At 65.7% G+C, this 57229-nt stretch carries 50 protein-coding genes; 33 read left to right on the plus strand and 17 right to left on the minus strand.

Annotation, left to right across the window (positions count from 1 at the left end; translation table 11 throughout):
* Nucleotides 1-153: 153 nt before the first annotated feature.
* Nucleotides 154-501 carry a RidA family protein gene (locus tag Q0319_RS02950; RefSeq protein ID WP_296463264.1) on the plus strand — a complete coding sequence of 116 codons (348 nt, stop codon included), beginning with the start codon at nt 154-156 and terminating at the stop codon, nt 499-501.
* Between the two features lie 15 nt (nt 502-516).
* Here the strand turns inward: Q0319_RS02950 and Q0319_RS02955 are convergent, their stop codons facing one another.
* From Q0319_RS02955 to Q0319_RS02970, 4 genes are all read right to left on the minus strand, one after another.
* On the minus strand, nt 517-1371 hold the full coding sequence (locus Q0319_RS02955; RefSeq protein WP_296463266.1) for a M90 family metallopeptidase: 855 nt from the start codon (nt 1369-1371) through the stop codon (nt 517-519).
* Nucleotides 1372-1482: 111 nt separating this feature from the next.
* The gene (locus Q0319_RS02960; protein ID WP_299450785.1) at nt 1483-2250 is read right to left on the minus strand and encodes an ABC transporter permease; all 768 of its coding nucleotides are present in this window, start codon (nt 2248-2250) and stop codon (nt 1483-1485) included.
* Nucleotides 2247-3068 carry an ABC transporter ATP-binding protein gene (locus Q0319_RS02965; protein ID WP_296463272.1) on the minus strand — a complete coding sequence of 274 codons (822 nt, stop codon included), beginning with the start codon at nt 3066-3068 and terminating at the stop codon, nt 2247-2249. The genes Q0319_RS02960 and Q0319_RS02965 overlap by 4 nt, the downstream gene beginning before the upstream one ends.
* Before the next feature lie 84 nt (nt 3069-3152).
* Complete coding sequence (locus Q0319_RS02970; protein WP_296463274.1) at nt 3153-4148, minus strand: ABC transporter substrate-binding protein; 996 nt, start codon at nt 4146-4148, stop codon at nt 3153-3155.
* A 416-nt stretch (nt 4149-4564) separates the two neighbouring features.
* On the opposite strand from Q0319_RS02970, the gene Q0319_RS02975 reads away from it, so the two are divergent.
* Entirely contained in the window at nt 4565-6799 is a 2235-nt protein-coding gene (locus Q0319_RS02975; RefSeq protein WP_299450787.1) for a bifunctional (p)ppGpp synthetase/guanosine-3',5'-bis(diphosphate) 3'-pyrophosphohydrolase, read from the plus strand.
* On the opposite strand, the gene Q0319_RS02980 is transcribed toward Q0319_RS02975, so the two are convergent.
* The 4 genes from Q0319_RS02980 to ompR are packed head-to-tail and all read right to left on the minus strand — an operon-like array spanning nt 6796 to nt 9961.
* Nucleotides 6796-7239, minus strand: coding sequence for a gamma-glutamylcyclotransferase family protein (locus Q0319_RS02980; protein ID WP_296463278.1), 444 nt, complete (start codon nt 7237-7239; stop codon nt 6796-6798). The two genes, Q0319_RS02975 and Q0319_RS02980, sit on opposite strands and share 4 nt — an antisense overlap.
* A 2-nt stretch (nt 7240-7241) precedes the next feature.
* Nucleotides 7242-7799: a peroxiredoxin gene (locus tag Q0319_RS02985; RefSeq protein WP_296463280.1), complete on the minus strand. Its 558-nt coding sequence runs from the start codon at nt 7797-7799 to the stop codon at nt 7242-7244.
* A 54-nt stretch (nt 7800-7853) separates the two neighbouring features.
* The gene (locus tag Q0319_RS02990) at nt 7854-9215 is read right to left on the minus strand and encodes an ATP-binding protein (protein ID WP_299450790.1); all 1362 of its coding nucleotides are present in this window, start codon (nt 9213-9215) and stop codon (nt 7854-7856) included.
* Nucleotides 9216-9232: 17 nt separating this feature from the next.
* Nucleotides 9233-9961, minus strand: coding sequence for a two-component system response regulator OmpR (ompR, locus tag Q0319_RS02995; protein WP_296463285.1), 729 nt, complete (start codon nt 9959-9961; stop codon nt 9233-9235).
* 141 nt (nt 9962-10102) lie between these two features.
* On the opposite strand from ompR, the gene Q0319_RS03000 reads away from it, so the two are divergent.
* From Q0319_RS03000 to Q0319_RS03015, 4 genes are all read left to right on the plus strand, one after another.
* Entirely contained in the window at nt 10103-10510 is a 408-nt protein-coding gene (locus Q0319_RS03000; RefSeq protein WP_296463287.1) for a hypothetical protein, read from the plus strand.
* A 112-nt stretch (nt 10511-10622) separates the two neighbouring features.
* Entirely contained in the window at nt 10623-11423 is an 801-nt protein-coding gene (gene tsaB, locus Q0319_RS03005) for a tRNA (adenosine(37)-N6)-threonylcarbamoyltransferase complex dimerization subunit type 1 TsaB (RefSeq protein WP_299450794.1), read from the plus strand.
* Complete coding sequence (gene rimI / locus Q0319_RS03010) at nt 11420-11941, plus strand: ribosomal protein S18-alanine N-acetyltransferase (RefSeq protein ID WP_296463290.1); 522 nt, start codon at nt 11420-11422, stop codon at nt 11939-11941. Before tsaB ends, rimI begins: the two co-directional genes overlap by 4 nt.
* Nucleotides 11934-12743, plus strand: coding sequence for a uracil-DNA glycosylase (locus Q0319_RS03015; protein ID WP_299450796.1), 810 nt, complete (start codon nt 11934-11936; stop codon nt 12741-12743). Before rimI ends, Q0319_RS03015 begins: the two co-directional genes overlap by 8 nt.
* A 30-nt stretch (nt 12744-12773) precedes the next feature.
* Here the strand turns inward: Q0319_RS03015 and lplT are convergent, their stop codons facing one another.
* Together lplT and queF are read right to left on the minus strand one after the other, a co-directional pair.
* Nucleotides 12774-14090: a lysophospholipid transporter LplT gene (gene lplT / locus Q0319_RS03020; protein WP_299450798.1), complete on the minus strand. Its 1317-nt coding sequence runs from the start codon at nt 14088-14090 to the stop codon at nt 12774-12776.
* Nucleotides 14091-14242: 152 nt separating this feature from the next.
* Nucleotides 14243-14662, minus strand: a complete 420-nt coding sequence (gene queF, locus Q0319_RS03025) for a preQ(1) synthase (protein ID WP_296463294.1) — start codon at nt 14660-14662, stop codon at nt 14243-14245.
* A 279-nt stretch (nt 14663-14941) separates the two neighbouring features.
* Between queF and smc the strand changes: the two genes are divergently transcribed.
* Genes smc through Q0319_RS03045 form a run of 4 tightly spaced genes read left to right on the plus strand, consistent with a single transcriptional unit; the run spans nt 14942 to nt 22496 of the window.
* Entirely contained in the window at nt 14942-18472 is a 3531-nt protein-coding gene (gene smc / locus Q0319_RS03030; RefSeq protein WP_299450801.1) for a chromosome segregation protein SMC, read from the plus strand.
* A gap of 57 nt (nt 18473-18529) precedes the next feature.
* The gene (locus Q0319_RS03035; protein WP_299450803.1) at nt 18530-19618 is read left to right on the plus strand and encodes a cell division protein ZipA C-terminal FtsZ-binding domain-containing protein; all 1089 of its coding nucleotides are present in this window, start codon (nt 18530-18532) and stop codon (nt 19616-19618) included.
* Between the two features lie 19 nt (nt 19619-19637).
* Nucleotides 19638-21698 carry an NAD-dependent DNA ligase LigA gene (ligA, locus tag Q0319_RS03040; protein WP_299450805.1) on the plus strand — a complete coding sequence of 687 codons (2061 nt, stop codon included), beginning with the start codon at nt 19638-19640 and terminating at the stop codon, nt 21696-21698.
* 33 nt (nt 21699-21731) lie between these two features.
* Complete coding sequence (locus Q0319_RS03045; RefSeq protein ID WP_296463303.1) at nt 21732-22496, plus strand: S-methyl-5'-thioinosine phosphorylase; 765 nt, start codon at nt 21732-21734, stop codon at nt 22494-22496.
* A 33-nt stretch (nt 22497-22529) separates the two neighbouring features.
* Here Q0319_RS03045 and gstA read toward each other — a convergent pair whose 3' ends face one another.
* From gstA to map, 4 genes are all read right to left on the minus strand, one after another.
* Nucleotides 22530-23135 carry a glutathione transferase GstA gene (gene gstA / locus Q0319_RS03050; protein WP_296463305.1) on the minus strand — a complete coding sequence of 202 codons (606 nt, stop codon included), beginning with the start codon at nt 23133-23135 and terminating at the stop codon, nt 22530-22532.
* 90 nt (nt 23136-23225) lie between these two features.
* On the minus strand, nt 23226-25754 hold the full coding sequence (locus Q0319_RS03055; RefSeq protein ID WP_296463307.1) for a glycogen/starch/alpha-glucan phosphorylase: 2529 nt from the start codon (nt 25752-25754) through the stop codon (nt 23226-23228).
* Nucleotides 25755-25957: 203 nt separating this feature from the next.
* Nucleotides 25958-28555, minus strand: coding sequence for a [protein-PII] uridylyltransferase (locus Q0319_RS03060; RefSeq protein WP_296463308.1), 2598 nt, complete (start codon nt 28553-28555; stop codon nt 25958-25960).
* A gap of 23 nt (nt 28556-28578) precedes the next feature.
* Entirely contained in the window at nt 28579-29391 is an 813-nt protein-coding gene (gene map, locus Q0319_RS03065) for a type I methionyl aminopeptidase (RefSeq protein WP_296463309.1), read from the minus strand.
* Between the two features lie 490 nt (nt 29392-29881).
* Here map and rpsB point away from each other — a divergent pair, with 490 nt between their 5' ends.
* The 16 genes from rpsB (at nt 29882) to Q0319_RS03145 (ending at nt 46104) form a co-directional block, all read left to right on the plus strand.
* Nucleotides 29882-30628, plus strand: a complete 747-nt coding sequence (rpsB, locus tag Q0319_RS03070) for a 30S ribosomal protein S2 (protein WP_296463312.1) — start codon at nt 29882-29884, stop codon at nt 30626-30628.
* Between the two features lie 138 nt (nt 30629-30766).
* A complete protein-coding gene (gene tsf / locus Q0319_RS03075; protein ID WP_296463314.1) occupies nt 30767-31648 on the plus strand; it encodes a translation elongation factor Ts in 882 nt (293 codons plus the stop codon).
* A gap of 323 nt (nt 31649-31971) precedes the next feature.
* Entirely contained in the window at nt 31972-32715 is a 744-nt protein-coding gene (gene pyrH / locus Q0319_RS03080) for a UMP kinase (protein ID WP_296463317.1), read from the plus strand.
* Between the two features lie 26 nt (nt 32716-32741).
* On the plus strand, nt 32742-33302 hold the full coding sequence (gene frr / locus Q0319_RS03085) for a ribosome recycling factor (RefSeq protein ID WP_296463320.1): 561 nt from the start codon (nt 32742-32744) through the stop codon (nt 33300-33302).
* A 79-nt stretch (nt 33303-33381) separates the two neighbouring features.
* Nucleotides 33382-34176 carry a polyprenyl diphosphate synthase gene (gene uppS / locus Q0319_RS03090; RefSeq protein ID WP_296463323.1) on the plus strand — a complete coding sequence of 265 codons (795 nt, stop codon included), beginning with the start codon at nt 33382-33384 and terminating at the stop codon, nt 34174-34176.
* Nucleotides 34177-34181: 5 nt separating this feature from the next.
* Nucleotides 34182-35033: a phosphatidate cytidylyltransferase gene (locus tag Q0319_RS03095; protein ID WP_299450813.1), complete on the plus strand. Its 852-nt coding sequence runs from the start codon at nt 34182-34184 to the stop codon at nt 35031-35033.
* Complete coding sequence (gene ispC, locus Q0319_RS03100) at nt 35030-36235, plus strand: 1-deoxy-D-xylulose-5-phosphate reductoisomerase (RefSeq protein WP_296464303.1); 1206 nt, start codon at nt 35030-35032, stop codon at nt 36233-36235. Before Q0319_RS03095 ends, ispC begins: the two co-directional genes overlap by 4 nt.
* Nucleotides 36236-36413: 178 nt before the next feature.
* The gene (rseP, locus tag Q0319_RS03105; protein ID WP_296464308.1) at nt 36414-37748 is read left to right on the plus strand and encodes an RIP metalloprotease RseP; all 1335 of its coding nucleotides are present in this window, start codon (nt 36414-36416) and stop codon (nt 37746-37748) included.
* Nucleotides 37749-37919: 171 nt separating this feature from the next.
* Nucleotides 37920-40163: an outer membrane protein assembly factor BamA gene (bamA, locus tag Q0319_RS03110; protein ID WP_296464369.1), complete on the plus strand. Its 2244-nt coding sequence runs from the start codon at nt 37920-37922 to the stop codon at nt 40161-40163.
* Between the two features lie 142 nt (nt 40164-40305).
* Nucleotides 40306-40869, plus strand: a complete 564-nt coding sequence (locus Q0319_RS03115) for an OmpH family outer membrane protein (RefSeq protein ID WP_296464312.1) — start codon at nt 40306-40308, stop codon at nt 40867-40869.
* A gap of 40 nt (nt 40870-40909) precedes the next feature.
* Nucleotides 40910-42031, plus strand: coding sequence for a UDP-3-O-(3-hydroxymyristoyl)glucosamine N-acyltransferase (gene lpxD, locus Q0319_RS03120; RefSeq protein WP_296464317.1), 1122 nt, complete (start codon nt 40910-40912; stop codon nt 42029-42031).
* Nucleotides 42032-42082: 51 nt separating this feature from the next.
* Nucleotides 42083-42529, plus strand: coding sequence for a 3-hydroxyacyl-ACP dehydratase FabZ (fabZ, locus tag Q0319_RS03125; RefSeq protein WP_296464320.1), 447 nt, complete (start codon nt 42083-42085; stop codon nt 42527-42529).
* A gap of 12 nt (nt 42530-42541) precedes the next feature.
* A complete protein-coding gene (gene lpxA / locus Q0319_RS03130; protein WP_296464323.1) occupies nt 42542-43330 on the plus strand; it encodes an acyl-ACP--UDP-N-acetylglucosamine O-acyltransferase in 789 nt (262 codons plus the stop codon).
* A gap of 41 nt (nt 43331-43371) precedes the next feature.
* Nucleotides 43372-44496: a lipid-A-disaccharide synthase gene (lpxB, locus tag Q0319_RS03135; protein WP_299450835.1), complete on the plus strand. Its 1125-nt coding sequence runs from the start codon at nt 43372-43374 to the stop codon at nt 44494-44496.
* Between the two features lie 94 nt (nt 44497-44590).
* Entirely contained in the window at nt 44591-45313 is a 723-nt protein-coding gene (rnhB, locus tag Q0319_RS03140; RefSeq protein WP_296464378.1) for a ribonuclease HII, read from the plus strand.
* Nucleotides 45310-46104, plus strand: a complete 795-nt coding sequence (locus tag Q0319_RS03145; RefSeq protein ID WP_299450817.1) for an RNA methyltransferase — start codon at nt 45310-45312, stop codon at nt 46102-46104. Before rnhB ends, Q0319_RS03145 begins: the two co-directional genes overlap by 4 nt.
* 41 nt (nt 46105-46145) lie before the next feature.
* Here the strand turns inward: Q0319_RS03145 and Q0319_RS03150 are convergent, their stop codons facing one another.
* Nucleotides 46146-46994: a pyruvate, water dikinase regulatory protein gene (locus Q0319_RS03150; protein ID WP_296464334.1), complete on the minus strand. Its 849-nt coding sequence runs from the start codon at nt 46992-46994 to the stop codon at nt 46146-46148.
* Nucleotides 46995-47271: 277 nt separating this feature from the next.
* On the opposite strand from Q0319_RS03150, the gene ppsA reads away from it, so the two are divergent.
* From ppsA to Q0319_RS03165, 3 genes are all read left to right on the plus strand, one after another.
* Nucleotides 47272-49635 carry a phosphoenolpyruvate synthase gene (ppsA, locus tag Q0319_RS03155; protein ID WP_296464337.1) on the plus strand — a complete coding sequence of 788 codons (2364 nt, stop codon included), beginning with the start codon at nt 47272-47274 and terminating at the stop codon, nt 49633-49635.
* A 166-nt stretch (nt 49636-49801) separates the two neighbouring features.
* A complete protein-coding gene (locus Q0319_RS03160; RefSeq protein WP_296464340.1) occupies nt 49802-50230 on the plus strand; it encodes an NfeD family protein in 429 nt (142 codons plus the stop codon).
* Nucleotides 50231-50278: 48 nt separating this feature from the next.
* Nucleotides 50279-51217: a stomatin-like protein gene (locus Q0319_RS03165; protein ID WP_296464343.1), complete on the plus strand. Its 939-nt coding sequence runs from the start codon at nt 50279-50281 to the stop codon at nt 51215-51217.
* Between the two features lie 66 nt (nt 51218-51283).
* Here the strand turns inward: Q0319_RS03165 and Q0319_RS03170 are convergent, their stop codons facing one another.
* Nucleotides 51284-52396 (minus strand): mandelate racemase/muconate lactonizing enzyme family protein, encoded by a 1113-nt coding sequence (locus Q0319_RS03170; protein ID WP_299450820.1) that lies wholly within the window; start codon nt 52394-52396, stop codon nt 51284-51286.
* 85 nt (nt 52397-52481) lie between these two features.
* A complete protein-coding gene (smpB, locus tag Q0319_RS03175) occupies nt 52482-52937 on the minus strand; it encodes an SsrA-binding protein SmpB (protein WP_296464346.1) in 456 nt (151 codons plus the stop codon).
* Between the two features lie 106 nt (nt 52938-53043).
* Here smpB and Q0319_RS03180 point away from each other — a divergent pair, with 106 nt between their 5' ends.
* The 4 genes from Q0319_RS03180 to guaA all read left to right on the plus strand — a co-directional run bounded on the left by Q0319_RS03180 (nt 53044) and on the right by guaA (nt 57187).
* The gene (locus Q0319_RS03180; RefSeq protein ID WP_296464349.1) at nt 53044-53475 is read left to right on the plus strand and encodes a type II toxin-antitoxin system RatA family toxin; all 432 of its coding nucleotides are present in this window, start codon (nt 53044-53046) and stop codon (nt 53473-53475) included.
* A complete protein-coding gene (locus Q0319_RS03185) occupies nt 53468-53827 on the plus strand; it encodes an RnfH family protein (protein ID WP_299450825.1) in 360 nt (119 codons plus the stop codon). The genes Q0319_RS03180 and Q0319_RS03185 overlap by 8 nt, the downstream gene beginning before the upstream one ends.
* A gap of 173 nt (nt 53828-54000) precedes the next feature.
* Complete coding sequence (gene guaB / locus Q0319_RS03190; RefSeq protein WP_299450828.1) at nt 54001-55461, plus strand: IMP dehydrogenase; 1461 nt, start codon at nt 54001-54003, stop codon at nt 55459-55461.
* A gap of 94 nt (nt 55462-55555) precedes the next feature.
* Nucleotides 55556-57187 (plus strand): glutamine-hydrolyzing GMP synthase, encoded by a 1632-nt coding sequence (guaA, locus tag Q0319_RS03195; RefSeq protein ID WP_299450831.1) that lies wholly within the window; start codon nt 55556-55558, stop codon nt 57185-57187.
* Nucleotides 57188-57229 lie beyond the last annotated feature (42 nt).

A 57229-nucleotide genomic window follows, 5' to 3' on the forward strand; every position in this document is an offset into this window, starting at 1 on the left:
CCAAAGACAAGGACGGCTGCGCCGTCCGCGCTATCCTTCCCCGCCCTGAACGGCGGGGCTTGTCGCGCACCGGGTCAATGGGAACTAGCCCGCCCGGCAGCGAAGCGCCTGCTATGCTTGCGGCTCCAGTGAGTTTTACAGCGAGGAATTTCCATGAGCATCGAGCGCTTCAGCGTTGGCAAACGCATGTCTGAAATGGTCGTCCACGGCGGCGTCGCCTACCTGGCCGGCCAGGTAGCAGAGGATCCCAGCCAGGATGTCGCGGGCCAGACCCGCCAGGTGCTGGCTGCCATCGACAAGCTGCTGGCTGCCGCCGGCACCGACAAGACGCGCATCTTGCGCGCGCAGATCTTCCTGGCCGACATCAACGACTTCGCCGCGATGAACTCGGTGTGGGACGCCTGGGTACCTGCCGGCCACACGCCCGCCCGCGCCACGGTCGAAGCCAAGCTGGCAGCACCGGAATACAAGGTCGAGATCGTCGTCACCGCGGCGGTCTGACGCTCCTAGGCGGCCTCAGCGCGGGAGGGCCAAGCCTGCGCCCAGCGGGTCTTGCCGGTAGTAATGCGCCAGCAAGGCGTACCATTCGGGCATCTCTTGCCGCAGTGGCTCCGGGTGTACGAAGAACGCCTCGGAGCTGACTGCGAAGAATTCGGCCTCGTCCGTGGCGGCATACGGATCCAGCGGCAATTGGGCGTACCACGGGTCGGCTTCCGCCGATTCGGGATCCACGTCCGGAGGTATCGCCGCCTCGACCGCGTCCAGGCGCTCCAGCAGCGCGTCGAAACTCCGTTCCAGCACGCTGCGCCACAGCCTGGGCTTGATTTCCGGGTGCGCGTGCAGGCTGGGCATGCCGTCGGCCGCGCCGTCGTACAAATCAAGCTTGTGCGCAAATTCGTGTATGACCACGTTGAAGCCGGGCGGGCGCTCCTCGCCCGGCCCCGCATCTTCCCATGACAGCACTACGGGCCCGCCGTCCCAGGCTTCGCCCGCCGCTTCCTCGACGTATTCGTGCACCACGCCGTCCTCGTCGACGTCTGTGCGCGGAATGAGGAATCCTCCCGGATAGACGATGATTTCAGACCAGCCTTCATAAAGGCCGGGATCCAGGTTCAGGATGGGCAGGCAGGCCTGCACGGCGATCGAGAGACGGATGGAGTCCGTCAAGACCTGTCCGCCGGCTCCGGTCATGGCTTTGCTGGCGAGAAACCAGGCGACCCGTTCACGCAATGCCTCGCGCTCGTTCTCTGTAAGCCGTGCCAGGAAAGAATGCGAGGTCAGCGTATCGGCCCATAGCCCGGCATCGATGCGCGCCTGTATTTTCGCCACGCGGCTTTTCGAGGCGCCGCGGGCAAACAGCCATCCCAACATACAGTCCGTCCAGGGTGGAGAAGCCGTTAGCGTACCGCGTCCACGCACGATGCGCAGGCCGGTCCGGCCTGCTTTCCCGGCGCGAAGCACTGGCTCGGGCCTTTCGCGCGGCTACTCCTCCTTGGCGGGGCGCCAGGCGGTGAAGCGGGCTTCCATCCATACGACCGCTGCGTATAGCAGCAGCCCCAACGCAGACAAAATGAACAGCGCGGCAAACACCCGTACCGTGTCAAACATGCCCTGCGCGCTCATGATGACGTAGCCCAGTCCCCGCTGCGAAGATACGAACTCGCCCACGATTGCGCCCACCAGTGCGAGCGAAATGGCGATTTTCATTCCACTCAGGATGGAGGGGAGGGCGCACGGCAGGTTGACTTTGGTGAATACCTGCCACCAAGACCCGCGCAGGACGTGCGCGAGGTCGGCGACGTCCGGGGGCACCGAGCGCAGGCCGTGCACGGTGTCCACGATGATGGCGAAGACGGCGATCAGGAATGCGATCGCGATCTTCGGTTCGGTGCCCGTTCCCATCCAGATCACGAATAGCGGCGCGATCGCGACTTTGGGTACGTTATTGAGCGCCACGATGAGCGGATACAGGTAGCGCTCGAACAGCCGGGAGCTCACCAGGATGGCGGCGATCAACACGCCCAACACCACCGACAGGGCGAATCCGGCCAACGTGGTCATCAAGGTGAACAGGGAATGGTCCAGGTACCAGTCATGGGCATCGATGATTTCAGCGAGGATCTGGGTGGGCAGAGGCAGCACGACGGGCTTGACCTCCAGCCAACGGCCGAGTACTTCCCAGGCAATGAGGAAAAGCAGGCCAGAAAGGGAGCCGGCGGCGATGGCGTGGGCGTGGCGGGCTCCCTTCATGCCTTGCCCTCCATGAGGTTACCGCTTGCGGGTGCGTTGTCCCGTTCCTTGAAAATACCCATTTGCTGGAACAGGTCCCGGATCTCGGCGACGTAGTCGCCGAACGCTTTCGTTTCGCGAATCGACAAAGGCCGCGGGCGGGGCAGGTCGATCCGCAAAGTGCGGGCGATGCGTCCCGGACGTGGCGAGAAAACCATGACTTCGTCTCCCAGGAAAACGGCTTCGGCAATGCCGTGCGTGACGAACAGCACGGTGTTGCGCGTGGACATCCAGATCCGTTGCAGCTCGATGTTCATCTGGTCGCGCGTAATCGCGTCCAGCGCGCCGAACGGTTCGTCCATCAGCAGCAGGTCAGGATCGTCGATCAGCGCCCGGCATATTGCCGCGCGCTGCCGCATGCCGCCCGACAGTTGGTGCGGATAGCGGTCGGCGAAGTCCGCCAGCCCGGTCATGGCCAGCAGCTCCTCGACTTTGTCGCGGTACTGCGCTAGCGGCTTGCGGGCGAACTCCACGGGCAGGAGGAGGTTGCGGCGGATGTTGCGCCATTCCAGCAACGCGTCGCGCTGGAACACGAATCCTATGCCCTCCGGCGGGCCGTTCACCTCGCGTCCGCGCACGCGTAGGCTGCCGCTGGTAATGCGCTCGATGCCGCCGACGCAGCGAAGAAAGGTGCTTTTGCCGCAGCCGCTGGGGCCGAGGATGCTGATGAAGCGGCCGGCGGGAATGTCAACGTCAACGCGTTCGAGCGCCGTAACACCATGTTTGCCGGGAAAAACTTTTCGAACTGCTTGGGCCTCGATGATCGAGCGGCCGTTCACTGATGAGTCCTCCTATCGGTCGTGCGTTTCAACTGGGTACGGGGGGAAGCGGGCCGCAGGCGGCGTTTCCCCCCGGTGGGCCGATCATCGGGCGGGGAGCTGGACGTAGAACGACGAACCGGGGTTCGTCGAACCGATCAGGCCGACGGAAGAGAGGGTCTTGACGGCGTTGTCCCACTCTTCCGGGATGAGGGAGCCGACGGGCGTGGCGGGAGAGATGGCAAGGAAAGACTCCAGCGCATCGATCTGCCCCCGCAGCACGCTCGCATCCAGTCGCGCCTGGCGCCGTTCGGCCAGGATCGCTTGGACTGCCTCGTCCTGGTGGCCGTCGTAGATGTATTTCCACGCCCGGGTGACTACGGCGGCAAAGCGTGCGAGGACTTCCGGGCGTTGCTTGAGCTTGGATTCACTGGCGAAGAGCCCGAAGCTCGGCATGTGCAGGCCGTAATCAGCGAACGGGATGCCGATGGAGGGGCGCTTGGCCGACACCGCAGGCAAGAAGAAGGGGATCGTCGAGAAGGCGGCGTCCGTGCGACCGACGGCGTAGGTCGTGGCCTTGCTGGCCGCATCGACGTTGACTAGCTCCACGTCTTTACGCTGCACGCCTCCGGCCGCCAAGAAGGCGTCGATGAACGGCGCCTCGAGCGAACCGGCGGTATAGGCGACGCGCTTGCCCTTGAGCTGCGCAGGACCCTTGATGCCGCTGTCGGACGGCACCAGCATGCCGACGTCGCTGCGGCGAGCGTAGACGGCGAGGGCCTTCACCGGCAGCCCCTTGTCGCGCGCGATCATCATGCTGGCGAGCGCAGCATGGCCCACGTCGAACTGGTCGTTGCTGCCTACCAATTGCACGGTCGCCACCGAGCCGTTGCCGTCTTCGAGCGAGACGTCCAGGCCGGCCTCGTCGAACCACTTTTTCTGCTTGGCCAGGTGGAAGGGCGCATGAACGCCCCATGGCGTCCAGTCCAGCTTGACTTTGACGGCATCCGCCGCCGAAGAAGGTACGGCGAAGATGGCGGAGCAGAGCAAGCTCGCGCCCAAACCGAATTTCACTAGCTTCTCAACGCGATGAACAGTCATGGTCGGCCTCGATGTGAGGTGAAGGGTCAACGGCAAAAAAGCAAACAACATGCCATTAGTTAGTATGCTGATCATATTTATTCAGCCTACTGCATAATTTGACGAAGGTTGATGCGGGGAAACGCGAGGTTTCTTGCGGAGAGGAGGAGGCGGGATGGGATCCCGCGGGTCGGCACCAGCTTGGTGAGGCCGCGCGCCCGCGGTGCACGGGCCTGCTGACGATGCGATCAGCGAGAGCGACCGGTCGGAGCGTTTAGGGCGATAATCCAGGATTGGGCGCGCCAGCGATGGCTGCCCTGGGGGCTGTGGCGCCGCCGGGAAAGCGGGGCGCATCCCAACATACAATCTCCGCTTGGCGGCTTGCCCGCCGGAGCATGGCGCCGACGTCGAGCCAGGCCGGTGCAAAGTGTACGACCATGAACGAATCCCCTCGCGCTTCCGACCCGTTGTCGGCGATTTTCGGCCCTGACTGGCAGCAGGCGGCCCATGCCGGCTTGTCGGAGCAGGCGTCCCAGGAATTGAGCAGGGCGCTTGAATGGTCGCTCCCGCGCTATGCGCGCGAGCCCGCGATCGCCGATGGGGAAGGCTGGGCCGAGCATGCCGCCGGGGTGGTGACGGTTCTCGCCGGCCTGCAGGTAGACGGGCACACCCGCATGGCGGCGCTGCTGGCGTATGCCGTGGACGATCACGAGATCAACCCCCATCATTCGAATAAAGACGCCGTCACGGTGCAGTTCGGTGCCGAGGTCGCGCGCCTGGTGCATGGCTATCGCGCGCTCATCAGGTTGGGCCAGGTCACGCGCGATGCGAGCGACGCATCGGCCGGCAGCGGTGCGCAGGCGGAGATGCTGCGCAAGATGCTCCTCGCGATGGCGGCCGACCTGCGCATCGTGTTGATGCGCCTGGCTTCGCGGCTGCAGACGCTGCGCTGGCATGCCCAGCGCAAGGTGCCGCTACCCGAGGCCCTGGGCCGGGAGACCCTCGAACTCTACGCACCCTTGGCCAATCGCCTGGGCATCTGGCAGATCAAGTGGGAAATGGAAGATCTCGCTTTCCGTTTCCTCGAGCCGGCGCGCTACAAGGAAATCGCTGGCCTGCTGGAGGAAAAGCGCGTCGAACGCGAAGCCTTCATCGCAGACGCCATCGCGCGCGTGCGCCAGGCGCTGGAAAACGCGGGAATTTCCGCTGAAGTCACGGGGCGGCCCAAGCACATCTACAGCATCTGGAACAAGATGCGCAACCGGCGGCTGGATTTCGCCGATCTTTACGACCTGCGCGCATTGCGCATCATCGTGGACGACATCCGCACCTGCTATACGGTGCTCGGCTTGGTCCACCATTTGTGGACCCCGGTGCCCAACGAGTTCGACGACTACATTTCCCGCCCCAAGCCCAATGGCTACCGGTCGCTGCACACGGTGGTCTACGACCATGACGGACGCCCGTTCGAGGTCCAGATACGCACGCGCGAAATGCACCAGTTCGCCGAGTTCGGCATGGCGGCGCATTGGCGCTACAAGGAAGCGGGCGCCAAGGGCGGACAGGTGAGCGCCGACTCCGAGTACGACCGCAAGCTGAGCTGGATACGGCAGCTGCTCGCGTGGAAGGCGGACGTGCAGGTGGACGACCAGCTCGGGCAGACGGCGCTCAATTCGCTCTCGGACAACATCTACGTGCTGACGCCGCAGGCGCGCGTCATCGAATTGCCGCCCGGCGCGACGCCAGTGGATTTCGCCTACCAGGTGCACACCGACCTCGGCCACCGTTGCCGGGGCGCGCGCGTGGATGGCGTGATGGTGCCCCTGAACACGCGCCTGGTCACGGGCCAGACGGTGGAGATCATCGCAGCCAAATCCGGCGGGCCGTCGCGCGATTGGCTCAACCCGCAGCTGGGATATCTCGCCAGCCAGCGGTCGCGCGCCAAAGTGCGCGCCTGGTTCAATGCCATCGACATCCAAGAGCGCATCGCCCAGGGCCAGGCCATGCTCGAAAAAGAGCTGCAGCGGCTGGGCAAGACCGCCACCAATCTCGAATTGCTGGCGCAGCAGCTGGGATTCGCGTGCACGGAGGATTTGTACGTCGCGCTGGCCAAGGACGAGTTCAGCCTGCGCCAGGTTGCGGCCGCCTTTGAGGCTCCGCCCGAAGATGCTGCGCCGGACCTATCCGCACTGACGCGCGACAGCCGCCCCGAGAGCGCGGTGCACGCGGGCAAGAGCGGCGTCCTGGTGGTGGGCGTGGATTCGCTGCTGACGCAATTGGCCAAGTGCTGCCGGCCGGCGCCGCCCGACCTCATCTCGGGATTCGTGACCCGCGGGCGCGGCGTGTCCATCCATCGCTGCGATTGCAAGAGTTTCCGCGAGCTGGCCAAGCGCGAGCCCGAGCGGGTGATCGACGTCGCCTGGGGAGACACCCGGGATGCGGTCTATCCGGTGGACATCGTCGTGCTCGCCAATGACCGCCACGGCCTGCTGCGCGACATTTCCGAAGTCTTTGCGCGCCAGCGCATCAATGTCATCGGCGTCAACACGCAAAGCCGGCAAGCCATCGCCCGCATGGTGTTCACGGCCGAGGTAGGCAACGGCGACCACCTCGCCCGGGCGCTGGCCGGCATACGCGAAGTTCCCGGCGTGCTGGAAGCAGATCGACGCTAACCGGGCTCCGCGCCCGTGACGAGTTCGCGGGGGGCGTTGCGGGCGAGCCGGTAGGCAACCCAGTCATCGTGGTCGATGGGCACCGCCTCGCCCACCAAGCCGGGGTTGATGGGGTAATACTGGCAGTGCAGGCTGCGCTCGCCGATCCACAGGTCGATTCCGCGGCGGACGAACAGCGTGTCTTGGGCCGGGTCGTATTCCTCGACTTCGTCCATTGCGGCCAGCAGTGCTTCGTCCACCGCGTAGACTTCGCCCCGCACGCGTCGGCCAGGTGCGGCCTGTTCGATAAGCCCGGGCCAATCCCCGAAATCCACCATCCGGCCGGGCACGGACGACATGCCGAGGTAGGCCGGGGCGGGCAATCCTCGGCGTTGCGCGAGGCGGTAAATGTCGTTGATTTCGCCGCGCCTCAATGTGCCGTAGACGAAAACGTAGTGCATGGTCAGGGCTTTTTCGAAGTGGGAGGGCCGATGGGGCGCCCGGCGAGGCAGAGTTCGCCGGTTTGCAGCGCGTCGAGCGTGCGCAGGGCTTCCTCGGGGTTGCGGCCCACTCTCAGATTATTGACCGAGATGTGTTGGATGGTGTTGTCCGGATCCACCAGGAACGTGGCGCGCAACGCCACGCCTTCGGTGCGGTCGCGGATGCCGAGTTGGTCCACCAGCGCGCCGGCGCTGTCCGCAAACTGGTAATGATTGAGCCGGGAAAGCGCAGGATTTTCGCGCCGCCAAGCGAGCTTGGCATATTCGCTGTCGAGCGAGCCTCCCAGCAAGACGGCGCCGCGTTCGGAAAACTGGTCGGCCAGCGCCGCGAAGGCGGCGATTTCACTGGCGCAGACCGCTGAAAAATCTTTGGCGGTGAAATAAATGACCTTCCATTTGCCTGGGAACGATGTCTCGCTCAGGGTCTCGAAGGCCGAGGCGCCGTTCTCTTCTGGCTCGTTGAAGCCCGGCTTGACGCCGTGGACCTTGAAGGGTTCGAGCTTGGTACCGACGGTTTTCATGATCGTTCCTCGCAGTGTGGCCGGGCGCGCTGGCGGCCGGCTAGGGCCGGACCGCTACTTGGCGTCAGCGGATTTTTGTGAGGAAGCCGGCAGGGTGATGCGGGCAGTCAGGCCGCCGCCCTCCCGGTTAATCAGGTTCAGGGTACCACCGGCGCGCTGCAACAGTCTCTTGACGATGGCCAGCCCCAGCCCCGCGCCGCCCGCATTGGTGCGTGCGTCCGAGCCGCGCGTGAACGGCCGCAGCAGTCGCGGCACATCCTCGGGCTTGACGCCCGGCCCGTGGTCCGATACCTCGATCAGTATGTTGTTGCCCTGTTGGCGGACCGTCAATTCGATATGAGGAGGCTCGCCGGGCTTGTGTCCGTAGCGGCGGGCGTTTTCGAGCAGGTTGCTGACGGCGCGTTGCAGGTCGGCCGAGGCGATGCGCGCCCACAGATTGGGCGTGATACTGGCTTGCAGCGAGCCGCCCAGCGTCTCCGTGTGGCTGCACTCGCGCTCGACCAATTCGGCGATCAATTCCGACACATTGTGATTGCGGTCCGGCGCGCTCGCCGGCCGGGCGTATTCCATGAATTGGCCGATGGTGCGGTCGATCTGGGCGAGATCTTCGTCCACGGCCGCGCGCGCGGTTTCCGAAACGCCGCTTAGTTCGATTTCCAGGCGCAGCCTCGCAAGTGGCGTGCGCAGGTCGTGCGAGATCCCGGCCAGCATCAGGGCGCGGTCGGCTTCGGCACGGTCAAGCTCTTCCACCATGCGGTTGAAGTTGGTGTTGACCCGGCGAATCTCTTCGGGCCCGGTCTCGGGCAGCGGAGGCGGCGTCTCGCCGCGCGACAGTGCGAGCGTCGCCCGGGAAAGGCGCGACAGGGGCCGGTTGACGAAGCCCACGATGACCGCGGCGCCCAGCAGCGACAGGAGCAGGGCGGCCGCACCCCAGCCCAGCCATTCCACCCCGGGCACCCGTTCCGCCCGGTCGCGTTCGACGACCATCCAGTAGTCGTCATCGTCGATGGAGAAACTGACCCACAGGCCGGGAATGCGGTTGACCTCCCAGGCGACGATGGTCTCCGGCCCCAGGCGCGCGATGATCTGCTCTTCCACGCGCTGCAGGACCTGCCTGTCGGGCAGCCGCACGGTGACGTCGTCTTTCTCGTGCGGGTAGATTTGAATGCCCTCGTTGGTGGCCAAGTCGAGCAGCAGGTAGCGCCGCTCCTGCGGCGCCGAGTGGATCAGGGCTGCACGGGTAATGTTGACGACGGTGACGATTTGCTGGGCGACTTGTTGCGCCCGGGGCTCTATCTCCATGCTCCGGAAAGCCTGCAGCCATGCGGCCAGGCTCGCCGTCATGAGCACGGTGAGCAAAAGAAAGGTCCGGCTGAACAAACCCAGCCTGGACGCAACGCGCAGGGCGACCGACATGGATGCCTAGGAGCGGATCAACTGCCCCCGTCTGGTACGAACACGTAGCCGAGGCCCCATACGGTCTGGATGAACACCGGCTTGGCAGGATCCGGTTCGATCAGCTTGCGCAGTCGCGAGATCTGGACGTCCAGGCTCCGGTCGAACGCTTCATATTCGCGGCCGCGGGCCAGCTCCATCAGCTTGTCGCGGGAGAGCGGGATCTTGGGATGCCGCGCGAACACCTTGAGCACGGAGAACTCGCCCGTGGTGAGCGCAACCGGTTCGTTGTCGCGGGTCAGCGTGCGGGTCGCCAGGTTCAGCACGTAAGGGCCGAACGTGACCGACTCGTTGTCCTGGCTCGGCGCGCCGGGGTGCTCGTCCGGTCCGCGGCGGCGGAGCACCGCGTTGACGCGCGCGAGCAGCTCGCGCGGATTGAACGGCTTGGGCAGGTAGTCGTCCGCCCCCATCTCGAGGCCGACGATGCGGTCGACGTCTTCGGCCTTGGCCGTGAGCATGATGATGGGCGTACTGTCCCGCGCCCCCCGCAGCCGACGGCAGATCGACAGGCCGTCTTCGCCAGGAAGCATCAGATCCAGCACGAGCAGGTCGAACCTCTCGCGCTGCCAGAGTTTGTTCATCGTCTGGGCGTTTTCGGCAACCCAGACGGAGAAACCTTGCTCGGCGAGGTAGCGGCGCAGCAGATCGCGTAGCCGCACGTCGTCGTCGACGACAAGGATTTTTTTGGGGGCGTTGGCTAGTGACATGGCGCGAATGGTGATGACATGGCGCGAATGTAACGGAGGCTCCCCGATCAATCCAGGGAGGGACATTGGTTGTTACATAAATGGTCGGTTGGACACTTCCGCGTCTATGATGATGTCATGCGTCCATCGTATGATTAGTACGTGAACAAAATATCCGATTCCACGCGTACTGCCAGTTTCACGACGCTAGCGCTCGGCGGATTGGCGGTCATGATAACGGCCTTGGCGGCTGCTGCGGCCTACGGGCAGGTCCGTGAGCGCTTCGCGCGCACGCCCGCCCTGGAATCCGGCCGGCGCATTTCCGGAACCATGGTGAGCCAGGTCGAGAACGCCGTCAAGGAGGCGAGCGGCCAGGTGAGCGCGTCGCAGGCGCAGGGCACGTCCGGCGTGCTGCGCGCCTCGATGGATCCTTGGGCCGGGCCCGTCGCTGCGGATGAGCGGCTGCAGTTGCCGCGGAGGCTGTCCTCGGAGGAGCGCCTTCTGCTGCGCCAGGAGATCCAGCGCGCCACCGAGGAAGTGTACGGGCCGTATCGCCGGCAGAAAAACTGAGCTCCCGCCTGGTCGCCGTCGCCGGCCGGGCTTGGGCTCCCCTTGGCCTGCAGGCGATGCCGCCCGTGGTGCTTGCGCCTGGGCTGTCACGTTCACCCGGGGCGATGCCGGCTTGCTTCTGGACTTACAATCGCAAGCCATGGCGCTGCATATTCTTTCCCTCGAAACTTCTTCTGCCTGTTGCGGTGTCGCGCTCTTGCGCGCGGACGAGACAGGCGCCGTCGACCTCTACTGCCGGGAGCACGTGGGCGTGCAGGAGCATTCGGCCAGGCTATTGCCCATGGTGGAAGAGGTCTTGGCGGAGGCTGGCATCGCCCGCTCGGCCCTGGATGCCATAGCGTTCGGCCAAGGGCCCGGGGGCTTCACCGGCTTGCGGGTGGCATGCGGCGTTGCACAGGGGCTAGGGTTTTCCCTCGGCCGGCCGCTGGTGCCAGTGGTGTCGCATGCGGCCGTGGCCGAGCAGGTCGAGGATGATGCCGGGCGCGCCTTGGTCGTGGCGATGGATGCGCGCATGGAGGAAATTTACCTGGCCGCATACCGGAAACGGGACGAAGGCCGGCTGGAAACCCTGATCGCCCCTCAATTGATGGCTTGCGCCGGGCTCGAGTCCTGGATTCGCGCGCAAATCGCGCAGCTGGCCGACGGTGCGTCGCTGCTGCTGTGCGGTGATGGGGCCTGCGCCTATCCGCACGCTTTTTCGGGTTTTGCCTTGCATGAGCGGGGCGCACCCGAGCGGCCCACGGCGGCTTCGGTTGCCCGGCTGGCGCACGCGGCATTTCTGCGCAATGAGACCGTTGCACCGGAGCTGGCGGCGCCGCTGTACGTGCGCGATAAAGTGGCCTTCACGACCGTGGAACGCCAGGCCGGGGCGGGCGGCAACCCGCGCGTTTCGGCGCCGGCGGGGCAACCATGAACGCGGTGCGCGGCGAGGTCGACGTGGCGAGAATCCTCGCCGATTGGGCGCAGGCATGCCGGCCCATGGATGAGGCGGACCTGGACCAGGTCGATGCCGTCGAACGGCAGATCTATTCGTTTCCCTGGACGCGCGGCAATTTCGCCGACTCCCTGCGCTCGGGCTATGACGCGTGGGTGGTACACGACGGCACGCGATTGCTGGGTTATTGCGTCACCATGCTGGTGTTGGACGAAGCGCACCTGCTCAACATCAGCGTCGCGCCGGCCGCCCAGGGCTTCGGGCTTGGCCGCCGGCTGCTGGGATGGGTGGAACAGCGCGCCGTTGCGCAGCATGCGCGCAGCCTGCTGCTCGAGGTGCGTCCATCCAACCTCATCGCCAAGGGCATGTACGAGCGCGCCGGCTTCGAGCGCATCGGCGTGCGGCGCGGATACTATCCCGCGGCGCGCGGCAGGGAGGACGCCATCGTGATGCGCAAGATGCTCGCTGCGCCGGACGGAGGGCCCGCACATGGCTGAGCGCAGCCCGAGCGGGATGAGCCCGGTCCGCCGGGCGTGGTTGCGCGAACTCGGCATCGAGCGGCTGTGGAACCTGCCCGGGCCCGTACTACAGGCGCCGGTCCCGGGAATTGTCCAGGCAGGCGTGCAGGACGATGCAGGCGCCGTGCAAGGCGCCGAATCGCCCATGCGGGACGTTGCGGCTCCCGTCCTGAGGACAGAGGCTGAGGCGGCCGAGGCGCCTGCGGCACTCGATCCGGAGCAGGCATGGGCGGCCCTGGAAGAGGAAGTTCGGCATTGCACGGCCTGCGGGCTGTGCCAAGGGCGCACCCAGACGGTTTTCGGCACCGGGCCGCGACACGCGCGCTGGATGCTGATCGGCGAAGCGCCCGGCGAGCAGGAAGACAAGCAAGGCGCTCCGTTCGTGGGCCGTTCGGGCAAGCTGCTCGACAACATGCTCGCCGCCATTTCCAGGTCGCGGCAGGTCGACGTCTTCATCGCGAACGTCATCAAATGCCGCCCGCCAGGCAATCGCGACCCGCTTCCGGAGGAGGTGGCGCGGTGCAGTCCCTTCCTGATGCGGCAGATCGAATTGATCCAGCCCGAGTTGATCTTGGTGCTGGGGCGGCTTGCCGCCCAAACCTTGCTCGAAACGGATGCGCGCATCGGCAGTTTGCGGGGCAAGGTGCATACCTTGTCGCTGCACGGCCGCTCGGTGCCAGTGGTGGTCAGCTATCACCCCGCCTACCTGCTGCGCAGCCCCGCCGAGAAAATCAAGGCATGGCAAGACTTGCGGCTTGCCGCGTCGGTGGGCGGCGCTTGAGGTGACCCCTTCGGCCGGCGTCGGCGCAGCTCAATCGTGCCGCAGCGCGGTGCCGTGGGCGCGGCTGCCGATGACCTGGTCGAGCTCGGGATGCTTGCGGTGATTGTGGCGGTTCCAGGCCATGATCAGTAGCATGAGGCCGGCCACCAGCGTGCCGAAGATGATGATGATGGTGTTGATGTGCATCTCCATGCCCAGCATGATCGAGTAGATGGCCACCATCAATAGGATGTTGAGTTGTTCGTTGAAGTTCTGCACCGCGATGGAGTGTCCGGCGGACAGCAGGACGTGGCCACGGTGCTGGAGCAGGGCATTCATGGGCACGACGAAGAACCCGCCCAAGGCCCCGATCGCGATGAGCAGCGTATAGACGAACCACGGCTCATAGGCGAGCGGCATCAGCATCACGACCAGGCCCATGACCACGCCCATGGGCAGAACCGCCAGTGCGTGGCGCAGCGGGACTTTGCCGGCCAGCACCGCGCCCAGTATGGTGCCGATGGAGGCGACGCCCATCAGGATCGACGCCTGGTTCAGCGGCAGGTCGAGCTGGACTCGGCCCCATTCGATCACGATCAATTGCAGCGTCGCGCCCGCTCCCCAGAAAAGCGTGGTGACCGCGAGGGAGATTTGCCCGAGCTTGTCGCGCCACAAGGTGGCGACGAAACAGCTGAACGTCGTGAGCAGTTTGACCGGGTTGCGTTGCTGTCGGGGATAGGTGACCCCGGTGGAGGGGATGAGCAGGTTGAAGAAGGCCGCGACGAGGTAGATCAGGGCAATCGCCATGATGGCCGCCTCGGCCGGCGTCTGCAGCCTGGGGCCCAGCACGTTCGCTTCGAGCGAGAGCAGCCAGGCCGACACCGTGGGGCTGATCAGCGCACCGCCAAGGACCACTCCCAGGATGATGGAGACGACGGTGAGCCCCTCGATCCAACTATTGCCCTTGACCAGTTGTTCGGGAGGCAGCAGCTCGGTGATGATGCCGTACTTGGCGGGTGAATAGGCGGCCGCGCCGATGCCTACCAGCGCGTAGGCGGCACAGACGGTGTAGACCTGGTGCGTGGGCGCGAGCCCAAGGCTCGCGTGCCCGAACATCAATAGGCAGCCGATGATCTTCACCGCATTGGTGGCGAACATCACCTTGCCTTTGGGAAAAGAGTCGGCGAAAGCTCCGACGAAAGCGGCCAGCAGGACGTAGGCGAGGGCGAACGACCACTTGATCATGGGCGTCATCCAGTCGGGCCCTTCCAATTGCTGGATCAACGCGATGGCGGCGATGAAAAGCGCATTGTCGGCGAGCGACGAAAAGAACTGCGCTGCCATGATCAGGTAAAAGCCGCGTTTCATCGGTGGGGGAGACTCGTGTGCCTGTGAGTGGATCCAAAAGTGCCGCACTCAGGGGGCACTGCGGCAGGATGCGTGGCGCGCATCGTAGCGCACGATTTATAGCATGCGGATAAGGGACGCTTTCGATTGCGTCCCGCGCGATCCGATGGTACTTACCCGCGGATGTTGCTGCTTTGGGGGAATTCCTGGAGATGGACGGCCGGTTGAGGCTCCCATCCCGGCTTGCGGTGCTCGGCGATGACGTTGGTGAAGATGCCGCCGCGCACGTACCACTTGGCCGTGATGCGCATGAAGCGGGGCGACAGTGCGCGCACGAGGTCGTCCAGGATTTCGTTGGTCACGGCTTCGTGGAATTTGCCTTCGTTGCGGAAGCTCCAGGTGTAGAGCTTGAGGCTCTTGAGCTCGACGCAGAGCTGGTCCGGAATATAGTCGATCACCAGCACGGCAAAGTCCGGCTGGCCGGTCATCGGGCACAGGCAGGTGAATTCTGGCACCTCGATATGGATCTGGAAATCCCTCCCGGGGCTGGGATTGGCGAAGGTGTCGAGATTCTTGCTGGGTTGAGAAGGCATGTGCTTGCGTCTATACGTAACGAAAGTGAAAAAAAGGCCGCGGCGGCGGCGCCACGCGTATCCTGCCGATGCCCCTTTGGTATTATACGAAGCATTGAATCGGCCGCCCGCGCGGTCCCATGCGCGCGCTTGCCGGCAGGGCGGCGCAGGTGGCCAGGCATAGCAGCCGCCACTGCGCCCAGGGCCGGCATGCGGTGGCGCCGGCCCGTTCGCCCGCCTGTTTTGGTGTCGTCTATCGATTCCTTTCCCAGCCCCTTTTAATCGAAGCTTTGTTTCCCGGTGCGACTTACCCAGATCAAACTCGCAGGTTTCAAGTCGTTCGTCGACCCGACGTCCATCCATGTGCCGAGCCAGCTGGTCGGGGTGGTGGGGCCCAACGGCTGCGGAAAGTCCAACATCATCGATGCCGTGCGCTGGGTCCTGGGCGAATCCAAGGCCTCCGAACTGCGTGGCGAGTCCATGCAGGACGTCATCTTCAACGGCTCGGTCAACCGCAAGCCGGCGGCGCGCGCATCGGTGGAGCTGGTGTTCGACAACTCCGAAGGGCGGGCCGCAGGTCAGTGGAGCCAGTACAGCGAAATCGCCGTCAAGCGGGTACTGACCCGCGACGGCACGAGCAGCTATTTCATCAATAACCAGCAGGTTCGCCGCCGCGACATCCACGACATCTTCCTGGGCACCGGGCTCGGCGCCCGCGGCTACGCCATCATCGGCCAGGGCATGATTTCCCGCATCATCGAGGCGCGCCCCGAAGAATTGCGGGTATTCCTCGAAGAGGCCGCAGGGGTGTCGCGTTACAAGGAGCGGCGCCGGGAAACCGAAAACCGCCTCTCCGACACCCGGGAGAACATGACCCGCGTGGAAGACATCCTGCGCGAGCTGGCCACGCAGCTCGAAAAACTCGAAGCCCAGGCCGAGGTCGCCCAGCGCTACAAGAGCCTGCAGGCCGAGAGCGAGCAGAAGCAGCGGTTCCTCTGGCTGCTCAAGAAGCGCGAAGCCGATGCCGACCGGGCGCAATATGCGCTGGCCATCGAGCAGGCCCAGGCGGACCTGGAAGGCGCGACCGCGAATTTGCGCAAGCTCGAGGCCGAGCTCGAGGGCACGCGCCAGGCGCACTATGCCGCCAGCGACGCCGTGCACGCCGCCCAGGGCAGCCTGTACGAGGCGAACGCCGAGGTGAGCCGGCTCGAGGCCGAAATCAAGTACGTGGTCGAGGCGCGCAACCGCATGCAGGCCCAGCTGGCCCAGCTGCAGCAGCAGATCGCGCAGTGGAGCGAGCAGCATGAGACGGGGGGCGAGCAGCTCGCCCAGGCCGAGGAGGACTTGGCCGTGGGCGAGGCGCGCGCCGAAGAGGCGCGCGTGGTTGCCGAAGAGGCCCAGGCCCAGCTGCCTGACATCGAAGCCAAGGTTCGCGATGCGGCCGCGGGGCTTTCCGAGCTGCGCAGCGCCTTGTCGCTGGTGGAGCAAAACCTTGCGCTGACCGCCCAAGAGCAACGCGAAGCCGATCGCCAGCTCCAGGCGCTGGCGCAGCGCCGGGAACGGCTGGAAGCCGAGGAGCGCAATTTGCAGCGCCCCGATCCGGCGCGGCTGGAGCAGCTCACCGGAGACCTCGCCGATACCGAGCAGCGCGTCGCTCAGGCGCAGCAGGAGCTCTCGGCCCTGGAAGAACAGCTGCCCGTGGTCGATGCCGCGCGCCGCCAGGCCCAGGAAACGGCGCAGAAGGAAGCGGCTGCCGTGTCCCAGATCGAGGCGCGACTCTCGGCCCTGACGCGCCTCCAACAAGACGTCCAGAAACAGGGGGCGCTGCATCCCTGGCTGGAAAAGCACGAACTGACCCAGCTTGGCCGCCTGTGGCAAAAGCTGCACATCGAGCAGGGCTGGGAAACCGCGCTGGAAGCCGTATTGCGCGAGCGCCTGGGCGCCCTGGAGGTCAGCAACCTCGACTGGGCCAAGGCGTTCTTCAACGACGCGCCGCCGGCCCGGCTCGCTTTCTACCAGTTGCCGCCCGCGTCCGCGCCGGCGGCGGCCCCCGCCGCGCTCACGTCGCTGGCCTCGCTGCTGCGCATCAGCGATCCCGGCCTGCGCGCGCTGATGAACGATTGGCTGCGCGACGTGTACGTCGCCACTGACGCATCGCAGGCGCTGGCCGGGCGTGCCCAATTGCCCGAGGGCGGCTATTTCGTCGTCAAGGAAGGCCACCTCGTTGGCCGGAACTGCGTGCGTTTCTACGCTCCCGATTCGGAGCAGGCCGGCATGCTGGCCCGCCAGCAGGAGATCGAGAACCTCCAGCGCCAGGTGAAGGCCCAGCAGCTCATCGCTGATGAGGCACGCTCGGCTGTCGCGAGGGCCGAAGCCGCCTATCAGCAGGTGGCCCAAGCCTTGCCCGCCTCGCGCCAGCGCCTGGCCGAGGTCACGCAACGCCTGCATGCCATCCAGCTCGAGCACACCCGCCTCGCCCAACAAGCGGCGCAGATGGAAGAACGTGCCGCCCGCATCCAGGAAGAGCGCGCGGAGTTGGAAGCCCAGGAAGAAGAGATCCGCATCCGCAAGGAAGAGGCGGAAGCCCGCTTCGAGACCCTGGATGCCGAACTGGGCGAAAAACAGTCCGCCTTCGAAGAGGCGCAAATGGCGCAAGAGCAGCGCGAACTCGAGGTCCAGCGCGCGCGCGAGCGCCTGCGCGAGCTCGAACGCGCCGCCCAGGAGGCCAGTTTCGCCGAGCGCGGCCTGCGCGCCCGCATCGATGAGCTGCGCCGCAACATGCAACTCGCCAGCGAGCAAAGCCAGCGGGCGGCGGCCGAAGCCGAGCGGGTGCAGCAGGAACTGCAGGTGCTGGACGACGCCGCGGCGCAGGCCGGCTTGCAGGCTGCGCTCGAACTGCGCAGCGAGCGCGAGAAGGTACTCAACCTCGCCCGCATCGAAATGGATACGCTGGCCGCTCAGCTTCGTGAGGCCGATGAGCGCCGCATGACGCTGGAGCGTTCGCTCGAACCCCTGCGCAGCCGCATTACCGAACTGCAGCTCAAGGAGCAGGCCGCGCGGCTGGCCCAGGAGCAGTACGCCGAGCAGCTGGCAGGCGAGGAGCTGGACCTGGCGGCCTTGGGCGAACAGCTCGACGCGCTTCCCAAGGAGTGGCAGCGCCCGTCGTGGCTGCAATCGGAGCTGCAGCGCCTCTCGCGCGAGATCGATGCCCTGGGGGCGGTCAACCTGGCCGCGCTCGATGAATTGAACGCCGCACGCGAGCGCAAGACCTATCTCGATTCCCAGCATGCCGACCTGCAGGCGGCCATCGATACGCTGGAAGACGCGATCCGCAAGATCGACCGAGAGACCCGCCAATTGCTGCAGGAAACGTTCGACACCGTCAACCGCCACTTTGGAGAACTGTTCCCCTCGCTGTTCGGCGGTGGGGAGGCCAAGCTGGTGATGACCGGCGAAGAAATCCTCGATGCGGGGGTCCAGGTCATGGCCCAGCCCCCAGGCAAGCGCAATAGCACCATCCACCTGCTATCCGGTGGTGAAAAGGCCTTGACGGCGACTGCGCTGGTGTTCGCGATGTTCAAGCTCAACCCGGCGCCGTTCTGCCTGCTCGACGAAGTCGATGCACCGCTGGACGATGCCAATACCGAGCGCTATGCCAATCTGGTTCGCCGCATGAGCGAGCAGACGCAGTTCCTCTTCATCTCGCACAACAAGATCGCGATGGAAATGGCGCACCAGCTAGTGGGCGTGACCATGCAGGAGCAGGGCGTTTCGCGTATCGTGGCGGTCGACATCGATTCGGCCATGCAGCTTGCCGCCGAGGCCGCCTGATGAGCCGCCGGCCCAGCAGGCATCTTTTCCATCACGCCCGTCATCGGGAACACACTCATGAGTGATCTACAAATCGGTCTCATCGCCCTAGGCGTTTTGGCCATCGTCGTCGTGCTTGGACTGAATTGGTGGCAGGACCGCCGTGCCCGCAAGCAGATCCAGGACGGTTTTGCCAGCAGCGGCAAGGATCCCTTGCTCCATGGTGCAGAGCCCAGCCTGCCGTCGGGCGCGCGCAGGGAGCCTGCCCTGGGCAGCCTGGCCGGCGGCCAGGACGGCGATGCTAATGTCGTCGGCGGCATCGAGGCCCAGGCCGAATCCGTCACGGCGGATCACGACAAGGAAGAGGTCGACGAGGCCTGCGAAACCGTGATCGATGTCTCGTTCCTCGAGCCGGTGCCTGGCGAGGAGCTCGCGGCTTTTACCCAGGGCATACGCCATGCCGGCCAGAAACCGCTGCGCGTCTTTGCCGAAACCACGGACGGGCTGCATCGCGCCGCCATCCGCAACGGCGAGAACTACGCGTCGGTGCAAGTCGCCGTGCTGCTCGCCAACCGGAGTGGTCCGCTCACGGCCGGCGAATGGGCCGAGGCTCTGTCGCGCGCGCGGGTGTTGGCCGATCGCTTCGACGGCACGGTGGAGGCCACCGACACGCAGGCCGTGCTCGATTGCGCCAATAAGTTGGACGCCGTTTGCGCCGCGCTGGACGCACAGGTGGGCTTGACCTTGGTCGCCAGCAGCCGCCGCTGGTCTTCGGGGGATGTGCTGACGGCTGCGCGCGAGGCCGGCTTCTCGTCCATCCAGGACGGCCGGTTGCCGTGGGTGGACCAGGACGGTGCCGTGCGCTTCACGCTTGGCCGCAGCGACGGCGTCTCGCTGGGTTCTGCCGGGCCGGCCACCATCGGCCAGCTCAGCGTGATCCTGGACGTGCCGCGGGCGCCCGCCAACGAGCACGCATTTACCCAGATGGCGAAAGTCGCCCGCGGGTTGGCTGCCCGCCTCGAAGCCACGGTGGTGGACGACAACGGTCGTCCCCTTGCCGACGGCGCAGAGGCGGCCATCGATAAGCAGCTGCAGCTGTTGTACGCCAAGCTCGAGCAGTCCGGCCTGAAGGCCGGTTCGGTGCGGGCGCTGCGGGTATTCGGCTAAGGCGGGTGCCGGGGCTTCGATGACGTCTGATATCGACCGGGAAAACGAGGCCAAGCGCCGCGCTGCCGAGCTGCGGCAGGAGTTGGCCCTCCACAACCACCGCTACTACGTGCTCGACGATCCGCTGATCAGCGACGCCGAATACGATGCGCTGTTCGCGGAACTGGTCAAGCTCGAACAAGAGTTCCCGCTGCTGGCCACGCCGGATTCCCCCACCCAGCGCGTGGGGGGCGCGCCGCTCGCCGCCTTCGGCACGGTGCGCCATGCCGTGCCCATGCTCTCGTTGAACAACGCCTTCGATGAGGAAGACGTCGTCGCGTTCGATAGGCGCGTGCGGGAAGGGCTGGAGACCGACGCCGAAATCGAGTATGCGTGCGAGCTGAAACTGGACGGCCTGGCCGTGAGCCTGCGCTATGAGCAGGGCCGGTTCGTGCGTGCCGCCACGCGGGGCGACGGCCAGGTCGGCGAGGACATCACGGCCAACATCCGCACGATACGCTCGATTCCGCTGACGCTCATGGGGCCGGTGCCGGAAGTGCTGGAAGTGCGCGGCGAGGTCTTGCTGTTCCGCAAGGACTTCGAGCGGCTCAACGATGCGCAGCGGGAGGCGGGGGAGAAGGTCTTCATCAACCCCCGCAATGCCGCGGCAGGCAGCCTGCGCCAGCTGGACCCTCGCATCACCGCCAAGCGGCCGCTGCGGTTCTTTGCCTATGGCTGGGGCGAGATACGCGGCAGCCTGCCAGGTGCCGGGCAGGCCGATGCCGACGCGCCGCCGTTCGATACGCACATGCGCATGCTGGACTGGTTGCAGGAACTGGGCCTGCCGGTCAACCGCGAGCGGCGCCTCGCCAAGGGTGCGGCGGGACTCCTCGAGTTCTATCGCCGCGTGGAAGGGCTGCGCCCCTCGCTGCCTTACGACATCGACGGGGTGGTGTACAAAGTCAACGCCATCGGGTCGCAGCGCAGCCTGGGCTTCGTCTCCCGCGCGCCGCGCTTTGCGGTGGCCCATAAGTTCGCGGCCGAAGAAGCTACGACCGAGTTGCTTGACATCGAGGTCCAGGTGGGGCGGACCGGCGCGATCACCCCCGTGGCGCGGCTCAAGCCCGTGTTCGTGGGCGGCGTGACCGTCACCAACGCAACGCTGCACAACGAGGATGAAATCGAGCGCAAAGACGTGCGCATCGGCGACACCGTGGTCGTGCGGCGGGCCGGAGACGTGATCCCCGAGGTCGTCACCCCGGTGCTCGACAAACGGCCCCCCCACGCGCGCAAGTTCGTCATGCCGACGCATTGCCCCGTCTGCGGGTCGGCCATCGAGCGGCCGGAGGACGAGAGCATTGCGCGCTGCACGGGCGGCCTCTTTTGTGCTGCGCAGCGCAAGCAGGCGCTGTGGCATGCCGCCCAGCGGCGGGCCTTGGACATCGAGGGCCTGGGCGAGAAGCTGATCGACCAGCTGGTCGAGCGCGGCCGCGTGCGCACGTTGGCGGATCTCTATACCTTGACCGAAGAGGAATTGGCCGGGCTGGACCGGATGGCCCAGAAGTCGGCACGCAACTTGGTCGAGGCCATCCGTGCCAGCCGCACGCCGCCGCTGGCGCGGTTCCTGTTCGCGCTCGGCATCCGGCACGTGGGGGAATCGACGGCGCGCGACCTGGCGCGCCATTTCGGAAGCCTGGAGGCGGTGATGAACGCCAGCGAAGCGGAACTGCTCGCGGTGCCCGACGTTGGGCCCGTCGTGGCCGCCTCCATCTACCGCTTCTTTGCCGAGCCGCATAACCGGGAGGTCGTGGAGGCGCTGTTGCGCAACGGCGTCACGCCGGGCACCGAGGCCGTGGTCGATCGCACGGCCGGCCCTATCGCAGGCAAGATTTTCGTCCTCACGGGTACGCTGCCGACCATGACGCGCGAGGAAGCCGCCGAGCTGATTCGCGCCGCCGGAGGCAAGGTGACGGGCTCGGTTTCCAAGCGGACGCACTATGTCGTCGCCGGCGCCGATGCGGGCAGCAAGCTCGCCAAGGCGCAGGAGCTGGGCATCGCGGTGCTCGACGAAGACGGCCTGAAAGCGTTGTTGCAGTCGTGAAAGAGCGGGTGGAGCGCCCGCAAGAGGTATAGCATGCAGGCAATCATCGGGGGAACGGGGCTTTACCAGCTGACGGGGCTCGTCGTGACGCGTCGGCAGGTCGTGCGGACCCCTTACGGCGAACCTTCGGGGGCGCTGACCTACGGTCGCATCGATGGCGGGCCGGAAATCGTCTTCCTGGCGCGCCACGGCTACGGCCATACCCTGGCTCCCCATCGCATCAACTATCGCGCGAATATCTGGGCGCTGCACGAGGTCGGCGTGCGACGCGTCGTGTCCGTCGCCACGGTGGGCGGCATCGCCCCCCATTTGTCCGCGGGGGCGATCGTCGTGCCGGACCAGATCATCGACTACACCACGGACCGGCCGCGTACCTTCTTCGACGGGGAAGACCAGCCCGTCACCCACGTTGACATGACCCAGCCCTATGGGGCCGCCATGCGCCGTGACCTGCTCGCGGCGGCGCAGGCTTGCGGCATCGAGGTGGTCGACGGCGGTGTCTACGGCTGCACGCCCGGGCCGCGCCTGGAAACCGCCGCCGAGATCCGCCGCATGGCGCGCGACGGCTGCGACATGGTCGGCATGACCGGCATGCCGGAAGCGGCACTGGCGCGCGAACTGGAATTGGACTATGCGGCACTATGCCTGGTTACCAACGACGCCGCCGGCAAAGGGGCGAGCGTGGACCAGATTTCGGTGGAAGGCATGCACGTGGTGGTCGAAGACAGCATGAAAAACGTGCATCGCATCCTGGCAGAGCTGGTGAGCGGCCGCTGTTCGGCCAGCGGGGGAGCCTAGCACGCCGGCCCGGCGGGGCCGGCGGTTACCGCATTAGTTCAACAGGCCTTCGGCCTTGAGGGCGGCCTGCACGGCGGGACGCTGGGCGATGCGCTCGCGGAAGGCGACGATCGACGGCCAGCGCGAGAGGTCGATGTTCAGGCGGGGCGCCCAGCCCGTGGTCACGAACAGGTAGATGTCGGCCACCGAGAAGCCGCTGGGCAGCAGGTATTCGCGCTTGGACAGCTGGCTTTCGACGTAATCCAGCCGGGTCGCCAGGATCTGCTTGAAGACCTCCTTGGCGTCGTCAGAAATCGGCTTGAACATCGGCGAGAAGCCTTTGTGGATTTCGGTGGAGATGAAGACTAGCCAGCTTTGCAGCTCATAGCGCTCGGGGCTGGCGGGCGGCGGCGCCAGCTTGCGCTCGGGCACGCGGTCGGCGAGGTATTGCAGCAGGACGGCCAGCTCGGTCATGACCACGCCGGGGCTCACCTCCAGCGCGGGGACGTAGCCCTTGGGATTGATCTGGCGATAGTCCTGGCCGCTCTCGGTGACCTTGGCCTTGAGGTCGACTTTCTCCCAGGTGAAGTCGATGCCGGCTTCGCGCAGTGTGATGTGTGGCGCTTGGGAGCAAGCGCCGGGCGTGTAGTAGAGCTTCATGGTGTCGTGGTTCTCCTCGTGGAAAGCGCCTATTCTCTCACTGCCGCACGGCAAGTGTGTGTCGCGGACACAACCGGGCCCGGCGCTTCCTCACCGCATGGCATGTGGCCGCAAGGACCCCTCGAGCTCGGATTCGTCGTACAGCTCCACCGGCACCGGGTCCACTTTCCAAATCTTTTCTGCATACTCCCGTATGCTGCGGTCCGACGAGAACTTGCCCGAGCGCGCCGTATTCAGGATCGACATGCGCGTCCAGGCGTCCGTGTCGCGGTAGGCCTGCGCTACCAGGTCCTGGCACTCGATGTAAGACTGGTAGTCGGCCAGCAGCATGTACGGATCGTGGTACAGCAGGTTGTCCACCAGCGGGCGGAATAGACCGGCGTCGCCGCGGGAAAAGAATCCGCTGCGGATCAGGTCGATGCAGGTGCGCAGCTCGCTGTGGCTGTGGTAGTAGTCGGAGGGCTGGTAGCCAGCGTCCCGGAGCGCCTGCACTTCTTCGGCGGTATGCCCGAACAGGAAAAAGTTCTCCGGGCCGACCTGCTCGCGCAGTTCGATGTTGGCCCCGTCCATGGTGCCGATGGTCAACGCGCCGTTCATCGCAAACTTCATGTTGCCCGTCCCGGAGGCCTCCTTGCCTGCCAGCGAAATCTGTTCCGAGAGGTCGGCGGCGGGGTAGATGCACTGGCCGAGCGTGACGTTGAAGTTGGGGATGAAGACCACCTTGAGCAGGTCGTGTACGTCGGGATCGTGATTGATGACGTCGCCCACGGAAGTAATGAGCTTGATCATCAATTTGGCCATGTGGTAACCGGGCGCGGCTTTTCCACCGAAGATGAAAGTGCGCGGCTGCAGGTCCCGCGCGCGCCCGGACTTCAGGCGATGGTATAGCGTCACGATGTGCAGCACGGCCAGGTGCTGGCGCTTGTACTCGTGGATGCGCTTGACCAGCACGTCGAACATGGAATCCGGGTTGACCTGCACGCCCGTCCGCCGCTGGATCAGCGCGGCAAGGTCCGCCTTGTTGGCCCGCTTGACGGCACGCCACGCTTGGCGGAACGACTCATCGTCGATGTGATTTTCGATCTGCCGGATGCGCGGGAGGTCCGTCACCCAGGCGTCGCCGATGGTGCGGGTCACCAGCTCCGTCAGCCGCGGGTTGCTCAGCACGAGCCAGCGGCGGGGCGTCACGCCGTTGGTGATGTTATGGAACTTCTCCGGCCACATCTCGTAGAAGTCCTTGAGCACGCCTTTCTTGAGCAGTTCCGAATGCAGTTCCGCGACGCCGTTGATGGCATGGCTGCCCACGCAGGCCAGGTGCGCCATGCGCACGTAGCGCTCGCCAGTCTCGTCGATCAGCGAGAGCCGCGCGATGCGCGATTCATCCCCCAGGAAGTGAATGCGCACGTCATTGAGGAAGCGCGCATTGATCTCGTAGATGATTTCCAGGTGGCGCGGCAGGATGCGCTGGAATAGCGGCAAGGGCCAGCGTTCCAGGGCCTCCGGCAGCAGGGTATGGTTGGTGTAGGAAAAGGTGCGCGTGGTGATGTTCCAGGCTTGCTCCCAAGGCAGCAGGTGCTCGTCGACCAGCAGCCGCATGAGTTCGGCGATGGCGATGGCGGGATGGGTGTCGTTGAGCTGGATGGCGAATTTCTCGTGGAAGGTCGTGATCGAGCCGCCGCGCACGAGGTGGATGCGGATCATGTCTTGCAACGAACACGACACGAAGAAGTATTGCTGCTCCAGCCGCAGTTCCTTGCCCTGCGTGGTTTCGTCGTTGGGGTAGAGCACCTTGGTCAGGTTTTCGGACGTGACCTTCTTGCTGACGGCGCCCAGGTAGTCCCCCCGGTTGAATACGGAGAAATCGAACGATTCCGTTGCCTCCGCGCGCCATAGCCGCAGGGTATTGGTGGTGTTGACGTGGTAGCCCGGGATGGGCGAATCGTACGGGACGCCGACCACGGTTTTCTCGGGCACCCAGCGGACGCGGAAATGGCCGGCGTCGTCGGTGTATTGCTCGGTATGGCCTCCCAATTTGATCTCCACCGCCCATTCGGCGCGCTGGATCTCCCAAGGGTTGCCATAGCGCAGCCATTTGTCGGTCTTTTCGACCTGCCAGCCGTCGATGATGGCTTGGAAGAAAATGCCGTACTCGTAGCGAATCCCGTAGCCGAACGCCGGGATCTGCTGGGTCGCCAGCGAATCCAGGAAGCACGCGGCCAGCCGGCCCAGGCCGCCGTTGCCCAGTCCCGGCTCTTCTTCCTGGCGCAGGATCTCGTTGTAGTCGAGTTCCAGCTCCTCGAGCGCCTCGCGCACGCGGTCGGCCAAGCCGAGGTTGATGAGGTGGTTGCCCAGGTGCGGGCCCATCAGGAACTCTGCCGACAGATAAGCCACCATGCGCGGCGCCGTTCGGTTGTACTGCGCCGTGCTGCTGATCCAGCGGTGCAGGCTGCGGTCCCGTATGGTGTGGGCCAGGGCGACGTAAAAGTCGTTCTTGCCCGAGATCTTGGGAAACTTGCCTATCGTGTAGAACAGGTGGTCGAAAAAGGCGCGCTTGAGGCTTTCTTTGGAAAAGGAAGTCCGATCGTCGTCGGGGGGCGATTGTGGTGCGGATGCGGACACGTGCTGGGCTCCCATTGTTGCGGCGCTCCGCGGCGCGGGGCATGCCGCCTAGCGCCGGAGCGCGGGCGAAGTGCCGCGGCGGCCCCTCGGGGCCACCGCGCCGGGCAATGCAAGCCTATTGTTGCTATCGAGCAGCGCATCGCGCAAGCCGCATTTTCAATTCGTTAAGCCTGTGTGGCCTGTGTGCGGCGGCATACGATTGGCTACTTCAGCGCCTCGAGCAGGTCCTGTTCGAACTGGATCTGGCTGCGCGAGTTGTCTAGGGCGGATCCGTCGATCAAGAAGGTGTCTTCGACGCGCTCGCCCAGGGTCATCACCTTCGCCGTCCTCAGGTTGATGCCGTGCTTGGCGAAGGTCCGGGCGATGGCGTGCAGCAGGCCGGTGCGGTCCGAGGCGGTGACGCTCAATATCCACGACTGGCCGCGCTCGTCAGGCTGTAGCTCGATGGTCGGCGTAATGGGGAACATCCGCGACTGGCGCGACTGCCGGGGCCCGAGCGGAACGGCCTGGGTGGCCGAAGTCGGGCCGCCCGCCGGCGCGGCCAGCCTTTCGGCCAGTTCGTGTTCGACCAAGCTAAGCAGCGCGCGCTGCTCGCTGGGCGTGCCCGGGGCCAGCAGGATGAAGCTGTCCAAGGCCCAGCCGTGGCGGGTCGTATAAATCCGGGCGTCCTGGATGCTGAGCCGGCGTTCGTCGAAGTAGCCGCACATGCGCGCGAAAAGATCGGGCTGGTCTTTGACGTAGACCATGACCTGCAGGCCTTCGCCTATGGTTGCCACGCGCGCCCGCACGACAGGCGTTTCGCTGTTGACCTTGTTGTACAGGTGGCGGGTCTGCCAGGCGATGTCCTGGGCTTCGTGGCGCAGGAAATAGGCCACGTCCAGCTGCTTCCAGAGGGCTTGGTGCGCATCTTCCGTGAGGCCGGCGAGCCGCAGCGCCCCCAGCGCCTCTTCCTTGCGCTTCTCCAGCACCGCACCCGGGTCCGGCACCTCGCCGCCGAGCGCCTGCCGGGTTTTCAAGTACAGGTCTTCGAGCAGCTTGCCTTTCCAGGCATTCCAGACCTTGGGGCTGGTGCCGCGGATGTCCGCCACGGTGAGCAGGTAGAGCGCCGTGAGGCGGCGCGTGTCTCCCACGAGCTGGGCGAAGTCTTGGATGACGCGCGGGTCGCTGAGGTCTTTCTTCTGGGCCACCGAGGAAAGCGTCAGGTGATGGCGGACCAGGAACTCCAGCAATTCCGCATCGGATTTCTCCAGGCCGTGCTCGCGCGCGAACTTCCGCGCTTCGACCGCGCCCAGTTCGGAGTGGTCGCCCCCGCGCCCCTTGGCGATGTCGTGGAAGAGGGCGGCCGCATACAGGATCCAATGGCGGTCGAAGTTGGCGATGAGCTGGCTGCAGAAGGGGTATTCGTGCGCGTGTTCCGGCATCGTGAAGCGGCGCAGGTTGCGCACCACCATCAGGATGTGCTGGTCCACGGTGTAGGCGTGGAAGAGGTCGTGCTGCATCTGCCCGACGATGCGGCGGAAGGGAAGCAGGTAGCGAGGCAGGATGCTGAGGTCGTTCATGCGCCGCAGTTCGTGCACGATGCCCCGCGGTTGCTGCAGGATGGACAGGAACAAGTGCCGGTTGACCGGGTTGCGGCGGAACTGGGCGTCGATGCGCCGCCGGGCGTGCCAGATGGCGCGCAGCATCCTCGCCGACATCCCCTTGAGCTCCGCATGCTGCTGCATGACCAGGAAGGCGCGCAGCAGCAGCGTGGGATTGCGTTCGAAGGCGTCGTCGCGGTACATGTCTAGCCGCTCGCGCACGATGCGGAAGTCCTCGTCGATGGGCTGGGCCTCCTCGCCCTCGCGCGGGAACAGGCGCTCCTCGAGGTTCTGGACAAGGATGGTGTTGAGCTGCGTGACCAGCTTGGCGGCCCAGTAATAGCGCTGCATCAGGACTTCGCTGGGCCGGCGGGTGCCGCCCTCGGGGATGCCATACACCTTGGCCATCGCAGGCTGGACGTCGAATACCAGCCGGTCTTCTCGCCGGCCGGTGAGTAGGTGCAGCTCGATCCGCAGGCGCTTGAAGGCTTGTTCGGCACGGCGCAGGTGGCGCGCCTCGTCAGCGGTAAGCAGCCCGGCGCGCGCGACCTGGTTCCAGGTCTTGCCGAAGCCGGCGGCGCGGGCCATCCACAGGATGACCTGCAAGTCGCGCAGCCCGCCGGGCGATTCCTTGCAGTTGGGCTCGAGGGCATACGGCGTATCGTGGTACTTGGTATGCCGCTGCTGCATCTCCAGCTGCTTGTCATGGAAGAAGGCGCATTTGTCCAGCCGCTTGCGCATGGCCGCTTCGAACTGCCGCATCAGGGCCCGGCTACCCGCCAAGAAGCGGGCTTCCAAGAGCGCCGTTTCCACGGTGATGTCCTTGTCCGCTTCCGCCATGCACTCATCGACGGTGCGCGCGCTGTGCCCGGGTTCCAGCCCGATGTCCCACAGCGCGGTGATCAACGCGCCGATGCGTGCCTCGTCTTCCTCCGTCGGCGCCTGGCGCAGCAGGATCAGCACGTCAACATCGGAATGGGGGTAGAGCTCCCCGCGGCCGTAGCCGCCCACGGCCGCCAGCGCGGCACCCTCGGGCAGGGGATGACGCTCGAGCAGGGCCACCAGGGTGCGGTCGACGATCCGCCGCAATTCCGTTAGCAGGGCGTCCGGGCGCAGGTTGGCGCGATAGTTGGCGATGGCGCGTTCGCGCGCCGCGCGCATGGCGTTGCGCAGGTCCTGGAGCCCGTCCATGGCGGGCGAAGTCAGCTGGGCGGTAGACATGGTCGCTGGCGGAAGTGGGCGTATCAGGCCGCTTGGGCGGTGACGAAGGCGGGCGGGGCCGGCATGCCGGGCGAGACGGTCAGGATCTCGTAACCGGTGTCCGTCACCAGCACGGTGTGCTCCCATTGCGCCGAAAGGCTGTGGTCGCGCGTCACGATCGTCCAGCCATCGGCCAGCTCGCGGATTTCCCGCCGGCCGGCGTTGATCATGGGTTCGATGGTGAAGATCATGCCGGCTTGCAACTCGACGCCCGTGCCGGGCTTGCCATAGTGCAGGACCTGCGGATCCTCATGGAACACCTTGCCTATGCCATGGCCGCAGAATTCCCGGACCACGCTGTAACCGTGCTTCTCCGCGTGCTTCTGGATGGCGTGGCCGATGTCTCCCAGGTGGGCGCCGGGCTTGACCTGCTCGATGCCCAGCCACATGCACTCATACGTGACCTCGGATAGCCGGCGGGCGAGGAGGGAGGGCTCGCCTACGAAGAACATCCGGCTCGTGTCGCCGTGCCAGCCGTCTTTGATGATGGTGACGTCGATGTTGAGGGAGTCCCCATTCTTGAGGACCTTGTTCCCGGGAATCCCGTGGCAGACTTGATGGTTGACCGAGGTGCAGATCGCGCCGGTGAAGGGCGGGTAGCCCGGCGGGGCATAGCCGATGGTGGCGGATTTGACGTGCAGCACGTCCGTCATGTATTCCAGGCACAATCGGTCCAGTTCCCCGGTGGTGACGCCGGGCTTGACGTACGGAGCGATGAAATCGAGGACTTTGGCGGCATCCTGGCAGGCCGCACGCATTTTTTCGATTTCCTCGGCTGTCTTGATGGTGATACTCATGCTCTCTCAGGTTTGTTGCGGTGCGGCAACCTTCCCGGTGGGAGGCGGGGAGGCGGCCCCGAGCCGTCGACGACGGTCGAATCGGCGGCCAAGCTCATTCACCGTGGTGTCATCATAGCGCTCTTGGCCGCGGCGCCGGCATCGTGAGAAACCGTGGGAAAGGCGCCGGCCCGGCGCCGATCTTTGCATCGATTTGTAACCGTTGGGTGGCGTATGCCGGGTGGCCGCGGTGCGGGCGTGGTGCCCTGGCTTGAGCAGGTGGGTCGGAAAATAGTAGAATTATAGGCTTTCTTTGATTTTGGAAGCCTTGCTTTGGCGCCTCATAGGTGTTGGCCGAGGTGTTGGCCGAGGTGTTGGCCGGTTGGCCGCGTAGGTCACCCAGCAGGCTGCTGAGGCAAGTTTTATCAACAGCGCGCCGTGTCGTCCAGGGTGCCGGGCGGAATGTTCGCCGGGTGCTGATGCGGTGCAAGACCTAACCCTCGGAGTCAATATGTCCGTTAGCATGCGCGAAATGCTGGAAGCCGGTGTCCACTTCGGCCACCAAACCCGCTTCTGGAACCCCAAGATGGCCCCCTACATCTTCGGCCATCGGAACAAAATCCACATCATCAACCTCGAGAAGACGCTGGTCATGTACCAGGAGGCGCTCAAGTTCGTGCGCCAGCTGGCTGCCCGCAACGGCACCATCCTGTTCGTCAGCACCAAGCGCGCTGCTCGCGAAATCATCGCCGAGGAAGCCCAGCGTTGCGGCATGCCTTACGTGGACAGCCGTTGGCTCGGTGGCATGTTGACCAACTTCAAGACGGTCAAGACCTCCATCAAGCGCCTGAAGGACATGGAGGCCATGCAGGCCGAAGGCGCCCTCGAGCGCATGAGCAAGAAAGAAGCGCTGATGTTCCAGCGTGAGCTCGAAAAGCTGAACAAGTCCATCGGCGGCATCAAGGACATGAACGGCCTGCCGGACGCGATCTTCATCATCGACGTCGGCTATCACAAAATTGCCGTCAGCGAAGCCAAAGCGCTTAACATTCCCGTTGTCGGCGTGGTCGACACCAACCACTCGCCCGATGGCGTGGCCCACGTCATCCCCGGCAACGACGATTCGTCCAAGGCGATCGCCCTGTACGCGCGCGGCGTCGCCGACGCTGTGCTGGAAGGTCGCGAGCAGGCCCTGCAAGGCGTGGTCGATGCGGTGTCCGAAGGCGACGACGAGTTCGTGGAAGTCGAGGAGTCTTGATCTTCCCTGCGCGTAGCGCCTAGGGGGTGGGCTTCTTCCCCCCTCTGCCGATTGTCTGAAGGGGCCTAGCGCCCCTTCTTTTTAGTCAAACCATTAATTTTCGCCGCGCTCCGGCGGCGGAAAAAGTCAGGAGTAATCATGGCCGCAATTACCGCAGCAATGGTCAAGGAACTGCGCGAGAAGACCGACGCCCCCATGATGGAGTGCAAGAAGGCGCTGACCGAGGCCGACGGCGATATGGCGAAAGCCGAGGAAATCCTGCGCGTCAAGCTGGGCAGCAAGGCCAGCAAAGCCGCCGCCCGCGTCACGGCCGAGGGGCTGGTTGCGCTGTACGTGACCGACGACGCCAAGACCGGCGTTGCCCTCGAGGTCAACAGCGAAACCGACTTCGTGGCCAAGAATGACGACTTCGTGCGCTTCACCAACGAAGTCGCCGAGCTGATCGCCAAGGCCGCGCCTGCCGACGTCGCCGCGCTGGCGGAACTGCCGTTCCGCGACGGCACGGTGGAAAGCGTGCGCACCGGCCTGGTGGGCAAGATCGGCGAGAACATCAGCATCCGCCGCTTCACGCGCATCGTCACCGAGAACAAGCTGGCCCAGTACGTGCACGGCGGCCGCATCGGCGTGCTGGTCGAGTACAGCGGCGACGACGTCCTGGGCAAGGACATCGCCATGCACGTGGCGGCGACCAAGCCCAAGGCGCTCGACGCTTCGGGCGTGTCGCAGGAAGACATCCAGCGCGAGCGCTCGGTGGCCGAACAGAAGGCGGCCGAGTCCGGCAAGCCTGCCGAGATCGTTGCCAAGATGGTCGAAGGCTCGATCCAGAAGTACCTGAAAGAGGTTACGCTGTTGTCGCAGCCGTTCGTCAAAGACGACAAGCAAACGGTGCAGCAGGTGCTCAAGGCCAAGAACACGACGGTTCACCAGTTCGTGCTGTACGTCGTCGGCGAAGGCATCGAGAAGAAGGTCACCGACTTCGCCGCCGAAGTGGCGGCCCAGGCCGCTGCGGCCAAGGGCTGATTTCTTGGCCTGTCCGTCCCGGCTAGCATAGGCGCAAGCGCCTGCCGGCCGGGGCCGGCTTGGGGAGCGGAAGGCATCTGTTCCGTTCCGGGCCAGCGAGTTTCGGGCGTCGCAGTTCGAGGCGCGGGGATGGTTCCAATCCAGCGCGCCCCAGAGGCGTCGTGCGGCCGCTGGCGGCAGTTCCCGTCCGTCGCGGTAGGCGGACGGTTTCGCATCAAGAGGAATGCCGGGCGCCCCGGGCTTCCTCCGCCCCTTGCCGGGGCGTTCGCCGATGTGCGAGCAGGGGCTGGAATGCCTGATAGGCCGATTGCGCGGGAGCATGTATGACGGTAGAAATAAACGCATCTGAAGCAAGAACGGGGGCGTACAGGCGTGTACTGCTCAAGCTGTCGGGCGAAGCCCTCATGGGCGACGATGCGTTTGGTATCAACCGCACGACCATCGGCCGCATGGTGGAAGAAATCGCCGAAGTGGCCGGCCTGGGCGTGGAACTGGCGATCGTGATCGGCGGCGGCAATATTTTCCGCGGCGTCGCGCCCGGCGCCCAAGGCATGGACCGCGCCACGGCAGATTACATGGGCATGATGGCCACCATCATGAATTCGCTGGCGCTACAGGATGCGCTCAAGCGCCGCGGCGTGGATGCACGCGTCCAGTCTGCGCTCACTATCGAGCAGGTGGTCGAGCCTTATATCCGCCCCAAGGCCCTGCGTTACCTCGAAGAGGGCAAGGTCGTCATCTTCGCGGCCGGCACGGGGAATCCGTTTTTCACCACCGATACGGCGGCCGCCCTGCGCGGCGCCGAGATCGGTGCCGAGATCGTATTGAAGGCAACCAAGGTCGACGGCATCTACACGGCGGATCCCAAGAAGGATCCCACCGCCACCCGTTACAGCCGCATCAGCTTCGACGAAGCCATCGTCCGCCGGCTGGAGGTGATGGACGCCACGGCGTTCGCCCTGTGCCGAGACCAGAAGCTGCCGATCAAGGTATTTTCGATCAACAAGCCCGGCGCCTTGCGGCGCGTCGTTTCCGGCGACGACGAGGGCACGCTGGTTCACGTTTGATCGATATTCGCATTTAGGAGACCGCAATGAGCGCTTCCGACGTCAAGAAAACCGCCGAGACGAAGATGGGCAAGTCCATCGAGACTCTCAAGGCCAGTCTGGCGAAGATCCGCACGGGCCGTGCCCATGCCGGCATCCTGGACCACATCCAGGTCGAGTATTACGGTTCCATGGTGCCGCTGAGCCAAGTCGCCAGCGTGAGCGTGCTGGACGCCCGCACCCTCAGCGTCCAGCCCTGGGAAAAGAAGATGGCCGCGGTGGTCGAAAAAGCGATCCGCGAATCCGACCTCGGCCTGAATCCGCAGTCCATGGGTGAGCTGATCCGCGTGCCGATGCCGCCGCTTACGGAAGAGCGCCGCCGCGAGCTGACCAAGGTGGTCAAGGCCGAAGGCGAGGATGCCAAGGTTGCGGTGCGCAACCTGCGGCGCGATGCCAATGAGCAGCTCAAGCGGCTGGTCAAGGAAAAGGCCATCTCCGAAGACGAAGAGCGCCGTTCGCAAGACGACGTCCAGAAGCTGACCGACCGTTTCGTGGCCGAAATTGATAAGCTGGTGGCGCAGAAAGAAGCGGAGATCATGACGGTTTAATGCCGCCCATGTTCAACCGCCGCCCCCCGGGCTTTCCATTATCCGATCAGAGGGCCCGCAGGCGGCCTACGGAGCTTATATGGTCCTAAGTTCCACCCTCGGCGTTCCTCATACCGACGCCGTGCCCAGGCACGTGGCAATCATTATGGACGGCAATGGGCGCTGGGCGACCCAGCGCTTTCTCCCGCGCGTGGCCGGTCATAAGAAAGGCGTCGATGCGGTCCGCGCCGTGGTGGAAGCCTGCGCCGTCCGGGGGGTCGAGTTCCTCACGCTGTTCGCCTTCAGTTCCGAGAATTGGCGCCGTCCGGCGGACGAAGTGTCCCTGCTGATGCACTTGTTCGTGCATGCGCTCGAGCGGGAGGTGACCCGCCTCGCGCGCAACGGCATCCGGCTGAAGGTCGTGGGCGACACCAGCGTGTTCGAGCCGCGCCTGCAGGAGCTCATTGCCGATGCCGAGGCGCGCACGCGCGACAACGACCGCCTGACGCTGACCATCGCCGCCAACTACGGCGGCCGCTGGGATATCCTCCAAGCCATGCGCCGGCTGATCACGGAACGCCCCGAGTTGGCGCAGCACCCGGAGCGCATCGACGAAGCGGCGTTGACGCCGTATCTGTCGATGTCCTATGCGCCCGAACCCGACCTGTTCATCCGCACGGGCGGCGAGCAGCGGATCTCCAACTTCCTGATCTGGCAGCTCGCGTATACGGAGCTCTATTTCACCGACTGCTACTGGCCCGACTTCGACGCCGAACAGCTCGATTTGGCCTGCAAGTCCTATCGCAACCGCGAACGCCGTTTCGGGCGCACCAGCGCGCAGGTGCGTGCGCCCGAGGCCGCCGCGACGACGTCCACGCCGAACGGCAACGGCTGACCTTCATGCTCGGACAACGCATCGCCACCGCCGCCGTCCTGCTGCTCATCCTGGTTGGCGCGCTGTCGCTTTCCGACCCACGGCCCTTCGAGCTGCTCATGGCGCTGTTCGTGGGCTGCGCCTTGTGGGAATGGTGGCGGCTCACGCTTGCCCGCCGGGGGGAGGCCGCTGGCCCCTGCGTGCCGGCGATCCTGGCCGGCGCAGCGCTCGGCACGGCGTTGGCTGCCTGGCGCGGGCTCGGCGGTGGCGGCGATCTCACCGCCGATGCCGGCGGGGCTGCCTGGATCGGGCTTTGGGTCGCGGTTTCCCTAGTCTGGGTTTTCGTGCTGGTGCCCATGCTGTTTCGCGCCAGCGCGCAGGCCGAGCCCCGGAACCCGTGGCTCACGGCGCTGGCGCCGTTCGCCCTGCTGGCGGCCTGGTCAGCCTTGGCCACGGCTTTCGGGCGCGGCGTCGTGTTCCTGTTGACCCTCATGGCGCTGGTGTGGGTGGCCGACATCGCTGCCTATTTCGTCGGGCGAGCGCTCGGCAAGCACAAGCTGGCGCCCCATATCAGCCCGGGCAAGACCCGCGAGGGAGCGGTCGGCGGAATCGTGTGCGCCGTGGCGTTCGTGTTGGCCTGCGCCGTCTTTCCCGGCACCTTCGGGGCGGCACTGGTGGCGCGCTGGGGGTGGGGGGGGACCTTCGCCCTGGCCGTGGTGCTGGCGGCGCTGTCCATCGCCGGGGATTTGTTCGAATCGCTGATCAAGCGCCGCGCCGGCGTCAAAGATTCCAGCGGCCTGCTGCCCGGCCACGGCGGGGTGCTCGATCGGATCGACGCCCTGATCCCGGTGCTGCCGCTCGCTGTATTGCTGTCATGACTCGTCGTACCGTCACCATACTCGGCGCCACGGGCTCCATCGGCGTGAGCACGCTGGACGTCATCGCCCGCCATCCGCAGCGCTACCGCGTCCATGCGCTCAGCGCCCATACCCGCATGGACCGGCTCGCCGAGCAGGCGGCGGCCTGCCGCGCCGCAGTGGTCGTGGTGTCCGACGATGCGGCGCGCGACCGTTTCGTGCAAGCCTGGCGGGGTGGGGCGCCCATGCCGGAAATCCGGGTCGGCGCCCAGGCCTTGGTCGAGACTGCTGCCGATCCGGCCAGCGACACGGTCATGGCCGCCATCGTGGGGGCCGCGGGACTGCCTTCGGCCTTGGCGGCCGCACGCGCGGGCAAGCGCGTGCTCCTGGCCAACAAGGAAGCGCTGGTGGTGGCCGGAAGGCTGTTCATGGACGCCGTGCGGGAGAGCGGGGCCGAGCTCCTGCCGATCGACAGCGAGCACAACGCCATTTTCCAATGCCTGCCACACGGCACGCGGGCCAATGGGGCGCAGCAATCCGCGCCGGGCGTGCGCAGGCTGTTGCTGACCGCCTCGGGCGGGCCCTTCAGGACCCGTCCGCTGGCAGAACTGGCCAGCGTGACGCCGGAGCAGGCCTGCGCCCACCCCAACTGGTCCATGGGCCGCAAGATCTCGGTCGATTCGGCCACCATGCTCAACAAGGGCTTGGAAGTCATCGAGGCGCATTGGTTGTTCTCCATGCCGCCTGATCGCATCGACGTGTTGATCCATCCCCAGAGCGTCGTTCATTCCATGGTGGAATACGACGACGGGTCGGTCTTGGCGCAGCTCGGCCAGCCGGACATGCGCACGCCCATCGCCTACGGGCTGGCTTTCCCCGAGCGCATCGCCGCCGGCGTCGGGCCGCTCGACCTCGCCCGGCTCGGCCGGCTGGACTTCGAGGCGCCCGATTTCGCGCGTTTTCCCTGCCTGCGGCTGGCGTTCGAGGCGCTGCGCGCGGGGCAGGGTGCCTGCGTGGCCTTGAATGCCGCCAACGAAGTAGCGGTGGAGGCCTTCCTCCAGGGGGCGGCGCCGTATACGGCCATCGCGGCTATCATCGATACGGTGTTGCAGGCGCAGGAGCAAACCGGCGGCCGGTTGGACAGCCTGGAAGGGCTGCTGGACCTGGACCGCGAAGCGCGGATGCGGGCCCGGGAAGCACTGCGACGTGCTGCGGGCGCGTAGGCGAGGGTTGCTCTAGGTGGGCTCGCCGCTCGCGCAAGTGGGTCGCGCGGCGTTTACCCCATAATCCTGTCATGTCCGCTTACCGGAATCACCCGTTCCGTCCGGCCACCCAGGCGCGGTTCGGTGTTAAATCGTCGGTTCGGTGCGCGAGGCGCGACGCCGAAGCAAGGAGGCTTGCATGTTGTTGACCTTGGCGGCTTTCGCCGTCGCATTGGGCATCCTGGTCGTCATCCACGAGCTTGGCCACTATCTGGTCGCGCGCGCATGCGGCGTGCGTATCCTGCGGTTTTCCGTCGGTTTCGGCAAGGTGCTGTGCAAGCGGACCGACCGCCATGGCACCGAGTGGGCGTTGTCCGCCATTCCGCTGGGCGGCTACGTGAAGATGCTGGACGAACGGGAAGGGACGGTCGCGCCCGAGGAGCGCAGCCGCTCCTTCAACGCACAGCCCGTGGGCAAGCGCATCGCCATCGTGGCGGCGGGCCCGGTGTTCAACCTTGCGCTCGCGGCGCTCTTGTATGCAGCGCTGAACATGATGGGGGTCAAGGAGCCCGCTCCCGTGCTCGGCGCGCCGCCGGCGGGCTCGCCAGCGGCCGTCGCCGGCGTGGAGGCGGGCGACCGGATCCTGGCCGTCGATGGCAGCGAGGTGAAGACCTGGAGCGACGCACGCTGGCTGCTGCTCAAGAGCCTGACGGACAAGCGGCGGGCCGCCATCGAGGTGCAGGCCGCGTCGGGCGAGCGCCGCCTGCGCACGGTCGATTTCTCGGGCGCCGAGCTGGGCCAGATGGAGGGGGACCTCCTGGGCAGGGAGGGATTCGCGCTGGCCGCCCCCCGGCCTGTCGTGCGCGGCGTGCTGCCCGATAGCGCCGCGGCCCAGGCGGGGCTGCAGGCCGGAGACCGCATCGTCGGCGCCGGCGGCAAGGCCGACCTGTCGGCGTCCGAGCTCATCGGGTTGATCCAGGAGCATCCTGGCCAGCCCCTCAGGCTGGCGATCATGCGCGGCGACACGCGCCTGTCCGTCGACGTGCTTCCCCGGGAAGAGCGGCAGCCGGACGGCAGGGTGATCGGGCGCATCGGGGCCCAGATCGGAGGCGACGTGCAGCTCATCACGGTGCGCCACGGGCCCTTGGCAAGCCTCTGGATGGGAGTGGAGCGCACGGCCGACGTATCGTGGTTCTCGCTGCGCATGCTCGGCAAGATGGTGGTGGGGAGCGTTTCCCTGAGCAACCTGAGCGGCCCGGTCACCATCGCCGACTATGCCGGGCAGACCGCCCGCATGGGCCTGGAGGCGTACATCGCCTTTCTCGCCCTGGTCAGCGTCAGCCTCGGCGTGCTCAATCTCCTGCCCATTCCGATGTTGGACGGTGGGCACCTGCTGTATTATCTCGTCGAGATCATCCGGGGCAGTCCGCCGCCGGAACGCTGGATGGAAGTGGGGCAGCGAGCCGGTTTCGGCATCCTGATGGTGCTGATGGCCGTTGCCTTATTCAACGACTTTACGCGACTGCTGACCTAAGATAAATGAGCGCCGTCTTTCCCACCGTCCTTGCGTCTCGAGCCGGTGCTGGCGGGGCCGGGACGCGCCGCACGCCGCTCTTTCGCATTTCACCCCATTAAAGAAACTCCGGGATTACGCATGACCAATCGCACCCGGCGCATGCCGCGTCTGCTGTCCATTTTGCTGGCCATGGCAGTCACCCCCCTGGCCCACGCCTTCGAGCCTTTCATCGTCCGCGACATCCGTGTGGAAGGCATCCAGCGAACCGAGGCCGGAACGGTGTTCGGATACCTGCCGGTCAAAGTGGGCGAGCGCTTCACTGAAGAGCAGGCCACCCAGGCGGTGCGCGCCCTGTACGGCACGGGTTTTTTCCGCGACGTGCGGATCGAAGTCGAGGACGACGTGGTGGTGGTCATCGTCGACGAACGGCCGGCCATCGCTTCCATTTCATTCAACGGCATGCGCGAGTTCGAATCGGCCAACGTGTTGAAGTCGCTCGCCGAAGTAGGCTTCGCGGAAGCCCGCATCTTCGACCGCGCCTTGCTTGAACGCGCCGAGCAGGAACTCAAGCGCCAGTACTTGGCGCGCGGCAAGTACTCCGTCGAAATCGTGTCGACCGTTACGCCGCTCGAGCGCAACCGCGTGGGCATTACCTTCGATATCTTCGAGGGCGAGGTGGCCAAGATCGCCGGCATCAAGATCATCGGTGCCAAGGCCATTCCCGAGAGCGAGCTGCTCGACCAGATGCAGCTGACGACACCGGGCTGGCTGACGTGGTACACCAAGGCCGACCAATATTCGCGGCAAAAGCTACAAGGCGACATCGAAACCCTGCGCTCGTACTACATGAACCGCGGCTACCTCGAGTTCAACGTCGATGCGCCGCAGGTCACCATTTCGCCCGACCGCAAGGACATCTTCATCACGCTCTCGATCACCGAAGGCGAGAAATACACGGTCGGCGACGTCAAGCTTGCCGGCGACTTGCTGGGGCTCGACGAAGAACTGAACAAGCTGATCGTAGTCAAGCCCGGCGAAACGTTCTCGGCCGAGAGGGTGAACGCGTCGAGCAAGGCCATCAACGATTACCTCGGCAAGCTCGGCTACGCCTTCAGCAACGTGAATGCCGCGCCGCAGGTCGACCGCGAGAAGAAAACCGCATCCATCACCTTCTTCGTCGACCCGAACCGCCGCGTTTATGTGCGCCGCGTCAACATCGGCGGCAATACGCGCACCCGCGATGTCGTCATCCGGCGGGAAATGCGCCAGCTCGAGGCCGCGTGGTACGACGCCGGCAAGATCCAGCTTTCGCGCGACCGGATCGACCGCCTCGGCTACTTCCAGGATATTGCGATCGAAACCTCGCCGGTGCCGGGCACGCCCGACCAAGTCGACGTCAACGTCAACGTGCAGGAAAAGCCCACCGGCATGATCAACCTGGGCGCTGGGTTCAGCAGTACCGACAAGATCGTGTTGTCCGCGGGCATCAACCAGGACAACATCTTCGGCAGTGGCACCACGGCGGGCCTGGAGCTCAATACGGGTAAAACCTACCGTACCATCGCGGTGACGCAAACCAATCCGTACTTCACGCAGGACGGCATCAGCCGGTCCACGAGCGTGTATTACCGGACCCTGCGGCCGCTCTCGATCAACACGGGCGACTACCGCATCAAGACCATGGGTGCGAGCCTGACCTTCGGGGTGCCGTTTACGGAAACCCAGCGCGTGTTCTTCGGCGCCGCGCTCGAAGCCAACGACATCGACATCTACGAAAGCAGTCCGCAGCGTTACATCGATTACGTCAACACCTTCGGCGCACGCAGCAACGCCGTCATCTTCTCGGTGGGCTGGAGCAACGACCTGCGCGACAGCGCCCTAGCGCCCACGCGCGGCACGTACCAGCGGGCGGCCGGCGAAACGTCGCTGTTCGGCGACCTGCGCTATTACAAGGCGAGCTACCAACACCAATACTACTGGCCCATCTCGCGCAGCCTGACGCTGGCGCTCAACGGCCAGGTGGATTACGGCAAGGGCTTCGGCGGGCGCCCGTATCCGCTGCTCAAGAACGTCTACGCCGGTGGCATCGGGTCGGTGCGGGGCTTCGACGGCGGCTCGCTCGGCCCGCGCGACAGCAAGAACGGCGACAGCCTGGGTGGCGCCAAGCGCGTGATCGCGAACGCGGAACTGCTGCTGCCGTTCCCCGGCACCCAGCAGGACCGCACCTTGCGCTGGTTCGTGTTCGCCGACGCGGGTAACGTCTATTCCGACGAAGAAAGCATCAACCTCGGCCAACTGCGCTATTCCGCGGGCATCGGCCTGAGCTGGCAGTCCCCGATCGGGCCGCTCAAGATCTCCTTCGGCAAGGCCCTCAACGCCAAGCCACAGGACAGGACGCAGATGTTCCAGTTCCAGATCGGGACGGGATTCTGATGCCTGGCGGGCGGCCGCGGCGCCGCCCGTGGTCGTTTTCTGCTACAACCAATTACTGCCCGGGGCGCCGTCGCTTGCCCGGGGCTGCGCCATTAGTGGCAAAATACAAGACTACCTTCCTAGCGAGAAATAAATGATCCGCATGTTTTCGACATCTGCTGCCAATCTGACCGCCTCCTCTGCAGTCAAGAGTGCCGGCCGGGTGCTGGCGGCGTTGGTGCTCTCAAGTGCCGCTGTCGGCGCGGCTCATGCCCAAGCATCCCAGGCTCCGATCAAGATCGGCTTCGTCAACACCGAGCGCATTTTCCGCGACGCAGCGCCGGCCAAGGCCGCCCAGGCGAAGATCGAGGCCGATTTCAAGAAGCGCGACGCCGAGCTGCAAGACATGGCGAATCGCCTGCGCACCCTGTCCGAGCAGCTCGACAAAGACAGCGCCGTCCTGTCGGAGTCCGACCGGATCCGCCGCCAGCGTGAATTGAGCGACCTCGACAAGGACTTCCAGCGCAAGCGCCGCGAGTTCCAGGAAGACTTGAACCAGCGCCGCAACGAAGAGCTCTCGCAGATCCTGGAGCGCGCCAACCGCGTGATCAAGCAGATCGCCGAGCAAGAGAATTACGACTTGATCTTCCAGGAAGCCGTTGTCGTGAGTCCGCGCGTAGACATCACCGACAAGGTCCTCAAGGCGTTGAACAACGGCGCGAAGTAATTGCGCCGCTGTTCTCCGATTTCGTCCGCGCGAGCTCCGCATGCCTATCCTGCTTGATACGACCAACGCTCCGGTACTGCAGAGGCTGCTCGACGAAACCGATACCAGCGGCTTGACGTGGACGATCGAGCCGGGCGGGGCGCAGGCGCTTCCCCCCGGGGAAATCCGGGTCGCGGGCATTGCCAATCTCGAGCGCGCGGGCCCGCAGGAAATCAGTTTCGTCGCCAATCCGCGGTATCAATCGCAGTTGACCGACGCGCGCGCGGCGGCAGTCTTGGTCACTCCGGAGGTCGCGCAAGCCTACCGCGAATCGCTGCGCGAAGCCGGGCGCCTCGACCATGCGCTCACGCTCGTCGTCTGCAATTCACCCTACCTGATGTTCGCGCGGATAGGGCAGTGGTTCGACAAGCAGATCCACCCCCAGCCGCCAGGCAGCATTCACCCTTCGGCGGTCGTTGATCCCGGCGCCGAGGTCGATCCGAGCGCGCACGTCGGCCCGCTGGCGGTCATCGAAAAAGGCGCGCAGGTCGGCCCGCGCGCGCGCATCGGCGCCGGTTGCTACGTGGGCGAAGGGTGCCGCATCGGCGCCGATTCCGTGCTGCATCCCCGCGTCACCCTGTATCGCGGCGTGGTCATGGGCGCCCGGTGCATCATCCTGTCGGGCGCTGTGATCGGCGAAGATGGCTTTGGCTTTGCGCCAGACCCATCGCGCGCCAAGGGCGCGTGGTGCAAGATTCCCCAATTCGGCGGCGTGCGCATCGGCGACGACGTCGAAATCGGCGCCAACACCACGATCGACCGCGGTGCCCTGGACGACACCGTGATCGGCAATGGCGTCAAGATCGATAACCAGATCATGATCGGCCATAACTGCCAGATCGGAGACCACACCGCCATGGCAGCATGTGTCGGCATCGCCGGGTCGACTACCATCGGGCAGCGCTGCTCCATCGGCGGTGCGGCTATGATCGGGGGGCATTTGAAGATCGGCGACGACGTATTCATCTCGGCGGCCACGCCAGTGCACAGCAACATCGACAAGCCCGGGCAGTACACCGGCTTCTTCCCGATGACCGAACACGCCCAATGGGAGCGGAACGCGGTCGCGGTGCGGCACTTGGCGACGATGGCCAAGCGGATCAAGGCGCTGGAAAAAAAATAAAGGCGAGCGGGCGTATCCGGCCCGCCTGCCCGTCAATGATTGGAAATCTCTATGGAAATGGACATCAAGGGGATACTCGATCATTTGCCGCATCGTTACCCGATGCTGCTCATCGATCGGGTCGTCGACGTCAAGCCCGGCGAATCGATTCGCGCGATCAAGAACGTATCGATCAACGAACCGTTCTTTACGGGCCATTTCCCGCACCACCCCGTGATGCCCGGCGTGCTGATCCTGGAAGCCATGGCCCAGGCGGCAGCGATCACGTCGTTTACCGCGGCAGGCAAGAAGCCTGACGACCACACCGTGTACTACTTCGTCGGCATCGACGGCGCCCGTTTCAAGCGGCCCGTGGTGCCGGGTGACCAGCTCAGCATCGAAGTCGAGGTCGAACGTACCGCGCGCGGCATCTGGAAGTACAACGGCAAGGCGACGGTCGAAGGGCAAATCGCGGCCGAAGCCAGCCTGATGTGCACCATGCGCGTGCTCGAGTCTTGACGGAAAGGTCCCGTGGCGAGGATACATCCCACCGCTATCGTCGATCCGGCCGCGCAGCTGGATGACACGGTTACCGTAGGCCCGTTCAGCATCATCGGGCCGCACGTCCGCATCGGCGCCGATACCGAAATCGGCCCGCATTGCGTCATCGACGGCCATACGACGATCGGCCGCCGCAATCGTTTCTTTGCGTCCTGCTCCATCGGCGCACCGCCGCAGGACAAAAAGTACGCCGGCGAGCCGACCCGCCTGGAAATCGGCGACGACAATACGATACGCGAGTGCTGCACCATCAACACCGGAACCGTGCAGGACGCCGGCGTCACGCGCCTGGGCAATGACAACTGGATCATGGCCTACGTGCACGTGGCGCACGACTGCCAGCTCGGGAGCCACATCATCCTGGCCAACGGCACGCAGCTGGCCGGGCACGTGCACATCGGCGACTACGTCATCCTGGGCGGCATGACGGGCGTGCACCAATTCGTGAAGATCGGCGCGCACGCCATGACGGGCGTCCATGCCACGCTGCTGCAAGACCTGCCGCCCTTCGTCACCTGCGCCGGTAGTCCCGCGCGCCCGGTCGGCATCAACGCTGAAGGGCTCAGGCGCCGCCAGTTCACGCCGGCCCAGATTTCGGGCCTGCGCGCCGCCTACAAGACCTTGTATCGGCAGGGCCTGACCTTGGACGAAGCGCGCGCCGCGCTCCAAGCGAAGCGGGCCGAATCGCCTGAACTCGAATCGTCGCTGTCGATGCTGCTGGACTTCCTCGATACCGCCACCCGCGGTATCGTGCGTTGACGGAGGCCGGCGTGCCGGTCGAAGATCGGCTGTCCATCGGCATGGTGGCGGGCGAGCCCTCGGGCGACCTGCTCGCCGCCACCGTCGTGCAGGCCCTGCGCGACCGCGCCCCCGGTTGCGTGCTGTCGGGCATAGGCGGCCCCCAGATGCTGGCCCACGGCTTCGACGCCTGGTATCCCATGCAGAAACTGGCCGTCAACGGCTACGCCGACGTCCTGGCGCACCTGCCCGAGCTGCTGGCCATCCGGCGCACCATCCGAGACCGCTGGCTGGCAGAGCGTCCGGCGGCCTTCGTCGGCGTCGATGCGCCCGATTTCAACTTCTCGCTGGAGCAGGCCTTGCGCGAGGGCGGCATTCCCACCGTGCATTTCATCGGGCCGTCGCTTTGGGCCTGGCGCGGGGAGCGCATCCACAAGATCCGCAAGGCGGTGTCGCACATGCTGGTTGTATTTCCGTTCGAGGAGCGGATTTATCGCGATGCGGGCGTGCCCGTGACCTACGTCGGCCATCCGCTGGCACGGGCCGTCGAGCGCGTGCCCGACCGCGCCGGGGCGCGGGCCCGCCTGGGCATTGAGCAAGATGCCAGGGTGCTGGCCGTGATGCCCGGCAGCCGCGCGGGCGAGGTGCGGCACCTCTCGTCGCGCTTTTTGCAAGCGGCCAGGCTGTTGCAGCTGCGGGATCCCGGCTTGCAGCTCTGGGCGCCTATGGCCAATGCCGAGCGCGAGCGCGAATTCCTCGCCCACGCGGCGGGCGTGGCCGGATTGCAGAACCTGCATACCGTCGTGGGCGGCACGCACGACGTCCTGGCTGCGTGCAACGCGGTGCTGGTGGCCAGCGGCACGGCCACGCTGGAAGCAGCGCTTTTCAAGCGGCCGATGGTGATTTCCTACGTGCTGCCACGCCTTTCCTGGTGGATCATGCGCCGGCAGGCCTACCTGCCCTGGGTCGGCCTGCCCAACATCCTGTGCCGGGACACCGTCGTGCCGGAGCTGCTCCAGGACGAGGCCACGCCCCGGGCGCTGGCCGACGCCGCCTGGAAGGCGCTCACCGACGAGGCCGCGATCCAGCGGCTGGAGGCGCGCTTCACGGCCTTGCACGACGAATTGGTGCGCGATACGCCGGCCCTGGCGAGCCAGGCCATCCTGGAGGTTGCGGGACGTGGGTGAGAAGGGTTGGGTGCAGACCGATTTTGGTTGGGCCGCGGTCGATTCGGCCGGCGCCGACCTGCTCCAGACGATAGACGCTGCCGCCCTGCGCGCGATGCGGATCGCGGGCGTGGACGAAGCAGGGCGGGGGCCGCTGGCTGGGCCGGTGTATGCCGCGGCGGTCGTGCTCGATCCGGATCGTCCCATCGAAGGGCTGAACGACTCCAAGGCGCTCTCAGAGCGCGCACGCGACGCGCTGGCGCCGCAGATACGCGAGCGGGCGCTGGCGTGGTGCGTGGCGAGCGTGAGCGTCGAAGAAATCGACCGGTTGAACATCCTCAACGCCACCATGCTGGCCATGCGCCGCGCCGTCGAGGGCCTGGGGCTCGCGCCCGACCTGGTACAGGTCGACGGCAACCGGGCGCCGGCGCTGACCTGCCGCGTGCAGACTGTGATCGGGGGCGACGCCCTCGTGCCCGCCATTTCCGCGGCCTCCATCCTGGCCAAGACGGCGCGCGACGCCGAGCTGCTCCGGCTGCACGAAATCTATCCCATGTACGGCTTTGACCGGCACAAAGGGTACGGGACCCCCGATCACTTGCGCTGCCTGGTCGAACACGGGCCGTGTCCGGAACACCGGCGCAGCTTCGAACCGGTGCGGCAGGCCCTGGCCGCGCGGGGCATGCCGGCCCCAGATGCCGCGGCGCGGGCCGAGCCCGCCGCCGCGCCGGGCCTGCTCTGGACCGACTTGGAGGCGCCGCCGGCCCGGGCGCGCACGCGCCGCCGCGCCGAAAGGCGGCGCGATGAACGCGAACCCGGAGCGGGGGAACGCTCATGAAACGCATCGCCTCGCGCGACAACGCCCTGTTCAAGTCGCTGCGCAAGCTGGCACAGAGCTCGCAGGCGCGGCGCCTGGCTGGCACGTCCTTGCTCGAGGGCGTGCACCTGTGCCAAGCCTACCTGGAATGGCAGGGGCTGCCTCGGCAGGCGGTATTCGATGCCCAGCGCCTGGAGGGCGAGCGCGCCAACCCCGAAATCCAGGCCTTGCGCGAGGCGATCCCCGCCGAACGACAGGTTTGGCTCGAGGGCAACCTGATCGGGGACCTCGAGCACGTGCCGGCAGGGCAGGGTGTCGTCTTCGTCATCGATACCCCCGCGCCGCCGCTGCCCGAGCGGATCGGGGAAAGCTGCGTGCTGCTCGATCGGGTCCAAGATCCCGGCAATGTCGGCTCCATCCTGCGCACCTGCGCGGCCGCCGGTGTGCGGCACGTCTTCTTGTCCGACGAAACCGCCTTTGCCTGGTCGCCCAAGGTGTTGCGGTCCGGCCAGGGGGCGCATTTCGCCTTGACCATTTATGAGCGGGTCGACCTGGCCGGGTTGCTGCCGCGCCTAGACGTGCCCTTGGTCGCCACGACGCTGGACGATGCGGTAGATCTCTACCAGGCCGCGTTGCCGCGGCACTGCGCCTGGGTATTTGGCAACGAAGGGCAAGGCGTGAGCCCCGGGCTGCAGGCTGCCGCCGCCTTGCGGACGCGGATTCCCCAGGCGCCGGGCGCCGAATCGCTCAACGTCGGGGCGGCGGTGGCAGTGTGCCTGTTCGAGCACCGGCGGCGGCACCTGTACGCCTAGCGGTGCTTCAGTCTTCGGGAGCCGCCCCGCCTGCGGCCTGCTCAGTAGAACCGGCCCTCCAGGCCGATTTTCTGCAGCACCGTGGTGGAAATTTCCTCGATGGACTTGGTCGTGGTGGATAGCCAGCGGATGCCTTCGCGGCGCATCAGCTTTTCGGCCTCGGCCACCTCGTAGCGGCATTGCTCGAGCGACGCATAGCGGCTGTCGGGCCGGCGCTCGTTGCGCACCTCGGCCAGCCGCTCCGGCTGGATGGTCAGGCCGAACAGCTTGTTCCGGTACGGCAGGATCGACGAGGGCAGGGCATTGCGCTCGAAATCGTCCGGCACCAGCGGCACATTGGCCGCCTTGACCCCGTACTGCATCGCCAGGTAGAGGCTGGTAGGGGTCTTCCCGCAGCGGGAAACGCCGATCAGGATGACGTCGGCCTGCTCCAGCCCCTTGATGTACTGCCCGTCGTCGTGGGCCAGGCTGAAGTTGATGGCCTCGATGCGGTTCTGGTACTGCTTGGTATTGGCCACGTTGTGCGAGCGGCCGATGGAGTGGCTGGACTTGATGTTCAGCTCTTGTTCGATGGGTTCCACGAAGGTGGAGAAAAGGTCCAGGAACAGGCCGTTGGCCTGCCGCACGCGGGTGTTGATCTCGGAATTGACCAGGGTGCTGAAGACGATGGGGCGCTGCCCGTCGGCAGCAAAGGCAGCGTCGATGCGGGCGGCCACGGCGGCGGCTTTATCGACCGAATCGATAAAAGGCAGCCTGACATGACGGAAACGCACGTTTTCGAATTGGGCCAGGACCGAATGGGCGAACGTCTCGGCGGTAATGCCGGTACCGTCCGAGACCACGAATACGGTCCTGAGGTACGAATTCGGCGTAGCGTCGTTTTGGGGCATGGAGTCCTCGCAAACAGGGTGATCCGGAGGGGTGGAAACAGGTAACAAAGACCGGTCGTGCAGAAACATGGCCGGCCAGCGTACAATCTGGGATTACGCCCCGGTTACGCATGGCAATCGCCCTGGGCTCGAAGCCCGGGCAGCGGCGAAGGCGGGTTTGGCCAGCACATCCTGGATCCCATCGGAAGGTGCACGGCGGCTTAGGCATCCGGATGCCCAAGCAGGTTCGCGTGTGCTCGCCAAACATGCTTTCTTGCCATTGTAATAGGGGACTTCCATGTCTTATGTCGTACCGTTCGAGCAACTCCGGATGACGGACGTTGACTCGGTAGGAGGCAAAAACGCTTCACTTGGAGAGATGATCAGCCAGCTTACCGGCGCCGGGGTTCGGGTGCCGGGGGGCTTTGCCACCACGGCCCAGGCTTTCCGCGACTTCCTGAAGGACGCAGGCCTGGACAAGCGCATCAACGAACGTCTGGCTTCGCTGAATCCGGAAGACGTGCGCGCGCTCGCCGAAACGGGGGCAGAAATCCGCCAATGGATCATCGAAGCGCCGTTCTCGCCCCAGTTCGAGAAAGAAATCCGTGAAGCATTCGCCAAGCTGGACGCCGACGGCAAAGGCTCCTTCGCCGTGCGCTCGTCCGCAACCGCCGAAGACCTGCCCGACGCCTCGTTCGCCGGCCAGCAGGAAACCTTCCTGAACGTCGTCGGCATCGACGACGTCCTGGACAAGATCCGCCACGTCTTCGCCTCGCTCTACAACGACCGCGCCATCTCGTATCGCGTCCACAAGGGTTTCGCCCATGCCGACGTCGCGTTGTCGGCGGGCGTGCAGCGCATGGTGCGCTCGGATACCGGCTCGGCCGGCGTCATGTTCACCATCGACACCGAATCGGGCTTCCCCGACGTGGTCTTCATCACGTCGTCCTACGGCCTGGGCGAGACCGTGGTGCAGGGCGCGGTCAACCCCGACGAGTTCTACGTCTTCAAGCCGTCGCTCGCCGCCGGGCACTATCCCATCGTCAGCCGCCGCATCGGCTCCAAGCTGATCAAGATGGAGTTCGACCCGGAACGCACGGGCGGCCGCTCCGTCCGCACGGTGGACGTCCCCCCCGAGCTGCGCAACCGCTTTTCGCTGTCCGATGAAGACGTCATCGAGCTGGCGCGCTATGCCGTCATCATCGAGAAGCACTATGGCCGCCCCATGGACATCGAATGGGGCCGCGACGGCATCGACGGCAAGATCTACATCCTCCAGGCACGTCCCGAGACGGTCAAGTCGCAACAGGCCGGCAATGACGTGCAGCAGCGCTATCGCCTCAAGGCCACCGGCAACGTCCTCGTGACGGGCCGCGCCATCGGCCAGAAGATCGGCTCGGGCCCCGTGCGCCTGGTGGCCGACGTCGCGGAAATGGACAAGGTGCAGCCGGGCGACGTGCTCGTCACCGACATGACCGACCCCAACTGGGAGCCCGTCATGAAGCGCGCCTCGGCCATCGTCACCAACCGCGGCGGCCGCACCTGCCACGCGGCCATCATCGCGCGTGAGCTGGGCATCCCGGCAGTCGTGGGCAGCGGCAACGCCACCGAAGTGCTGAAGGAAGGCGCCATGGTCACGGTGTCTTGCGCCGAAGGCGACGAAGGCCGCATCTACGACGGCCAGCTCGAGACCGAAGTCGAGGAAGTCCGCCGTGGCGAAATGCCCGAGATCCCGGTCAAGATCATGATGAACGTGGGCAACCCCCAGCTCGCCTACGACTTCGCCCAGATCCCGAACGGGGGCGTGGGCCTGGCCCGCCTCGAGTTCATCATCAACAACAACATCGGCATCCACCCCAAGGCCATCCTCGACTATCCCAACGTCGACGGCGAGCTGAAGAAAGCGGTGGAATCCGTGGCCCGCGGCTACGCCAGCCCGCGCGCCTTCTTCGTCGACAAACTGGCCGAAGGCGTGGCCACCATCGCGGCGGCGTTCTATCCCAAGCCCGTGATCGTGCGCATGTCCGACTTCAAGTCGAACGAATACCGCAAGCTCATCGGCGGCTCGCGCTACGAGCCCGAGGAAGAAAACCCCATGCTGGGCTTCCGCGGCGCCTCCCGCTACATCGCCGAAGAGTTCGCCGAGTGCTTCCGCATGGAGTGCGAAGCCCTGCGTCGCGTGCGCGAAGAAATGGGCCTGACCAACGTCGAGATCATGGTTCCCTTCGTGCGCACGCTCAAGCAAGCCGAGCGCGTGGTCAACCTGCTGGCCGAGAACAAGCTCAAGCGCGGCGAAAACGGCCTGCGCCTGATCATGATGTGCGAAGTGCCGTCCAACGCCGTGCTGGCCGAGCAATTCCTCGAATACTTCGACGGCTTCTCCATCGGATCGAACGACCTGACCCAGCTCACACTGGGCCTGGACCGCGACTCGGGCCTGGAGCTGCTGGCCAGCGACTTCGACGAGCGCGACCCGGCCGTGCAGGCGCTGTTGCAACGCGCCATCCAGGCTTGCCTGAAGGCCGGCAAGTACGTAGGCATCTGCGGCCAGGGCCCGTCCGATCACCCCGACTTCGCCGTCTGGCTGAAAGACCAAGGCATCAAGTCGATCTCGCTGAATCCGGACACGGTCGTCGACACCTGGCGCAAGCTGGCGGAGTAAGCCGAGGCGCGTGACCCAAGTTTGGATCGCCGCGGGCCTGGTCGCCTGCGGCGCTTGGGAAAAAAGCGGCGTTCCCCGGGGCGCCGCTTTTTTGTTGCCCAGGCATAATAGTGGCGGATGCATCACCCTGCGGGCCGAGCGCCCGCGTATCGAGAAGGAGGCAACGATGAACCCCGCCTGGGTATGGTTCGGATTAATGGCCCTGGCCCTCATCGGCGAAGTGATGACCGGCACGTTCTACCTGCTGATGGTCGCGGTGGGCTTCGCGATCGCCGGCATCGCGGCGTGGCTGGGCGTCGAGCTGGCCTGGCAGCTCGTGCTGTGCGCGGTTTCCGTCATTGCCGCCATGCTGCTGCTCAAGCGGCTCAACGTCCTCAAGAAGCGCGGCGCGCCTCCGTCCACCAACGCCAACCTCAATATCGACATCGGCCAGACCGTCCGCGTCGATGCCTGGAACGAGGACCGCACGGCCCGGGTCTGGTATCGTGGGGCGCACTGGCAGGCCGAGCTCGCGGCGGGCGCCGAACCCGCGGCGGGGCTCCACGTCATCACCGAGATGCGGGGCAACCGCCTCGTCCTGTCGCCGGCCCGCTAAGGCCCCGGCGGCCCGCTTTTCCCGTCCCGGCATCACCAAGGAAACACCATGACCGAATCTACCATCGTCCTGCTGGTCATCCTGGCCCTGGCCATCCTCATCGTCGTCAAGTCGATCGCCATCGTTCCCCAGCAGCATGCCTGGGTGGTGGAGCGGCTGGGCAAGTTCGACCGGGTGCTGTCGCCGGGGGCAGGCTTCGTGATCCCGTTCATCGAACGCGTGGCGTACAAGCATTCGCTGAAGGAAATCCCGCTCGACGTCCCGAGCCAGATCTGCATCACACGCGACAACACGCAATTGCAGGTCGACGGCATCCTGTATTTCCAGGTCACCGACCCCATGCTCGCCTCGTACGGCTCGTCCAACTACATCGTGGCGATCACGCAGCTGGCGCAGACCACCTTGCGTTCGGTCATCGGCAAGCTGGAGCTGGACAAGACCTTCGAAGAGCGCGAACAGATCAATAGCAGCGTCGTCAGCGCGCTGGACGAAGCGGCGTTGAACTGGGGCGTGAAGGTGCTGCGCTACGAGATCAAGGACTTGACCCCGCCGGCCGAAATCCTGCGCGCCATGCAGGCCCAGATCACGGCCGAGCGCGAAAAGCGCGCGCTGATCGCGGCCTCGGAAGGGCGGCGCCAGGAGCAAATCAACATCGCCACCGGCGAGCGCGAGGCCGCCATCGCGCGCTCGGAAGGCGAGAAGCAGGCACAGATCAACAAGGCCCAGGGCGAGGCCACGGCCGTGGTCACGGTGGCCGAAGCCACGGCCAAGGCCATCCTGCAGGTGGCCGAAGCCATCAGGCAACCCGGCGGGATGGAGGCGGTCAACCTCAAGGTGGCCGAGCGCTACGTGGATGCGTTCGGCAACCTGGCCCGCACCAACAACACCCTGATCGTGCCTGCTAACGTCAGCGACATCAGCGGGCTGATCGCCTCGGCGATGACCGTGGTCAAGGGCACGCAGGGCACGCCCAAGGCACCGAACTGACCAGGCGGCTGCAGTCTCCCTGGGCGAAACGGGCCGCACTGGCGGCCCGTCGCGCAACCGCGCCAGCTACCCGCCGATGCGCTCGGTGGCGAGCGTGTAATGGCCGAGGTAATCCCAGTCGGCCTCGAAGCCGAGTCCGGGCCGCTCGCCCAAGGTAAGCGTGGCCTGCCCGGGGTGGAATAGGTCGTGCGGCGGCCGTTCGAAGTCGATGAAAGCCGTCTCCAGCGGAACCGCCTCGGGCAGCGACGCGAGGAAGTGCGCCGTCGCCAGGTAGCCCGGCCCCCAATAGAAGCAATGGGGGACCAGCCGCACCGAGAACCCGCGGGCGAGGGCGGCGACTTCCCGCATGACGTGGAAGCCGCCGATCTTGGTGATGCTGGGCTGGATGACGTCGAACGCGCCGGCCTGCAAGGCCCGGCGGAACTCCAGCGGCGTGCCGATGTTCTCGCCCCCGGCGATGGCGATCTTGCCCGTCCTCAGCGTGGCGAGGCGCTCGAAATCCTCGCAAGGCCAGATCGGCTCCTCCAGCCAAGCGTAGCCGTTCGAATCCAGCGCGTCGATCATGGAAAGGGCCTCGTCGGGGCTCCATGCGACGTTGACGTCGAGCGCGACCTCGCCCGCGCCATCCATGGCCGCGCGAGCCGCCTCGATCGCGGGCAGCGTGTTTTCGTGCAGCTTGATGAGGCGATAGCCGGCTTGGCGCGCGCGCTCCACATTGGCGGCCACCGCGGCCGGGTCGCCGCCGTAGCGCATCAGGCTCGCGTAGCCCTCGAGCGTGCCCGTGCTGCCGCCCAGGTGCCGGTAGAGGGGTTTGCCGGCGCGCTGGCTTTCGATGTCCCACAGCGCGATCTCGATCGCCGAGAGGGCGTACATCACCGGCCCGCTGCGGCCGTATCCGTAGAAGGCGCGGTGGGCGCGCGCCATGGTCGAGGCGATGTCGGCGACGGCTTGCCCGATGAACCACGGGCCGACCAGCGTGCGCAAGACAGCCTGGGTGCCGGCGTTCACGAAATGGCCGAACGCTTCGCCCCAGCCGGTGAGGCCGTCGTCGGTGTCGACCCGGACCAGCAGGCATTCCATCGACTTCCACGCTTGCGCCTCCGGGCGGATCACGGTGCGCGAGCCGTGGATTTCAAAGGGCAAGGCGATGCGGTGGAGGGTGATGCGGCGTATTGTCATGGTTCTCCTCGTACCTCGTTCCACGGCGGTGCCCGCCCGGGTGCCCGGCGGCACGTGGGGCTGGCGCAACGCAAGCCGCCGCGGCTTACCGCCGCCGCGTGTCGTGCTTGAGGATCTGCGCCCGCTCGCGCTGCCAGTCGCGCTCGCGCTCGCTGTCGCGCTTGTCGTATTGCTTCTTGCCGCGCGCCAGGCCGAATTCGAGCTTGATGCGGGAATTCTTGTAATGCAGGTTCAGCGGCACCAGCGCGAAACCGCGTTGTTCCACCTTGCCGATCAGCTTGCGGATTTCCTCGGCCCGGAGCAGCAGCTTGCGGGTGCGCGTGGGGTCGGCCTTGACGTGGGTGGAGGCTGTCTCCAGCGGGCTGACGTGCATGCCGATGATGTACAGCTCGGCATCGCGTACGATGACGTAGCTTTCCTTGAGCTGCACGCGCCCGGCACGGATCGCCTTCACTTCCCAGCCTTCGAGTACCAGGCCGGCCTCGAAGCGCTCGTCGATGAAGTAATCGTGAAACGCCTTGCGGTTTTCAATAATGCTCATTACGTCAATGTACTCCGTCGGCCGGGCATGGTGCGTGCTGCGGGCAGGTTTCCCGGTGCCGTAAAATCAGCCATTCTAGCAATTTGCCCTGGCGGTTCATCTACGCATGCATAAAGTGCAACGTTCGGTGCTGGTCCCGTACAGCGCGGCCCAGATGTTCGATCTCGTGGCCAAGGTCGAGGACTACCCCAAATTCATGCCTTGGTGCGGCGGGGCGGAGGTGCACGAGCGTGACGAGCACGGCATGCGGGCTTCCGTCGTGATCCAGTTCGCCGGCCTGCGCCAGCGCTTTACCACGCGCAACACGCACGACTATCCCCGCCGCATCCAGCTCGACTTGGTGGATGGGCCTTTCTCCATGCTCGAAGGGGTCTGGGAATTCCACGCCTTGGCCGACGACGCCTGCAAAGTCGTCTTTACCATGCAGTACCAGTTCTCCAGCCGCGCCCTCGAGGCGCTGGTCGGCCCTGTGTTCAACCGCATCGCCACCAGCTTCATCGATGCCTTCACCCAGCGCGCCGAAGCCTGTTATGGCTAGCCGTCCGGAGCAGGGCGGCGGGCCGGGCGCCCCGGCCGAAGCCATCCCGGTGTCGGTGTGCTACGCCGACGTGGGGCGCATCTGGCAGCGCGAGCTCAGCCTGCCTGCCGGCTCCACCGTGGCCGACGCCATCGAGGCGAGCGGGTTCCGGCGCGAATTTCCCGAGGTCGATCCCACCCGCAGCGGCACGGGCGTGTACGGCCGCCGGCGGCCGCTGGAGCACGTCCTGCACCCGCACGACAGGGTGGAGATCTACCGCCCGCTGGTCTTCGACCCGAAGGAGTCGCGCCGCCGGCGGGCGGCGCACAAGGCCGCGGCCGGGCAGCGGGCCCAAGTCGCGCGCCGCGGCTAAGCAAGGCGCGGCGGCCCGGCTGCTCCCGGAAATCGAGGTGCGGCGCGGCGGGCGGGGGCGCCTGTGGGTTTTCCCGCATATAAGCCCTCTTGACAGCAGGGGGAGAACGGCGAAAGGGGCCGCTCTCCAGTACAATACTAGGTTTAATTTGTATTGCGGCAGGGGGTTGCACGATGCGTCTCGTACAAACAGCGCTTACTTTCGATGACGTGTTGTTGGTGCCCGCATATTCCGCGGTGTTGCCCCGCGATACCAGTCTTCGAACCCGTCTGACCCGTGAAATCTCGCTGAACATTCCGCTGGTGTCCGCCGCCATGGATACCGTCACGGAATCGCGCCTGGCCATCGCCATGGCCAAGGAAGGCGGGATCGGGATCATCCACAAGAACCTCACGGCGGACGAACAGGCGCGCGAAGTCGCCAAGGTCAAGCGCTACGAGGCCGGCGTCGTGCTCGACCCGATCACCATCGCCCCGCACATGAAAGTGCGCGAAGTCATCGAGCTCCAGCGCCAGCACGGCATCTCCGGCCTGCCGGTGGTGGAAGGGCGCCAGGTGGTGGGCATCGTCACCAACCGCGACCTGCGCTTTGAAGACCGCTACGACGAACCCATCCGCACCGTCATGACGCCGCGCGAGCGGCTCATCACCGTGCGCGAGGGCGCTTCGCTGGAAGAGGCCCAGGCGCTGATGCACAAGCACCGCCTGGAGCGCGTGCTGGTCGTCAACGACAACTTCGAGCTGCGCGGCCTGATCACCGTCAAGGACATCATCAAGAACACCGAAAGCCCCAACGCCAGCAAGGACGAGCACGGCAAGCTGCGCGTCGGCGCCGCCGTCGGCGTGGGCGAGGGCACGGACGAGCGCGTGGAAAAACTCGTGACCGCCGGCGTGGACGTGATCGTGGTGGATACGGCTCACGGCCACACCGCGGGCGTGCTGGACCGGGTGCGCTGGATCAAGAAGCACTATCCGCAACTGCAGGTCATCGGCGGCAACATCGCGACGGGCGAAGCCGCCCGCGCGCTGGTCGAGGCCGGCGCCGACGGCGTCAAGGTCGGCATCGGCCCGGGCTCCATCTGCACCACCCGCATCGTGGCCGGCGTGGGCGTGCCGCAGATCACGGCCATCTCCAACGTGGCCCAGGCCCTGGAAGGCACGGGCGTTCCCCTCATCGCAGACGGCGGCGTGCGCTACTCGGGCGACGTGGCCAAGGCCATCGCGGCCGGCGCGTACAGCGTCATGATGGGCGGCATGTTCGCCGGCACCGACGAAGCGCCGGGCGAGATCGTCCTGTACCAAGGCCGCTCCTACAAGGCCTACCGCGGCATGGGCAGCCTGGGCGCGATGGCCGACGGCTCGGCCGACCGCTACTTCCAAGACCCGACCAACAACTCCGACAAGTTCGTGCCCGAAGGCATCGAAGGGCGCGTGCCGTACAAGGGCAGCGTGGTCAGCATCATTTACCAACTGGTGGGTGGCGTGCGCGCCTCCATGGGCTATTGCGGCTGCGCCTCCATCGACGAAATGCGCACCAAGAGCCAGTTCGTCCAGATCACCTCGGCCGGCATCCGCGAATCCCACGTGCACGACGTCCAGATCATCAAGGAAGCGCCGAACTACCGGATGGACTAATCCAGTCCTTCCCCTTTCCACTCCGCGTTCGCGGCCTCCCCGGCGGCGCTTCACGCCCGTCGCGGGTCGGCCCGGCGACTCGCTCGGGTAGCCTATGTCTCACGATCGCATACTCATCCTCGACTTCGGATCCCAAGTCACCCAACTGATCGCCCGCCGCGTGCGCGAAACGCAGGTCTACTGCGAAATCCATCCGTACGACGTTTCCGACGACTTCATCCGGGAACAGCAGGCCAAGGGCCTGAAAGGCATCATCCTCTCCGGCAGCCACGCCTCCGCCTACGACGAAGCCTCCTTGCGCGCCCCGCAGGCCGTGTTCGAATCCGGCCTGCCCGTGCTGGGGATCTGCTACGGCATGCAAACCATGGCCATGCAGCTGGGCGGCCAGGTCAGCTTCAGCGACCACCGCGAATTCGGCTACGCCGAAGTGCGCGCCCATGGCCACACCCCGCTGCTCAACGGCATCCAAGACTTCACCACGCCCGAAGGCCACGGCATGCTCAAGGTCTGGATGAGCCATGGCGACAAAGTCACCCAGCTGCCGCCGGGCTTCAAGCTCATGGCGTCCACCGCCTCGTGCCCCATCGCCGGCATGGCCGACGTCGAGCGCGGCTACTACGGCGTGCAGTTCCACCCCGAAGTCACCCATACCGTGCAGGGGCAAGCCATCCTCTCGCGCTTCGTGCACGAGATCTGCGGCTGCGGCACCGACTGGAACATGCCCGACTACGTCAGCGAAGCGGTCGAGGCCATCCGCCAGCAGGTCGGCAGCGACGAAGTCATCCTGGGCTTGTCCGGCGGCGTCGACTCCTCGGTGGCCGCGGCCCTGATCCACAAGGCCATCGGCGACCAGCTCACCTGCGTCTTCGTCGACCACGGCCTGCTGCGGCTGAACGAAGCCGAACAGGTCATGCAGACCTTCGCCGAAAACATGGGCCTGAAGATCATCCACGTCGACGCCACGGCCGACTTCATGGGCAAGCTCGCGGGCGTGACCGACCCCGAAGCCAAGCGCAAGATCATCGGCAAGGAATTCGTCGAAGTCTTCCAACGCGAAGCCGCCAAGCTCAAGGGCGCCAAATGGCTGGCCCAGGGCACCATCTACCCCGACGTGATCGAATCGGCCGGCGCCAAGACCGGCAAGGCCGTGACCATCAAGTCGCACCACAACGTCGGCGGCCTGCCCGACACCCTGCACCTCAAGCTGCTCGAGCCCTTGCGCGAACTCTTCAAGGACGAAGTGCGCAAGCTCGGCATCGCGCTCGGCCTGCCGCACAGCATGGTCTACCGCCACCCGTTCCCCGGGCCGGGCCTGGGCGTGCGCATCCTGGGCGAAGTGAAGAAAGAATACGCCGACCTGCTGCGCCGGGCCGACGCCATCTTCATCGACGAACTGCGCGCCACCCAAGCCACCGAACAAGACGCTGCCGCCGGCCTCTGCGCGCCGGAAGACGTGGGCAAGAACTGGTACGACCTCACCAGCCAGGCCTTCGCGGTCTTCCTGCCCGTCAAGTCCGTGGGCGTAATGGGCGACGGCCGCACCTACGACTACGTCGTCGCGCTGCGCGCCGTGCAGACCACCGACTTCATGACCGCCCACTGGGCCCACCTGCCGTACGCGCTGCTCGGGCGCGTCTCGAACCGGATCATCAACGAGGTCCGGGGCTTGAATAGGGTGGTGTATGACGTGTCGGGGAAACCGCCGGCTACGATTGAGTGGGAATGATTCCACGTCCGGCAGCTGCCGGCAGGATCAGGCACCAGACAC

Source organism: uncultured Pigmentiphaga sp., assembly GCF_937950555.1.
In the GTDB taxonomy this organism is placed as follows: Bacteria; Pseudomonadota; Gammaproteobacteria; order Burkholderiales; family Burkholderiaceae_B; genus Pigmentiphaga.

Coding starts and splice junctions, on each gene's coding strand:
- map (WP_296463309.1), bottom strand. CDS start 29,391: ATGAGTATCACCATCAAGACAGCCGAGGAAATCGAAAAAATGCGTGCG.
- frr (WP_296463320.1), top strand. CDS start 32,742: ATGAGCGCTTCCGACGTCAAGAAAACCGCCGAGACGAAGATGGGCAAG.
- bamA (WP_296464369.1), top strand. CDS start 37,920: ATGGCAGTCACCCCCCTGGCCCACGCCTTCGAGCCTTTCATCGTCCGC.
- Q0319_RS03045 (WP_296463303.1), top strand. CDS start 21,732: ATGCAGGCAATCATCGGGGGAACGGGGCTTTACCAGCTGACGGGGCTC.
- ompR (WP_296463285.1), bottom strand. CDS start 9,961: ATGTCACTAGCCAACGCCCCCAAAAAAATCCTTGTCGTCGACGACGAC.
- pyrH (WP_296463317.1), top strand. CDS start 31,972: ATGACGGTAGAAATAAACGCATCTGAAGCAAGAACGGGGGCGTACAGG.
- Q0319_RS03180 (WP_296464349.1), top strand. CDS start 53,044: ATGCATAAAGTGCAACGTTCGGTGCTGGTCCCGTACAGCGCGGCCCAG.
- fabZ (WP_296464320.1), top strand. CDS start 42,083: ATGGAAATGGACATCAAGGGGATACTCGATCATTTGCCGCATCGTTAC.
- queF (WP_296463294.1), bottom strand. CDS start 14,662: ATGCCTTCTCAACCCAGCAAGAATCTCGACACCTTCGCCAATCCCAGC.
- Q0319_RS03165 (WP_296464343.1), top strand. CDS start 50,279: ATGACCGAATCTACCATCGTCCTGCTGGTCATCCTGGCCCTGGCCATC.
- Q0319_RS03095 (WP_299450813.1), top strand. CDS start 34,182: ATGCTCGGACAACGCATCGCCACCGCCGCCGTCCTGCTGCTCATCCTG.
- Q0319_RS02955 (WP_296463266.1), bottom strand. CDS start 1,371: ATGTTGGGATGGCTGTTTGCCCGCGGCGCCTCGAAAAGCCGCGTGGCG.
- Q0319_RS03145 (WP_299450817.1), top strand. CDS start 45,310: ATGAAACGCATCGCCTCGCGCGACAACGCCCTGTTCAAGTCGCTGCGC.
- tsf (WP_296463314.1), top strand. CDS start 30,767: ATGGCCGCAATTACCGCAGCAATGGTCAAGGAACTGCGCGAGAAGACC.
- guaB (WP_299450828.1), top strand. CDS start 54,001: ATGCGTCTCGTACAAACAGCGCTTACTTTCGATGACGTGTTGTTGGTG.
- Q0319_RS02975 (WP_299450787.1), top strand. CDS start 4,565: ATGAACGAATCCCCTCGCGCTTCCGACCCGTTGTCGGCGATTTTCGGC.
- Q0319_RS03170 (WP_299450820.1), bottom strand. CDS start 52,396: ATGACAATACGCCGCATCACCCTCCACCGCATCGCCTTGCCCTTTGAA.
- Q0319_RS03185 (WP_299450825.1), top strand. CDS start 53,468: ATGGCTAGCCGTCCGGAGCAGGGCGGCGGGCCGGGCGCCCCGGCCGAA.
- Q0319_RS03115 (WP_296464312.1), top strand. CDS start 40,306: ATGTTTTCGACATCTGCTGCCAATCTGACCGCCTCCTCTGCAGTCAAG.
- Q0319_RS03160 (WP_296464340.1), top strand. CDS start 49,802: ATGAACCCCGCCTGGGTATGGTTCGGATTAATGGCCCTGGCCCTCATC.
- lpxB (WP_299450835.1), top strand. CDS start 43,372: ATGGTGGCGGGCGAGCCCTCGGGCGACCTGCTCGCCGCCACCGTCGTG.
- Q0319_RS02990 (WP_299450790.1), bottom strand. CDS start 9,215: ATGTCGGTCGCCCTGCGCGTTGCGTCCAGGCTGGGTTTGTTCAGCCGG.
- Q0319_RS03060 (WP_296463308.1), bottom strand. CDS start 28,555: ATGTCTACCGCCCAGCTGACTTCGCCCGCCATGGACGGGCTCCAGGAC.
- Q0319_RS03035 (WP_299450803.1), top strand. CDS start 18,530: ATGAGTGATCTACAAATCGGTCTCATCGCCCTAGGCGTTTTGGCCATC.
- Q0319_RS02970 (WP_296463274.1), bottom strand. CDS start 4,148: ATGACTGTTCATCGCGTTGAGAAGCTAGTGAAATTCGGTTTGGGCGCG.
- lplT (WP_299450798.1), bottom strand. CDS start 14,090: ATGAAACGCGGCTTTTACCTGATCATGGCAGCGCAGTTCTTTTCGTCG.
- smpB (WP_296464346.1), bottom strand. CDS start 52,937: ATGAGCATTATTGAAAACCGCAAGGCGTTTCACGATTACTTCATCGAC.
- Q0319_RS03150 (WP_296464334.1), bottom strand. CDS start 46,994: ATGCCCCAAAACGACGCTACGCCGAATTCGTACCTCAGGACCGTATTC.
- Q0319_RS02980 (WP_296463278.1), bottom strand. CDS start 7,239: ATGCACTACGTTTTCGTCTACGGCACATTGAGGCGCGGCGAAATCAAC.
- guaA (WP_299450831.1), top strand. CDS start 55,556: ATGTCTCACGATCGCATACTCATCCTCGACTTCGGATCCCAAGTCACC.
- uppS (WP_296463323.1), top strand. CDS start 33,382: ATGGTCCTAAGTTCCACCCTCGGCGTTCCTCATACCGACGCCGTGCCC.
- Q0319_RS02960 (WP_299450785.1), bottom strand. CDS start 2,250: ATGAAGGGAGCCCGCCACGCCCACGCCATCGCCGCCGGCTCCCTTTCT.
- rpsB (WP_296463312.1), top strand. CDS start 29,882: ATGTCCGTTAGCATGCGCGAAATGCTGGAAGCCGGTGTCCACTTCGGC.
- Q0319_RS02985 (WP_296463280.1), bottom strand. CDS start 7,799: ATGAAAACCGTCGGTACCAAGCTCGAACCCTTCAAGGTCCACGGCGTC.
- rnhB (WP_296464378.1), top strand. CDS start 44,591: ATGCGGATCGCGGGCGTGGACGAAGCAGGGCGGGGGCCGCTGGCTGGG.
- rseP (WP_296464308.1), top strand. CDS start 36,414: ATGTTGTTGACCTTGGCGGCTTTCGCCGTCGCATTGGGCATCCTGGTC.
- Q0319_RS02950 (WP_296463264.1), top strand. CDS start 154: ATGAGCATCGAGCGCTTCAGCGTTGGCAAACGCATGTCTGAAATGGTC.
- rimI (WP_296463290.1), top strand. CDS start 11,420: ATGAACGCGGTGCGCGGCGAGGTCGACGTGGCGAGAATCCTCGCCGAT.
- gstA (WP_296463305.1), bottom strand. CDS start 23,135: ATGAAGCTCTACTACACGCCCGGCGCTTGCTCCCAAGCGCCACACATC.
- lpxD (WP_296464317.1), top strand. CDS start 40,910: ATGCCTATCCTGCTTGATACGACCAACGCTCCGGTACTGCAGAGGCTG.
- ispC (WP_296464303.1), top strand. CDS start 35,030: ATGACTCGTCGTACCGTCACCATACTCGGCGCCACGGGCTCCATCGGC.
- ppsA (WP_296464337.1), top strand. CDS start 47,272: ATGTCTTATGTCGTACCGTTCGAGCAACTCCGGATGACGGACGTTGAC.
- Q0319_RS03015 (WP_299450796.1), top strand. CDS start 11,934: ATGGCTGAGCGCAGCCCGAGCGGGATGAGCCCGGTCCGCCGGGCGTGG.
- ligA (WP_299450805.1), top strand. CDS start 19,638: ATGACGTCTGATATCGACCGGGAAAACGAGGCCAAGCGCCGCGCTGCC.